The sequence below is a fragment of the Ruegeria sp. YTSA108 genome (assembly GCF_059610185.1).
In genome coordinates this window covers 1-56,622 of the sequence record NZ_JBXWND010000009.1, presented here as the reverse complement: position 1 = coordinate 56,622, position 56,622 = coordinate 1, and the positions used below count along the sequence as shown (strand labels likewise).

53 protein-coding genes and 6 pseudogenes (1 of these 59 only partly in view) are annotated in these 56,622 nt (G+C 54.4%); 24 read left to right on the top strand and 35 right to left on the bottom strand.

Features of this window, described 5'->3' with window-relative positions:
• The 10 genes from comE to AC2FHW_RS13530 form a co-directional block, all read right to left on the bottom strand.
• A protein-coding gene (comE, locus tag AC2FHW_RS13575; RefSeq protein WP_496701293.1) for a sulfopyruvate decarboxylase subunit beta crosses the window boundary here: on the bottom strand, positions 1-421 show its 5' portion. The gene continues 134 nt to the left of window position 1, outside the view; only the first 421 of its 555 coding nucleotides appear in the window; it begins with the start codon at positions 419-421; its stop codon lies beyond the left edge, outside the window.
• Positions 418-924, bottom strand: coding sequence for a sulfopyruvate decarboxylase subunit alpha (gene comD / locus AC2FHW_RS13570; protein WP_496822068.1), 507 nt, complete (start codon positions 922-924; stop codon positions 418-420). The genes comE and comD overlap by 4 nt, the downstream gene beginning before the upstream one ends.
• A gap of 40 nt (positions 925-964) precedes the next feature.
• A complete protein-coding gene (locus AC2FHW_RS13565; protein ID WP_496822066.1) occupies positions 965-1,378 on the bottom strand; it encodes a universal stress protein in 414 nt (137 codons plus the stop codon).
• Between the two features lie 33 nt (positions 1,379-1,411).
• On the bottom strand, positions 1,412-2,392 hold the full coding sequence (locus tag AC2FHW_RS13560) for a zinc-dependent alcohol dehydrogenase (protein WP_496822064.1): 981 nt from the start codon (positions 2,390-2,392) through the stop codon (positions 1,412-1,414).
• The gene (locus AC2FHW_RS13555) at positions 2,389-3,150 is read right to left on the bottom strand and encodes an SDR family NAD(P)-dependent oxidoreductase (RefSeq protein WP_496822062.1); all 762 of its coding nucleotides are present in this window, start codon (positions 3,148-3,150) and stop codon (positions 2,389-2,391) included. Before AC2FHW_RS13555 ends, AC2FHW_RS13560 begins: the two co-directional genes overlap by 4 nt.
• Complete coding sequence (hisD, locus tag AC2FHW_RS13550; RefSeq protein WP_282027724.1) at positions 3,143-4,450, bottom strand: histidinol dehydrogenase; 1,308 nt, start codon at positions 4,448-4,450, stop codon at positions 3,143-3,145. The genes AC2FHW_RS13555 and hisD overlap by 8 nt, the downstream gene beginning before the upstream one ends.
• 12 nt (positions 4,451-4,462) lie before the next feature.
• Positions 4,463-5,791 carry a TRAP transporter large permease gene (locus AC2FHW_RS13545; protein WP_142637703.1) on the bottom strand — a complete coding sequence of 443 codons (1,329 nt, stop codon included), beginning with the start codon at positions 5,789-5,791 and terminating at the stop codon, positions 4,463-4,465.
• Between the two features lie 12 nt (positions 5,792-5,803).
• The gene (locus AC2FHW_RS13540) at positions 5,804-6,316 is read right to left on the bottom strand and encodes a TRAP transporter small permease (RefSeq protein WP_142637701.1); all 513 of its coding nucleotides are present in this window, start codon (positions 6,314-6,316) and stop codon (positions 5,804-5,806) included.
• 114 nt (positions 6,317-6,430) lie between these two features.
• A complete protein-coding gene (locus tag AC2FHW_RS13535) occupies positions 6,431-7,579 on the bottom strand; it encodes a TRAP transporter substrate-binding protein (RefSeq protein ID WP_271949927.1) in 1,149 nt (382 codons plus the stop codon).
• Between the two features lie 21 nt (positions 7,580-7,600).
• The gene (locus AC2FHW_RS13530) at positions 7,601-7,786 is read right to left on the bottom strand and encodes a hypothetical protein (protein ID WP_142637697.1); all 186 of its coding nucleotides are present in this window, start codon (positions 7,784-7,786) and stop codon (positions 7,601-7,603) included.
• A 60-nt stretch (positions 7,787-7,846) separates the two neighbouring features.
• Here AC2FHW_RS13530 and AC2FHW_RS13525 point away from each other — a divergent pair, with 60 nt between their 5' ends.
• The 3 genes from AC2FHW_RS13525 (at position 7,847) to AC2FHW_RS13515 (ending at position 9,705) form a co-directional block, all read left to right on the top strand.
• On the top strand, positions 7,847-8,083 hold the full coding sequence (locus AC2FHW_RS13525; protein ID WP_496822060.1) for a hypothetical protein: 237 nt from the start codon (positions 7,847-7,849) through the stop codon (positions 8,081-8,083).
• Positions 8,076-8,294, top strand: a complete 219-nt coding sequence (locus AC2FHW_RS13520; RefSeq protein ID WP_271949923.1) for a hypothetical protein — start codon at positions 8,076-8,078, stop codon at positions 8,292-8,294. The genes AC2FHW_RS13525 and AC2FHW_RS13520 overlap by 8 nt, the downstream gene beginning before the upstream one ends.
• Positions 8,295-8,865: 571 nt before the next feature.
• The gene (locus tag AC2FHW_RS13515; RefSeq protein WP_496708178.1) at positions 8,866-9,705 is read left to right on the top strand and encodes an EamA family transporter; all 840 of its coding nucleotides are present in this window, start codon (positions 8,866-8,868) and stop codon (positions 9,703-9,705) included.
• A 49-nt stretch (positions 9,706-9,754) separates the two neighbouring features.
• Here AC2FHW_RS13515 and AC2FHW_RS13510 read toward each other — a convergent pair.
• Positions 9,755-9,988 (bottom strand): annotated as a pseudogene (locus AC2FHW_RS13510) (transposase); the annotation flags it as partial.
• Positions 9,989-10,486: 498 nt separating this feature from the next.
• On the opposite strand from AC2FHW_RS13510, the gene AC2FHW_RS13505 reads away from it, so the two are divergent.
• The 3 genes from AC2FHW_RS13505 (at position 10,487) to AC2FHW_RS13495 (ending at position 14,772) form a co-directional block, all read left to right on the top strand.
• Positions 10,487-11,506, top strand: coding sequence for a putative 2-aminoethylphosphonate ABC transporter substrate-binding protein (locus AC2FHW_RS13505; RefSeq protein WP_271949918.1), 1,020 nt, complete (start codon positions 10,487-10,489; stop codon positions 11,504-11,506).
• Positions 11,507-11,638: 132 nt separating this feature from the next.
• The gene (locus AC2FHW_RS13500; protein ID WP_281973207.1) at positions 11,639-12,754 is read left to right on the top strand and encodes a putative 2-aminoethylphosphonate ABC transporter ATP-binding protein; all 1,116 of its coding nucleotides are present in this window, start codon (positions 11,639-11,641) and stop codon (positions 12,752-12,754) included.
• The gene (locus AC2FHW_RS13495) at positions 12,751-14,772 is read left to right on the top strand and encodes a putative 2-aminoethylphosphonate ABC transporter permease subunit (protein WP_142637689.1); all 2,022 of its coding nucleotides are present in this window, start codon (positions 12,751-12,753) and stop codon (positions 14,770-14,772) included. Before AC2FHW_RS13500 ends, AC2FHW_RS13495 begins: the two co-directional genes overlap by 4 nt.
• A 32-nt stretch (positions 14,773-14,804) precedes the next feature.
• Here the strand turns inward: AC2FHW_RS13495 and AC2FHW_RS13490 are convergent, their stop codons facing one another.
• Complete coding sequence (locus tag AC2FHW_RS13490; RefSeq protein WP_142637687.1) at positions 14,805-15,695, bottom strand: LysR substrate-binding domain-containing protein; 891 nt, start codon at positions 15,693-15,695, stop codon at positions 14,805-14,807.
• Between the two features lie 119 nt (positions 15,696-15,814).
• Here AC2FHW_RS13490 and AC2FHW_RS13485 point away from each other — a divergent pair, with 119 nt between their 5' ends.
• The 6 genes and pseudogenes from AC2FHW_RS13485 to AC2FHW_RS13460 form a co-directional block, all read left to right on the top strand.
• Positions 15,815-17,002, top strand: a complete 1,188-nt coding sequence (locus tag AC2FHW_RS13485) for a 2-aminoethylphosphonate--pyruvate transaminase (protein WP_281995490.1) — start codon at positions 15,815-15,817, stop codon at positions 17,000-17,002.
• A 19-nt stretch (positions 17,003-17,021) separates the two neighbouring features.
• A complete protein-coding gene (gene phnA / locus AC2FHW_RS13480) occupies positions 17,022-18,266 on the top strand; it encodes a phosphonoacetate hydrolase (RefSeq protein ID WP_142637684.1) in 1,245 nt (414 codons plus the stop codon).
• Between the two features lie 3 nt (positions 18,267-18,269).
• Entirely contained in the window at positions 18,270-19,733 is a 1,464-nt protein-coding gene (gene phnY, locus AC2FHW_RS13475; RefSeq protein WP_271949908.1) for a phosphonoacetaldehyde dehydrogenase, read from the top strand.
• Positions 19,734-19,840: 107 nt separating this feature from the next.
• Positions 19,841-21,193: a (R)-1-hydroxy-2-aminoethylphosphonate ammonia-lyase gene (gene pbfA / locus AC2FHW_RS13470; protein WP_271949906.1), complete on the top strand. Its 1,353-nt coding sequence runs from the start codon at positions 19,841-19,843 to the stop codon at positions 21,191-21,193.
• 304 nt (positions 21,194-21,497) lie between these two features.
• Positions 21,498-23,162 (top strand): Na/Pi cotransporter family protein, encoded by a 1,665-nt coding sequence (locus tag AC2FHW_RS13465; RefSeq protein ID WP_142637679.1) that lies wholly within the window; start codon positions 21,498-21,500, stop codon positions 23,160-23,162.
• Positions 23,163-23,301: 139 nt separating this feature from the next.
• Positions 23,302-23,534, top strand: a pseudogene (locus tag AC2FHW_RS13460) (IS6 family transposase); the annotation flags it as partial.
• Between the two features lie 82 nt (positions 23,535-23,616).
• Here the strand turns inward: AC2FHW_RS13460 and AC2FHW_RS13455 are convergent.
• Positions 23,617-25,185: a trimethylamine methyltransferase family protein gene (locus AC2FHW_RS13455; RefSeq protein ID WP_496822058.1), complete on the bottom strand. Its 1,569-nt coding sequence runs from the start codon at positions 25,183-25,185 to the stop codon at positions 23,617-23,619.
• A 102-nt stretch (positions 25,186-25,287) separates the two neighbouring features.
• Between AC2FHW_RS13455 and AC2FHW_RS13450 the strand changes: the two genes are divergently transcribed.
• The 3 genes from AC2FHW_RS13450 (at position 25,288) to AC2FHW_RS13440 (ending at position 27,340) form a co-directional block, all read left to right on the top strand.
• Positions 25,288-26,160 (top strand): LysR substrate-binding domain-containing protein, encoded by an 873-nt coding sequence (locus tag AC2FHW_RS13450; RefSeq protein WP_281973212.1) that lies wholly within the window; start codon positions 25,288-25,290, stop codon positions 26,158-26,160.
• Between the two features lie 71 nt (positions 26,161-26,231).
• Complete coding sequence (locus AC2FHW_RS13445) at positions 26,232-26,771, top strand: dihydrofolate reductase family protein (protein ID WP_271949899.1); 540 nt, start codon at positions 26,232-26,234, stop codon at positions 26,769-26,771.
• Positions 26,768-27,340 carry a TetR/AcrR family transcriptional regulator gene (locus tag AC2FHW_RS13440; RefSeq protein WP_271949897.1) on the top strand — a complete coding sequence of 191 codons (573 nt, stop codon included), beginning with the start codon at positions 26,768-26,770 and terminating at the stop codon, positions 27,338-27,340. The genes AC2FHW_RS13445 and AC2FHW_RS13440 overlap by 4 nt, the downstream gene beginning before the upstream one ends.
• A 124-nt stretch (positions 27,341-27,464) precedes the next feature.
• Here AC2FHW_RS13440 and katE2 read toward each other — a convergent pair.
• Together katE2 and AC2FHW_RS13430 are read right to left on the bottom strand one after the other, a co-directional pair.
• A pseudogene (gene katE2, locus AC2FHW_RS13435) lies at positions 27,465-28,094 on the bottom strand (catalase KatE2); the annotation flags it as partial.
• Positions 28,027-28,284, bottom strand: a complete 258-nt coding sequence (locus tag AC2FHW_RS13430; protein WP_271950105.1) for a hypothetical protein — start codon at positions 28,282-28,284, stop codon at positions 28,027-28,029. The pseudogene katE2 and the gene AC2FHW_RS13430, both read right to left, overlap by 68 nt.
• Before the next feature lie 106 nt (positions 28,285-28,390).
• On the opposite strand from AC2FHW_RS13430, the gene AC2FHW_RS13425 reads away from it, so the two are divergent.
• Entirely contained in the window at positions 28,391-28,855 is a 465-nt protein-coding gene (locus AC2FHW_RS13425; protein ID WP_281973916.1) for an RrF2 family transcriptional regulator, read from the top strand.
• Positions 28,856-28,888: 33 nt separating this feature from the next.
• On the opposite strand, the gene AC2FHW_RS13420 is transcribed toward AC2FHW_RS13425, so the two are convergent.
• Genes AC2FHW_RS13420 through AC2FHW_RS13385 form a run of 8 tightly spaced genes read right to left on the bottom strand, consistent with a single transcriptional unit; the run spans position 28,889 to position 33,861 of the window.
• On the bottom strand, positions 28,889-29,014 hold the full coding sequence (locus tag AC2FHW_RS13420; protein ID WP_496678063.1) for a hypothetical protein: 126 nt from the start codon (positions 29,012-29,014) through the stop codon (positions 28,889-28,891).
• 25 nt (positions 29,015-29,039) lie between these two features.
• The gene (gene ccoP, locus AC2FHW_RS13415; RefSeq protein WP_496678065.1) at positions 29,040-29,912 is read right to left on the bottom strand and encodes a cytochrome-c oxidase, cbb3-type subunit III; all 873 of its coding nucleotides are present in this window, start codon (positions 29,910-29,912) and stop codon (positions 29,040-29,042) included.
• Positions 29,903-30,070 carry a cbb3-type cytochrome c oxidase subunit 3 gene (locus AC2FHW_RS13410; RefSeq protein WP_271949887.1) on the bottom strand — a complete coding sequence of 56 codons (168 nt, stop codon included), beginning with the start codon at positions 30,068-30,070 and terminating at the stop codon, positions 29,903-29,905. Before AC2FHW_RS13410 ends, ccoP begins: the two co-directional genes overlap by 10 nt.
• Positions 30,067-30,798 (bottom strand): cytochrome-c oxidase, cbb3-type subunit II, encoded by a 732-nt coding sequence (ccoO, locus tag AC2FHW_RS13405; RefSeq protein WP_271949886.1) that lies wholly within the window; start codon positions 30,796-30,798, stop codon positions 30,067-30,069. Before ccoO ends, AC2FHW_RS13410 begins: the two co-directional genes overlap by 4 nt.
• 6 nt (positions 30,799-30,804) lie before the next feature.
• Positions 30,805-32,424, bottom strand: a complete 1,620-nt coding sequence (gene ccoN, locus AC2FHW_RS13400; RefSeq protein WP_496822057.1) for a cytochrome-c oxidase, cbb3-type subunit I — start codon at positions 32,422-32,424, stop codon at positions 30,805-30,807.
• Positions 32,414-32,704: a TehB-like domain-containing protein gene (locus tag AC2FHW_RS13395; RefSeq protein WP_142637649.1), complete on the bottom strand. Its 291-nt coding sequence runs from the start codon at positions 32,702-32,704 to the stop codon at positions 32,414-32,416. Before AC2FHW_RS13395 ends, ccoN begins: the two co-directional genes overlap by 11 nt.
• Complete coding sequence (locus AC2FHW_RS13390) at positions 32,705-33,445, bottom strand: DUF2189 domain-containing protein (protein WP_142637647.1); 741 nt, start codon at positions 33,443-33,445, stop codon at positions 32,705-32,707.
• Positions 33,442-33,861 (bottom strand): group III truncated hemoglobin, encoded by a 420-nt coding sequence (locus tag AC2FHW_RS13385; protein ID WP_281973920.1) that lies wholly within the window; start codon positions 33,859-33,861, stop codon positions 33,442-33,444. The genes AC2FHW_RS13390 and AC2FHW_RS13385 overlap by 4 nt, the downstream gene beginning before the upstream one ends.
• Positions 33,862-34,002: 141 nt before the next feature.
• On the opposite strand from AC2FHW_RS13385, the pseudogene AC2FHW_RS13380 reads away from it, so the two are divergent.
• Positions 34,003-34,101: pseudogene (locus tag AC2FHW_RS13380) on the top strand (IS6 family transposase); the annotation flags it as partial.
• Positions 34,102-34,161: 60 nt separating this feature from the next.
• On the opposite strand, the gene AC2FHW_RS13375 reads toward AC2FHW_RS13380, so the two are convergent.
• Positions 34,162-35,115 (bottom strand): AraC family transcriptional regulator, encoded by a 954-nt coding sequence (locus AC2FHW_RS13375; RefSeq protein WP_142637643.1) that lies wholly within the window; start codon positions 35,113-35,115, stop codon positions 34,162-34,164.
• Between the two features lie 139 nt (positions 35,116-35,254).
• On the opposite strand from AC2FHW_RS13375, the gene AC2FHW_RS13370 reads away from it, so the two are divergent.
• From AC2FHW_RS13370 to AC2FHW_RS13360, 3 genes are all read left to right on the top strand, one after another.
• On the top strand, positions 35,255-35,779 hold the full coding sequence (locus AC2FHW_RS13370) for a DUF4142 domain-containing protein (protein WP_142637641.1): 525 nt from the start codon (positions 35,255-35,257) through the stop codon (positions 35,777-35,779).
• Entirely contained in the window at positions 35,779-36,126 is a 348-nt protein-coding gene (locus AC2FHW_RS13365) for a cupredoxin domain-containing protein (protein ID WP_416383926.1), read from the top strand. Before AC2FHW_RS13370 ends, AC2FHW_RS13365 begins: the two co-directional genes overlap by 1 nt.
• Positions 36,127-36,575: 449 nt before the next feature.
• Positions 36,576-37,367: an inositol monophosphatase family protein gene (locus AC2FHW_RS13360; protein ID WP_271949871.1), complete on the top strand. Its 792-nt coding sequence runs from the start codon at positions 36,576-36,578 to the stop codon at positions 37,365-37,367.
• A gap of 574 nt (positions 37,368-37,941) precedes the next feature.
• Here AC2FHW_RS13360 and AC2FHW_RS13355 read toward each other — a convergent pair.
• From AC2FHW_RS13355 to AC2FHW_RS13330, 6 genes are all read right to left on the bottom strand, one after another.
• On the bottom strand, positions 37,942-39,015 hold the full coding sequence (locus tag AC2FHW_RS13355) for an ABC transporter ATP-binding protein (protein ID WP_271949869.1): 1,074 nt from the start codon (positions 39,013-39,015) through the stop codon (positions 37,942-37,944).
• Complete coding sequence (locus tag AC2FHW_RS13350; RefSeq protein ID WP_496729098.1) at positions 39,012-41,228, bottom strand: ABC transporter permease; 2,217 nt, start codon at positions 41,226-41,228, stop codon at positions 39,012-39,014. The genes AC2FHW_RS13355 and AC2FHW_RS13350 overlap by 4 nt, the downstream gene beginning before the upstream one ends.
• Entirely contained in the window at positions 41,229-42,254 is a 1,026-nt protein-coding gene (locus tag AC2FHW_RS13345) for an ABC transporter substrate-binding protein (protein WP_496678075.1), read from the bottom strand. It lies immediately after the preceding gene.
• A 479-nt stretch (positions 42,255-42,733) separates the two neighbouring features.
• Complete coding sequence (locus tag AC2FHW_RS13340; RefSeq protein ID WP_496678077.1) at positions 42,734-44,761, bottom strand: oxidoreductase; 2,028 nt, start codon at positions 44,759-44,761, stop codon at positions 42,734-42,736.
• Between the two features lie 389 nt (positions 44,762-45,150).
• A complete protein-coding gene (locus AC2FHW_RS13335) occupies positions 45,151-46,437 on the bottom strand; it encodes a TRAP transporter large permease (RefSeq protein WP_496678080.1) in 1,287 nt (428 codons plus the stop codon).
• Positions 46,434-46,712 carry a TRAP transporter small permease subunit gene (locus AC2FHW_RS13330; RefSeq protein ID WP_281995473.1) on the bottom strand — a complete coding sequence of 93 codons (279 nt, stop codon included), beginning with the start codon at positions 46,710-46,712 and terminating at the stop codon, positions 46,434-46,436. Before AC2FHW_RS13330 ends, AC2FHW_RS13335 begins: the two co-directional genes overlap by 4 nt.
• A 413-nt stretch (positions 46,713-47,125) precedes the next feature.
• On the opposite strand from AC2FHW_RS13330, the gene AC2FHW_RS13325 reads away from it, so the two are divergent.
• The 3 genes and pseudogenes from AC2FHW_RS13325 to AC2FHW_RS13315 all read left to right on the top strand — a co-directional run bounded on the left by AC2FHW_RS13325 (position 47,126) and on the right by AC2FHW_RS13315 (position 49,168).
• The gene (locus AC2FHW_RS13325; RefSeq protein WP_271949858.1) at positions 47,126-47,815 is read left to right on the top strand and encodes a hypothetical protein; all 690 of its coding nucleotides are present in this window, start codon (positions 47,126-47,128) and stop codon (positions 47,813-47,815) included.
• 9 nt (positions 47,816-47,824) lie between these two features.
• Positions 47,825-48,355: pseudogene (locus AC2FHW_RS13320) on the top strand (HupE/UreJ family protein).
• Positions 48,356-48,682: 327 nt separating this feature from the next.
• Positions 48,683-49,168 carry a GNAT family N-acetyltransferase gene (locus tag AC2FHW_RS13315; RefSeq protein ID WP_142637623.1) on the top strand — a complete coding sequence of 162 codons (486 nt, stop codon included), beginning with the start codon at positions 48,683-48,685 and terminating at the stop codon, positions 49,166-49,168.
• 596 nt (positions 49,169-49,764) lie between these two features.
• Here the strand turns inward: AC2FHW_RS13315 and AC2FHW_RS13310 are convergent.
• The 5 genes from AC2FHW_RS13310 to AC2FHW_RS13290 form a co-directional block, all read right to left on the bottom strand.
• Positions 49,765-51,165, bottom strand: coding sequence for a TRAP transporter large permease (locus AC2FHW_RS13310; RefSeq protein ID WP_496691967.1), 1,401 nt, complete (start codon positions 51,163-51,165; stop codon positions 49,765-49,767).
• Between the two features lie 11 nt (positions 51,166-51,176).
• On the bottom strand, positions 51,177-51,809 hold the full coding sequence (locus AC2FHW_RS13305) for a TRAP transporter small permease subunit (RefSeq protein WP_142637619.1): 633 nt from the start codon (positions 51,807-51,809) through the stop codon (positions 51,177-51,179).
• Positions 51,810-51,877: 68 nt separating this feature from the next.
• Positions 51,878-52,888, bottom strand: a complete 1,011-nt coding sequence (dctP, locus tag AC2FHW_RS13300) for a TRAP transporter substrate-binding protein DctP (protein WP_142637617.1) — start codon at positions 52,886-52,888, stop codon at positions 51,878-51,880.
• A gap of 126 nt (positions 52,889-53,014) precedes the next feature.
• Positions 53,015-54,355: a sigma-54-dependent transcriptional regulator gene (locus tag AC2FHW_RS13295; RefSeq protein ID WP_142637615.1), complete on the bottom strand. Its 1,341-nt coding sequence runs from the start codon at positions 54,353-54,355 to the stop codon at positions 53,015-53,017.
• On the bottom strand, positions 54,352-56,082 hold the full coding sequence (locus AC2FHW_RS13290) for a sensor histidine kinase (RefSeq protein WP_496678090.1): 1,731 nt from the start codon (positions 56,080-56,082) through the stop codon (positions 54,352-54,354). The genes AC2FHW_RS13295 and AC2FHW_RS13290 overlap by 4 nt, the downstream gene beginning before the upstream one ends.
• Positions 56,083-56,212: 130 nt before the next feature.
• Here AC2FHW_RS13290 and AC2FHW_RS13285 point away from each other — a divergent pair.
• Positions 56,213-56,622: pseudogene (locus tag AC2FHW_RS13285) on the top strand (IS5 family transposase); the annotation flags it as partial.

Genomic DNA, 56,622 nt, shown 5'->3' with positions numbered 1-56,622 from the left:
GTGCTTTGCCGGTATCAACATCCTGTACTTCAACGACATTGTCACATCCGGCCGCACGCGCCATGCCCGCCAGATCGGTTTTGCGCCCTGTATAGGTCGGCTGATCACCGGTTGATCCATATGATCCGTTGTCGATGACCATCAGGATGAAATTCGGGGGCATATTGTTCCCAATGGTTGGCAAGGTGCCCAGATTGGTCAACACCGACCCGTCGCCATCAATGGAGATCACGGTTTTAGGCTGCGCCAGCGCCAAACCCAGCCCGATGGACGAGGCAAGGCCCATCGTGCCCAGCATGTAGAAATTCGTTGGTTGATCGTCGATGGCATGCAGTTCTTGGCTGGGGATGCCAATGTTGCAGACCACTAGTTGATCACGAAGTTGAGGTGCAATTTCCTTGAGGATTTCAGAACGGATCATTGGTCGCCATAGCCTCCCCAGAAATTGGCATCGGTCAGGATTGCCACGGGTTTGTTGCACATAAAGGTATACTTCAGGATCATATCCAGCTCTTCCACATCCTTCTGGTGATGGAAGTGGTAGGTGGGGATATTCATCTGCGCCAGCAGCGCCTTGGTATGCAGCGCCATTTCCACCTGGCAAGCCACAGGTTCGCGGAGCTCTCCGCGGTAGCTGATCAACATCGGCAGAGGCATCCGGTAATACTGGATCAACGTCGCAAGAGTGTTGATCGTCACCCCAATGGCTGTGTTCTGCATGATGATCGCAGGGCGTTTTCCACCCATCCACGCACCGGCACACAGGCCCATGCCCTCGTCTTCCTTGTTCGACGGAATATGGAAGATATCGGGGTGTTGGTCTATTTCCTCGATAACGCCCGCAAGCTGTTTGCAGGGCACCGTCGTCACGAATGAGATGTCATTCGCGACAAGATCATCGGTGATCTTCTTGTCTATGTTCATGTTGCAGAAGGGCCTTTCTTGAAAGGAGAGGAGAGCGTCATCAAGAGGACGCGCGATGCACATGGACGGCACAGCCTGCGTGCCGCACGACGCGAGCAGCTGTGGAGCCCAGGAAATAATCTCTCAGACCAGGTTTGTGGGATCCAAGCACGATGCAGTCGATGCCATGCGCCTCGGAATAGTCGATGATAGTGCGGGCCGAATGTCCATTTACAATCACAGGCGTGACACCGGGATGTCCAGACAATTTGCCCTCAAGATCAGCACGCGCTTTTTCAAACCCGGCGGCAACCGTTTCTTCGTCCAGATAGGCACTGACCGAGCCTTGGGGCGCCTCATGGACGTGAAGGGCGAATATCTGGGCATCCTTCGCGCTCAGCGCTTTGGCGATCTCGAGCGTATGGATCGACACGCCATGGTCCAGCGCCATCGGGACGAGGATTTTATGATACATGCTGTGTCTCCATTTGGTTGGTGATCATAGGGGTCAGGCCCACGGGTCGAGGATGATCTTGGGGGCCGCAACCGCGCCCGAGCGTAGATCGGCAAACGCCTGCGGTCCATCATTCAGGCTGCGATGTTCCGCCCAATCCAGCGGGCCAAGCGCGCCATCGAAAAGTGCCGCACAGGTATCCCGGAAGTCCTGCGGCGTGTAGGTATAGGTTCCGATGAACGTCACCTCTTGCAAGGTCATCCGCCGGATATCGAGGCCGCCTGTATCTTCACCCAGACCGATGTGAACGATGACACCCCCGGGTTCAGCCATGGCAGAGGCTGCGGCGCGTGTTGCCGCGTATCCGACGGCGTCGACCACGATGCCGTACTGCCCTGCCCCTGCGGGTACAGATTTCACTAGGCATTGATCTTCCAGGAATGTGCGTCGCTTGTCGCTTGGTTCAGCAACGGTTACGTCATCGACCCCTTGTGCCTTGAGGGCAAGGGCCGCAGCAAGGCCAATGGCCCCGCCACCCAGCACAAGCGCCGTGCGGCTGGCACCCGGATCAAGCGCCATCAGCCCCAACCGTATGGAATGCCAACTGACGGCCAGAGGTTCGGCCAGTGCAGCCTTTTGCAACGAAACATGATCCGGCACCGCGATAAGATTGCTGCCTTGCATTGCCACATATTGGGCAAAAGCCCCTTCGCGCGGCGGCATGGAAATGATCATACGGTCCGGGCACAGATTATCGCGGCCCGTCTGACACGCGGGACAGGTGCCACAACTGACCAGCGGGTTGATCGTGACCCGTTCGCCGTCACGGGCGCCGCCTTCAATCACACCTGCGGCCTCATGGCCAAGGATCAGGGGCGCAGGGCGCCTGTCGTCGTGGCCAAGATAGGCATGCATGTCCGATCCGCAGATGCCCGAGGCTTCGATACGAACCAGCGACTGGCCCTGACCGACTGTCGGGTTGGGGACTTCGCGCACACCAAGCGTTTCGACACCTTCGTAGACCAACGCTTTCATTTTGCTGTGAACCCTCCGTCGACCATCAGGGTTTGTCCGGTCACGTAACCGGACGCGTCCGAGCAGAGAAACAGCATGGGGCCGTCCATGTCTTCCAAACGGCCATTGCGTCCGATGCAGGTCTGGGCGGCATTGCGCGTGGCTCGGTTCGGATCGGCAAAGACGGCCTCGGTCAGTTCTGTCGGAAAAAACCCAGGCCCAATCGCATTGGCTGTGATGCCATAAGTCGACCACGCCTCGGCCATAGCGCGGGTCAGTTGGGCAATGCCCGCCTTGGTCGTCCCATAGGCGATGCCACCGGGAAAAGCGCGCGTGGTTTGGAGCGATGCAAAATTCACGATCCGCCCCCACCCCTTGGCCTTCATCGCGGGCACCAACGCCTGGCTCAGAAAAAACGGAGCCGAGATGTTTAGCGCCACGGTCTGATCCCAACCTTCTGGTGTCACGTCATCCGCCGTCTGACGGGTGTTGATGCCAGCGGCGTGCACAATGATGTCTGGCGCTCCGAACGGTGCGCTGACCGCTTCTACCAAGTGTGGGAGTGCATCACGGTCGGCGACATCCGCTGCAACGTAGTCCACATCTTCGCCGACCTCGTTTTGCAAGCGCTGCAGGGCGTCCTCGCGCCGGGCTACGCCCACCACGCGGGCCCCGGCACTTGCCAGTGCGATGACCGCACGCCGCCCGAGGCCGGAGCTGGCGCCGGTTACACAGGCCACGCGGCCAGTCAGGTCAAACAGAGATCGTGGATCAGCCATTTGCAGTCAGGTCGAACGCTTCATCCGGGAAATACTTGGCCAGACGAACATCCGCAGCACGGGCGTGCCCTTCCATCCCCTCAAGGCGGGAAATGCGCGCTGTGGCTTCGGCCACCTGCTTGGCACCTTCGCGTGTGGCGCGCTGCCAAGTGACGATCTTCATGTATTTATGGACCGACAAACCGCCGGTATAATTCGCGGCCCCTGACGTTGGCAGCACATGGTTGGTGCCCGTTGCCTTGTCGCCATAGGAAACGGTTGTCTCTTCCCCAAGGAACAACGAGCCGTAACATGTGAGCCGCTCAAGCCACCAATCCAGATCTTCGGCCTGCACTGTCAGGTGTTCGGGTGCGTAATCATCGGAGCAAACTGCCATTTCTTCGCGATCTGAGCAAACGATCACTTCGGCATAGTCACGCCAAGCGGCAAAGGCGTTGTCGCGGTTCACCTCGGGCAGATCATCAATCAGGGCAGGCACAAGCTCCATCACCTTTTCGGCCAACACCCGGTCATCTGTGACCAGCCAAACAGGCGAATTGTAGCCATGTTCGGCCTGACTTACCAAATCCGTTGCCACGATATGCGGATCAGCTGTTGCATCTGCAAGGATCAAACTGTCCGTTGGGCCCGCGATCATGTCGATCCCGACACGGCCAAAAAGAATGCGCTTGGCTTCTGCAACAAACTGATTGCCGGGGCCCACGAGGATGTTGGCCTTGGGCAGGCCAAACAGTCCGAACGTCATTGCAGCCACACCCTGAACGCCACCAAGTGCCATAATCTTGTCCGCACCACATAGGTTCGCGGCATAAATGATGGCCGGGGCAACTCCTACACCGGGACGGGGTGGCGAACAGGCGGTAATGTGGCGACAACCTGCAACTTTGGCCGTTGTCACAGTCATGATGGCCGAAGCAATGTGGCTATAGCGACCGCCGGGCACATAACAGCCCGCCGCATCAACAGGGATAGCCTTTTGCCCTGCAATCATGCCCGGTACGATTTCAACCTCGACATCGGATACTGTGGCCTTTTGCGCCTCGGCAAACCGTTTGACGTTGTCATGCGCAAACCGGATGTCCGCTTTCAGCCTCTCCGGCACAAGCGCTCCTGCCGCCTCGATTTCTTCGGCGGTCAACAGGACATTGCCCTCGTACCGATCGAACTTGGCGGCGTATTCCATAGCCTTTGCATCTCCGCCTGCCTCAATATCAGCCAGAATTGTCCTGACCGTCTCGTGGACTTCGGAAGCATCCGATTTAGCGGTTAGGGTCGCTTTTTTCAGGTATTCACGTTTCATCTTAGCGAGGTCCTACTTGTAGATTTCGGGCAAGAACGTAGTCGAAATCGCTGGCATATAAGCAATCAGCAACACAACCAAGAACATGCAAAGAACAAAGGGAACGGCACGGGCGGCAATCTTGAGGATGGATTCCCCGGTTATGCCAGACACCACGAACAGGTTGAGCCCCAATGGCGGCGTGATGAAGCCTACGCCAAGAGCTGTGATCATCATGATGCAGAACTGTATCTCGTTCATGCCGATGTTGTCCGCGAGTGGTTTCAGGATAGGCGCAAGGATCACGATATTCGGCGTGGTTTCCATAACGCAACCGGCGGCGATCAGGATTCCGATCATCAGCAGGATAAGTAACCATGGTTCATCCGTCAGCCCGGTCACCGATGTCACAAAACCTTGCGGCACACCCATGATGGCCAGCGCTTCGGCCAGCGGAGCCGAGAAAGCGATTATGGGAAGGATGACGCCGTTCACCTTTGCCGAACTGACCAGCATGGCGGGAAAATCCGCAAGGGACAGCGTCCGCAGAATAAAGCCCATGATGATTGTCACGACGACCGCCGTTGCACCCGCTTCTGTTGGTGTCAGGCGGCCCGAGAATATGCCGTAAAAGATGATGCCCGGCACGATAAACGCATACCAACCGGATTTTAGAGCACGGCCCAGATTACCCAACCATTCGGCCATCGTCATCTGTCCGCCACCTTCATAGGCGTAGATGCGGTTCACGATCAGGTTCGTGATCAGGATCGACAACAGGATCGCGATCCCAGGGATCAAGGCCGCAAGGAACAAGGTCGATGCGGATATCCCCAGAACAAGGCCGATGATGATATAGGCGATCGACGGTGGGATCAAAATGCCGGTACAGGCGCCCGCCGCCACCAGAGCGCAGGCATAGGGGCGCGGATAGCCACTTTCGACCAAGCGTGCGATAGTCATACGTCCGACCGCGGCCGCACCAGCTGCGTCCGATCCCGAAATGGCCGCGAACATGCCACAGACAAGAACCGTCGCAGACCCGAAACCACCCTTGGTGAAACACGTCAATGCCTCGGCAACATCAAGGAATTTTCGACTGAGCCCGGTTCGGACCAGCACGTCCCCTGTCAGGATAAACAGCGGCACCGCGGTCAGCGCGAAGGCGTCAATGCCGGTGAACAGCTTTTCGCCAACAAGGCTCAAGGGAAGGTCGCCGGACATGACCAACATCAGGATCGCCGAGGTCCCGATGGCGGCCCAAACCGGAACCGCCAGTGCAATCAGCGAGACGAATATGATAACGGGGAGATAGAAATCCCAACCCAGCTCGACGGTTTGATCAAAGGTTTGCCAAAGCATTCAAATCATCCCTCAATCAAAGAGTGTGTCGCCCTCAAAAACGGGTTTGCCCGTTCTGAGGGAATGGATGTCGCGCAGTAGTGATTGAATCAGCCGCAATATGATCAGGCCGAACCCCAATGGAACCGCCATCAGGAACCATACTTTGGAAATGCGCAGCCCGTCCGTGACCGACCCGAATTTGGCTGACACATGCACGGCTTCGTAGGACCAATAGAGGGCAATCACAGCAACACCGAACATCACCAGGTCGCCAAAGATATACAGCAGCGCCTTTGCCCGTGGCCCGAGGTAGTGCATCAGCACGTCGATACGGATATGCGCGCGCTCTTTCACTGCGGCGGCGGCACCGATCCATGCGAGATAGATGAAGGAGTACCGCACAATTTCTTCGCCCCAGATCGAGGAAAAAGAGAATATTTCCCGGCGCAGCACCTCGATCGCCATGGTGATGACAAGCATCACGTAGAAGACCAGAAGCAACCAGCGCTCGGCGTCTCTATCAATTCGGCGCAAAAAGCTCATGTGAGAACCTGCTGATTTGCCTAGCAAAACGGACCGCGCTGACGCGTTTGGATTTTACTGAGGCGGGAGAATATTGGTGATCGGGCGCGCGTGGAGGCACGCCCGACCCGACTGTTAAGCGTCATGCACGTAGTACTTGCCTTGGGTACCTGCGGCTTCTTCCATCTTGGCGAAGTTGTCCATGGACCCGGCCAGATCGATCTTGAACTCGTCCCATTCGGACCGTTGGTAGCCACCAGCGGCTTTCCATTCGGCCAGTTGCTCTTCGCTGAGCGAGTGGAATTCGACACCTGCTTTGATCAGTTCGGCCATAGCGTAGGCGCGGGCCGATGGCACTTTGGCAAGGTTCTGGTGCGAGGTCATCTCGGACCCCCACATGATCCCTTCCTGCACGTCGGCGGGCATTGAGTTAAACCATTCCAGGTTGCACGAATAAACTTGGCTGTCTGGCACGGCCTGGGTGAAAGTCACATGGCTCAGGATATCTTTGAAACCAAAGACTTCGAGCGCACCCACGGACGGGTCAAGCGCGTCAGCGACGCCCTGTTTGATCGCAGACGGGGTTTCTCCCCAGGCCACAGGCGTCGGATTTGCACCAACCATGCGGTAGTATTGCTGCAGCATCTTCGAGCCGGGAACGCGGAACTTGACGCCGGACAGGTCGCCAGGTGTCAGGACCGGTCCGGGGCCACCCTTGCGGATGGCAACTACACGGGGGTCGATGTTGATATAAAACAGCGCCTTGAAGCCGTTTTCTTCGACCTTCGGCTCAACCGAGTCTTTCCAGAACTGCGAGTTGACGAGGTTTGTGAAACGCTGGTTCGACCCGCACAGATACGGCATGTTGATCAGGTCAACGGTCGAGGCAAATGGCGCGAAGTTCGAAAGCGAATGCTGTGCTGCCTGAATTGTGCCACCCTGCACCGCCTGCACCAGCGCGCCGCCTGCACCCAGCTGACCGCCAGGCGCGAGTTTGACATAGACCTTTCCGTTGGTCGCGTTCTGGATGTTTTCCTTCAGGTCCAGCTGCATGATTGGATAACCACGCGACGCACCGACCGGATAGGCAGTTGCCAGAACCATGATATGGTCCGCGGCAGCCTCACGGTCGCGCTCTTCGCTGGCACTTTGCGCTGCAGCTTCAGTTGACCACAACGTCCCCGCAGCACCAGCTACCATGGCCGCCGTGAAGCCGCCTGTTGCCGTCAATTTCAGAAAATTTCGGCGTGCTGCCGACGCAAGGTCCTTGCGATCTTTGTCCATTATGTTTCCTCCCAGAAATCCTTAGCTGCCGTTCTTTTTGTTTCGGTCAGCCTCTTTTTGAAGAATGGCGACGACAAACAATATCGACGCGGCAAACAGAACCAGCATTTCGCCCACGTCCCCAAGGAATGCGCTTGCTGCAAAGGCCCCCAGAGCGACGTTGGCGAAGTAGATGACAAAGACGATCAGCGAGGCGGTAAGGAACATAAAACAGGATCCGAAAAGGTTGCAGTTCTGAGCGACACTGTAAGCGCTTACATTTGATTCGTGCAAGCGCTTACATTCGAGGCACATTTTTTGGCGCTCTCGGCGATTGCGGAAAGGAAGACCCCAAGCAGCGACCAAAGTATTACTATTGTGCTCGGATACATTCCAAAAATTCATCATGTTAGCCAAGTCGCCGTACAACAAGAACGGCAGGCCGGGTTCCGCACCGCTCCATCAGCCGATGCGCGGGATATCAAAAGCCCCGACCGTGAACTTATGGAGAAAATCAATGAATGAGATGACCAATCTGCAGGCGGTAACGAGTATCTCGCCCCCTGCATCCCGTTATGACAATTTGATCGGAGGCGACTTTTGCAAGCCAAAGGCAGGCCGGTATTTTGACAATCTAAGCCCGATTCCCGTCCAGCCCATTGGCCAGATCGCACGGTCTGATGCTTCAGACGTTGAGGCCGCGCTGGACCCAGCGCATTCGACTGCCGATACCTGAGGTTCGACCAGCGTGACCGAGCGCGCGAATGTTCTCATGCGGATAGAGCAAAAGCTGGAAGACAATCTGGAGCTGCCGGCTATTGCGTGGCCCTGAATCCGGCCAAGCAACGCCAGCGACAATAATGGTTTTCAGTGAACTGATCGCGGATATCCTGCCTGCTGGCGTGTTGAATATGGTTAACGGATTTGGCCGTGCGGCGGGTACAAGGCCGTGCGGCGTTCATTTCGAATATAATACGTTTTCTTCAATTCTGATTGAATTCTCTCAAGACACGGAAGCCTGACAGTTTTGACCGCCAGTCAATGCCTAACCACGTTACGAACCATGACGAACTCAAAGCCAAACTATATGGCAGAGCGGTTGGAGAAGGCTCATGCCATCGCCGAATTCACTGACCTGTATATGACAGAAATTGCATTGGCCTGTGGATTTGTTTCCTGTACGACGCTTTCGCAGCGATACAAGCAAAGATTTAGTAGAACGCCAGTCGATCAGCGCATGAAGCAGAGCGCATAGAGGTGCAAAATCATATGTGTCTACAAGGCGTTTTCGCTGATTGCGACGAGCAATGACAGTACATGCGATCCTCATCGTACTGTTTGCGGCTTTCCTTCATGCGCTGTGGAATGCGGTCGTAAAGGGCGCGCCTGACAAGGCCATTATGTTGGGATTAATCTCGATCGGGCATGCCATACCTGCGCTTGCCGTGCTTCCTTTTACGGGCTTTCCAGTAATGGCTGCAATTCCATACATTATTGGTTCCACCTTGATTCATTGGGGATACTACTGGTTTCTCAACACGGCCTACCGTTACGGCGATTTATCGGTGGTGTACCCCATATCGCGCGGGATAACGCCCATATTAGTGGCGTTGGGAGCGGTCTTTCTTGCCGGTGAATTCCTTCCTCCGGGCGCGTGGATCGGTATTGTCTGCATTTCGGCCGGCATCGGTTGCCTGTCTTTTGGCGGACTTGGAAAGGGCACGAACTGGGTAGGTATCGCGGCGGCATTCGGAACAGGTTTGATGATTGCTACCTACTCTTTAGTCGACGGTATTGGCGTGAGACTGTCAGGGAATACGCTTGGATATATCACGGTATTGTTCGTGGCTGAGATCTTCGTGGCGGGGTTCATCTTCTCGACCCGATGGGAGCGCCTCATCGCACTTCCAAAGAGATATGTCTGGTCAGGCTTAGCAGGAGGAATCATTTCCGGCTTAGCCTATGGTCTGGTGCTCTATGTTAAGAGTTTCGCACCGTTGGGTGTCGTATCGGCGCTCCGAGAAAGTTCGGTCATCTTCGCTTCAATAATTGGTGTGATGTGGTTTGGAGAGGGTCCAAAATCCAACAGGCTCCTGGCGGCGATAATCGTGGCAGTTGGAATTGTGGTTCTGGCCCTAACAAGATGACGTACAAGTTGGACTAAGGAGAAGGAAGTTGCGGGATAACGAGTCCAAGGCGCAGGTCTTTAACTTCGGATAAGGTCGCCGCACGTATCTTATAGCCCGCGAGGCGCTTCTTGCCAGCTTCAGGGAGTTCTTTGGACCAGCTATAGTACAGACTCTGAGCAATGCCTGCCCGGCAGCACAGCTCCACAATGCTGCCTTCGCCCTTGCGCTTGTCCAGAACGATCCAGATCTTCTCTTCCGCTGAATAGTGCTTGCGGGTAGCACGACGGATATCCTTGACGATCTTTTAGCCGTGGCTCTTACGTGTTCTGGGTTTCTATCTCACCTCCACTCCTTGGCGGGTACGATGTGCCAGAAAATCTCTCTTATCAAATCGACCTGAACTGTCCCGCAAGTGCTGACGTCAGACATTTGCGAAGGTATTTGCGAGCACTATGACCGTCATGTTCGATTGGCGGCTGTCCAGTCGACAGGTAGCAGTATGTAGCCTCGGATTTCGTAGCCCACCGCCCGTTCGACGGGCCAATGCCGAAGCGCACTGATTTGAACGGAACTCTTGGGTGACTGGCGCAGGGAGAGTTCCTATCTCATATCAATGGGGTATGACACTCAATTCCGAGCGCTAGGGCGGATTGCCTTACATAGGTTTTGCTTATGATGTGGAAGGTATAATCGATTTTTCTTGATCTATTTATCTGTCACACTGCCAGGGCATGGAACTGCAAATAAGCGCTGCTCAAGAATGGCGTTCCCGAGAATAATCAACCGACAGAGGATCACGATGAAACATAAGACCAAATTTCTTGCAGCCCTGGCCGTAAGCTCCTTGACTGCTACAGTTGCGTTATCTGAAACCGAATTGACAGTTTACACAGCCGTCGAAGCTGAAGACCTGGCGCGCTACGCTGAGACGTTCAATGCGAGCAATCCGGACATCAAAATCAACTGGGTGCGGGATTCGACCGGGATCATCACCGCCAAACTGTTGGCCGAGAGGGACAACCCTCAGGCAGACGTCGTGTGGGGTCTCGCAGCCACTTCGCTGTTGTTGCTCAAGTCCGAAGGTATGCTGGAGCCTTACGCGCCTGCGGGTGTTGGCGACCTAGACGCGAAATTTGTCGATGGCGACAATCCTCCGGCGTGGGTTGGCATGGACGCTTGGGTTGCGGCAGTTTGCTACAATACCGTCGAGGCCGAGAAGGCGGGACTGAAGCCACCAACTTCGTGGAAGGATCTTACAGACCCCATGTATAAGGATCAGGTGATCATGCCAAATCCGAACTCGTCGGGCACTGGTTTCCTTGATGTTTCAAGTTGGCTGCAGATGTTCGGCGAAGAAGGCGGCTGGGAGTACATGGACGGATTGCACGAGAACATCGCGCGATATACCCACTCTGGTTCAAAGCCGTGCAAACTGGCTGCTGCAGGTGAGATCCCGATTGGCATCTCTTTTGCTTTCCGTGGTGCTAAGTCGAAAGCTGATGGTGCGCCGCTTGAGATCATTGTCCCGTCAGAAGGTGTCGGCTGGGACATGGAAGCGACCGCTATTGTTGCCGGTACTGCAAATCTCGAAGCCGCGCAGAAACTGGTTGATTTCACCGTCACCAAGGAAGCCAACGAGATGTACAACACAGGGTACGCCGTTGTCGCCTATCCTGGCGTCGCAAAACCGGTCGAGCACTTCCCTGAAGGTCTTCTGGATGCGATGATCGACAACGACTTTGAATTTGCCGCCAACAACCGCGCGGCGATACTGAAAGAATGGCAGTCTCGCTATGACGGGAAGTCTGAAGCGAAGTAAACCAACCTGCAGAAGAGGTGTAAGCACCTCTTCTGCACACCACTCTATTTTTCCAAACAACGCGACCAGCGCGCCCGGCTTCAACCGGCCCAGATCGGCCGTTCCCGAGGTGCAGATATGAGGACCGCTCCCGTGCTTCAGAAAACCCCACCCGGTGAACTGTATCTAAGCATCCAGAATTTGTGGAAGGCGTTCGGCAGCTTTCTTGCACTCAAGGACATATCCCTCGAAATCAACGAAGGCGAATTTGTCTGCTTTCTGGGGCCGTCGGGTTGCGGCAAAACAACCTTGCTCCGGGCGATTGCGGGTCTCGATCTGCAAACCAAGGGCACTGTCATGCAAGACGGCAAGGATGTGTCAAATCTGCCGCCGTCAGAGCGTGATTTCGGGATTGTGTTTCAGTCTTACGCCTTGTTCCCGAACCTGACGATCGAAAAGAACATTGCTTTCGGCTTGGAAAACACTGGTCGCAGCAAATCGGATATTGCCGTTCGTGTCAGCGAACTGCTTCATTTGGTTGGGTTGCCTGAACAAGGCAAAAAGTATCCTGCGCAATTGTCCGGTGGCCAGCAGCAGCGGATTGCGTTGGCCCGCGCCATTGCGACCAACCCCGGTCTCTTGTTGCTGGATGAGCCGCTTTCGGCATTGGACGCAAAGGTGCGCGTCCATCTACGTCACGAAATCAAAGAGCTGCAGCGCAAACTGGGTGTGACTACTGTGATGGTTACGCATGATCAGGAAGAAGCGCTGGCGATGGCGGACCGGATCGTGGTCATGAATCATGGGGTTATCGAGCAGGTGGGGTCACCTACAGAAATTTACCGAGAACCCGCAAACTTGTTCGTGGCAGACTTCATCGGGGAAATGAACCAGATCCAGTCTCAGGTCACCAAGGGTGGTCGACTGAGTGTCGGCGAAAAGACCTTTGCGTGCCTCAGCCACACGTTCAACGACGGAATGCCAGCGATTGCGGCGATCCGACCCGAGGATATCATCCCGCATGAGGCTGGTTATCTCGATACCGGCGGCAACAGGAACTGCATCGACGTCACTCTCGATGAAATGGAATTCCTCGGTTCATTCTGGCGATGCCGCTTAAGCAACGAGCGATTTGGATCTTCGGAACTGATCGCAGATTTTTCGATCAATGCCGTGCGCCGCCTAGAACTGGAAGAGGGTAGGACCATGGTGATTGAGCTGCCCGAAAACCGGCTAATGGCCTTTGATGTTCCGGAGACGGCAGCATGAGCGAGATTTCAACCAACCCGGGGACTCTTCCAGCCGGGCCTGACATCAAACCCAAGCTCAGCAGGGATGACATCCTGATGCGCGGCAGCATGATCGTGATCGCACTCTATCTGGTCGCGACGTTGGTCCTGCCGCTTTACACGATGCTTTCCAAGTCATTCTCGACCTATCGGATGGAGTTGTCACAATACGAGTTTCAGGTCAGTGACGAAGCGGGGCAATTTGACGGAACCATCCTGTCGGCCGACACGCTGAACGAACAAATCGGGGCTTTTTCAGGTACCGAACTGTCTACCGGCTCAGACGGGCGGCTATCAGTAACCGAGCTTTTTCCCGATTTCAGCTTTCGCAGTCCGGTCATGTACCAAATCCGTAACACGAGCGACACCGGGCGGTTTCTTGTCGGTTCTACGCTGCAAGACAATACGGATTGGGTCACGCTCGATTCCAATCAGTTCCGGCGGGTTCAGCTGAGGCCAGTTCAGTCGCGAGGCTTGGAAAATTTCGTCAACTACTTCTCAACCCCGGCACTGTTCAATTCTATCAAGAATTCCCTTTGGATTTCTGTAATTAGCACCATTGTCACAGTAACTTTGGCGTTCTGGTTCGCTTATGCGCTGAACCGGAGTTGCATGCGGTTCAAGGGTGTGTTTCGTCTGATTGCGATGGCTCCGATCCTGGTGCCTTCGCTGTTACCCGGGATCGCGCTGGTCTATCTGTTCGGCAATCAGGGCATGATAAAAGAGTTGCTGTTCGGCGCCAGTATCTATGGTCCGATTGGCATCGTGATAGGCTCGGTGTTCTTCACCTTCCCGCACGCCTTCCTGATCATTTCAACGGCGCTGGCGATCTCTGATGCACGACTATACGAAGCTGCAGTCAGCCTGCGTTCGACGCCGTGGCGTACTTTTTGGACGGTCACCGTTCCTGGCGCGCGATATGGTCTGATCTCGGCCGCTTTCGTTGTATTTAATCTGGTCATAACTGATTTTGGTCTGCCAAAAGTGATTGGAGGTCAGTTCAACGTTCTGGCGGTTGATATCTACAAGCAGGTGATCGGCCAGCAGAACTTTGAAATGGGTGCCGTAGTCTCGGTCGTTCTGGTGATCCCCGCAATCCTGGCGTTCGCGATCGACCGCATGGTGCAATCAAAGCAGGTTGCCTTATTGTCGGCCCGGTCGGTCCCGTACCAGCCAACCCCAAATCGAAAGGCAGATCGGTTCTTTCTAGTCTATTGCTGTCTGATCGGTCTGTTCATCGTTGGGCTGCTGGCTGTGTGCCAATTCGCGGCGCTAATCAAGTTTTGGCCCTACGACCTGAGCCTGAGCCTGAAGAACTACGATTTCAACAAGATGGATGGTGGCGGTTGGGGCTCTTACATTAACTCGATCAAGCTGGCGCTTTTGACGGCGGTGATCGGTACTTCAGTCGTCTTCTTTGGTGCCTATCTGGTTGAAAAGTCGAACGGGTTCAGAACAGGTCGATCGATCTTTCAGATGTTCGCGATGCTGCCAATGGCGATCCCGGGCATGGTGCTGGGCCTGTCATACATCTTCTTCTTCAATAGCCCGTCTAATCCGCTGAACGGTATCTACGGAACAATGGCAATTTTGGTGATCTGTACGGTGACACACTTCTATACTGTGTCGCACCTGACGGCAGTGACAGCGCTCAAGCAGATGGACAGAGAATTCGAGTCGGTATCAGCCTCGCTCAAGCAACCGACGATGAAGTTGTTTGCCCGTGTCACGGTCCCTGTTTGCCTGCCAGCCGTGCTGGACATATCAATCTATCTGTTCGTAAACGCAATGACGACGGTATCTGCGGTTGTGTTCCTATACTCGCCCAAAACCACGTTGGCATCTATTGCAGTGCTAAACATGGACGATGCGGGCGATATTGCGCCGGCTGCCGCAATGGGGATGATGATCTTCTACACAAACGCCGCGGCGCGGATCATCCACCTGATTGCTTCCAAAGGCGTCCTCGGTCGCACGCAAGCCTGGCGAACCCGCTGACAAGAAAACCCATTTAGGCATCTCCCCACCGATCACTGATTGGTGGGGTTTTGTTTTTCTTCTAGAACAGAATTGGCGAATTTCATGAAGGCGCGAATGGTCTTCACCTCACGCCGTTGGGAGAGATAGATCATACTTTCTCCCATTTGCAGGTCGACGTCTTGCAGCTTGATTTGTCTGAGACGGTCGTCGTGACCGTATTCTGCCTGGGACACGAACCCGATACCTGCACCTGATGCCACCAACTCTCTGACGGCCTCTCTTCCTTCGGCCACAATTGCCGGTTTCAGCGGCACCCCTCGTTTACTGGCTTCATCTTCGAGCTTTTGGCGTGTTTTTGATCCCTGTTCCCTGAAGATGAGAGGCAACTCCGCCAGCTCTGCGAGGGACAATGTAGGTTTTGAGGCGAGAAGCAAACTGCGGGCCGTGAATGCCACGATCTCGGTCGAACCGAGGCTAAGAACACTCATGTCCTTGCCGGGAGACACGCTGCCAACAACACCAATTTCTGCGTTGTAAGATCTGAGTTCCTCCAAAATGTCCTCGGTGTTGCCAGCGCGGACGGTAATCGTAATGTTTGAATATTTTTCTCGGAATGGCCCCAGAAAGTCGGTCAAGTGGTGCGCGGAATCGGCAAGGATCCGCAGCTCGCCGTCGATCGCAGCCCTCGTTTCAGACAGATAGTCCTCGATCTGATCCTCGATCTCAAAATACTGCTTGGTGTACCGGTAAAGCTGCGTCCCCTCCGGGGTTAGGTTCACTCTTTTTCGCTCACGCTTGAACAACAACAAATCATGATCCTGCTCAAGTTTGCGAACCTGCTCTGAAATTGCTGGCTGCGTCAAAAAAAGCGCCTCTGCAGCACGCGAAAACCCACCATATTTGGCCACGAAATGAAAGGCTTTGAGCTGGCTATGTCGCATTTCAAACTCCTGAAGGTTCGAGCATAGGCTGAGCTTATAATTAGATTGATATTTGCAATTTCACATATAGCTGCGGTTGCTGCAACTGTGTCTTTGAAACGTTGATCTGGAGCTTGGTTATGACGTCTTCTTTTCCTCAAATTGAACAACCGCGTCTCGGCGAGCCCTATCTACTAACTCCTGGCCCCTTGACCACGTCATACGCCGTGAAAGAAGCCATGTTGAGGGATTGGGGAAGCTGGGATGATGACTTTCGGGGTATGACCCAGGAGTTGCGCTCCAGTCTTTTGGCATTGCTTGGCGAGGGCGCCGATGAGTTTGACTGCGTACCGATGCAGGGGAGCGGATCGTTTTCAGTAGAGGCGATGCTGGCTTCGTTCATTCCGCGCGATGGCAAGGCATTGGTGCTGGCCAATGGCGCTTACGGTCAACGCTCGGCGCAAACGCTCGAGTATCTGGAACGCGATCATGTTGTCTTGGACAAGGGCGACTATCTGCCGCCGCGTGGTTCAGAAGTTGCCGAGATTCTGGCGAATGATTCCGCGATCACCCATGTCGTTGCTATCCACTGCGAAACAAGCTCGGGCATTCTGAATCCGGTAGAGGAAATATCGGAGGCGGTTTACGCCGCTGGTCGCAAACTTCTTGTCGACTCAATGTCAGCCTTTGGTGCGATCGAGTTGAAGCCTACGGAAGTCCGCTATGAGGCAATGGTTTCGTCCGCCAACAAGTGTATTGAGGGTGTTCCGGGGTTTGGGTTCATAATCGCGCGCAAGAACGAGCTTGAGGATGCCAAGGGTAACAGTCATTCGCTGTCTCTGGACGTTCACGCGCAGTGGGCGCATATGAACAAAACCGGTCAATGGCGATTTACGCCGCCCACCCATGTGGTTGCCGCTTTCATCGAAGCCCTCAGGGCACATGCGGCTGAGGGCGGCGTTTCCGGTCGCGGAGCCCGATACACCAGCAACAGGGATGTTGTGGTCGCCGGCATGCGTGAGCTGGGTTTCGAAACTCTGCTCGACAATCGCTGGCTGAGCCCAATCATCGTAACATTCTTCTGCCCCGCCGATGAAAACTTTGTCTTTGATCAGTTCTACAATCTGATGAAAGAAAAAGGGTTCATCATTTACCCCGGCAAGTTGACCGTCGTCGACAGCTTCCGCGTTGGGTGCATCGGTCAGATGGACGACAAGGTTATGCGGAAAGTTGTAATTGCCGCCAAGGAAACTTTGGAAAAAATGGGTGTGTCGAGTGCCACACCTCCTCTCCAAGCTTTAGAAGAACGCGCCAAACTGGCCGCTTAAGGATCAAGGAACAAACCAAATGACCATCCACACCCCTGTTGAAGCCAACGAGCGTGTCTACCCGATGCCCAAAGTGCCCGCCATTGCCATCTGCCTTGACGGCTGTGAGCCAGAATACCTGGACAAAGCTATTGCTGACGGTCTGATGCCGACTCTCAAGCGAATGCGCGAAACCGGCACTGACCGGCTGGCCCATTCGGTGATCCCGTCGTTTACTAACCCTAACAACCTCAGCATTGCGACTGGCCGTCCGCCTATCGTGCACGGCATCTGTGGAAACTATCTGATTGATCCGGACAGTGGTGAAGAAGTGATGATGAACGATGTGCGCTTTTTGCGTGCACCGACCGTGTTCAAGCAGTTCTATGACGCTGGCGCCAAGGTGGCCATAGTCACCGCGAAGGACAAGCTGCGCGCGTTGTTGGGGGCGGGTCTAAAGTTCGACGACGACCGGGCCAAATGCTTCTCTGCGGAAAAGTCCGACACGTCGACCCAGGCTGAGCATGGTCAGGAGAAAGCAAGCGCATGGTTGGGCATGGCCCAACCCGAGGTCTATTCGGCAGAGTTGTCCGAGTTTGTCTTTGCTGCGGGTGTCAAATTGCTGAAAGAGTGGAAACCAGATGTGATGTATCTGACCACCACCGACTACGTGCAGCACAAATACGCACCCGATCAGGCCGAGGCCAAGGCATTCTATGAGATGTTTGACAAATATTTGACCGAACTGGACGCCATGGGCGCTGCCATCGTGGTCACCGCCGACCACGGCATGAAGCCCAAGCACCACGCCGATGGCTCGCCCAGCGTGGTATATGTGCAGGATCTGGTGGATGAATGGCTGGGCAAGGACGCGGCCCGTGTCATCTTGCCGATCACGGACCCCTATGTGGTGCACCACGGCGCACTCGGGTCGTTTGCCACCTGCTATCTGCCCGAAGACGCGGATCGCAGCGACATCATCGGCAAACTGAAAGCCACAGCCGGCATCACCCACGTGTTGACCAAGGAAGAAGCGATCAAGCGTTTTGAACTGCCCGGTGACCGCATTGGTGATATCGTGATGGTCTCGGGTGAAAACATCTGTATCGGTACCTCTGAAGACCGCCACGATCTGGCCGCTCTCAACGAGCCGCTGCGCAGCCACGGTGGACTGACCGAGCAGGAAGTTCCATTCATCGTAAACCGGGTTATCGACTTGGGGACTGCGCCCGAGTTGCGCAATTTTGATGCGTTTTTCTATGCAACTACAGCGGCGGCGCAGTAATCCATGAAAGATCAAACCATGTCTAAAATCGAAATCCGCAATGAAGGAATGCGCATCGGGGGCGAGATCGTCTTTACCGACGAAACGGTGCCGGTTCTGTACCCATACACAAACGAGATTGTCGGGCATGTACCCGCCGGCAAGGCAGAACATGCGCGCAAAGCGTTCGAAGTCGCGGCGAATTACACTCCAAAGCTCACACGGTATGAGCGCAGCCAGATCCTGCAGCGTGCGGGCGAGTTGATTGGTGAACGTCGTGAATACCTTGCCAAATGGCTGACGTTGGAACTGGGTATCTGTCACCAGCATGCGATTTATGAGACCAAGCGTGCGCAAGATGTCTATCAATTCGCCGCCGCTGAGGCGATGAAGGATGATGGCGAGATCTTTTCATGCGACCTGACCCATAATGGCAAAGATCGAAAAATATTCACCATGCGCGAGCCGGTGAATGCGATTTCGGCAATCACACCATTCAATCATCCACTTAACATGGTCAGCCACAAGATCGCGCCATCAATCGCGACCAACAACTGCATGGTGTGTAAGCCGACGGAACTGACGCCGCTGACGGCGCTGACATTAGCTGACATCCTCTACGACGCGGGTCTACCACCCGAGATGTTCCAAGTGGTTACCGGCTGGCCAGGTGACATTGGCGACGAGATGATCACCAATGAAAACATCGACATCATCACATTCACCGGCGGCGTGCCGGTGGGTAAGATGATCGCCGAAAAAGGCGTTTACAAGCGGCAAGCTCTGGAACTGGGGGGCAATGACCCTCTGATCGTTTTGAACGATCTTTCTGACGCGGACCTTGAGAAGGCCGCGACCATTGCTGTGGCAGGCGCCACCGGCAATTCGGGTCAGCGCTGCACTGCGATCAAACGTATTCTGGTGCAAGAAAGCGTGGCCGACAAGTTTGTGCCATTGGTTCTGGAAAAGGCGAAGAAGATCAAGTTCGGCGACCCACAAGACCCCGAGACCGAACTGGGCTGTGTCATCCATGACAAGGCAGCTGAACTGTTCGAAAAACGCGTTTACATGGCCGAGGCCGACGGCGCAGAAATCCTCTATCATCCGGGCCGTCAGGGTGCACTACTGCCGCCCATCGTGGTCGATAAGGTCCCCCATGACAGCGAGCTGGTGATGGAAGAAACCTTTGGCCCCATTGTGCCCATCGTTCGGGTTCCGGACAATGACGACGAGGTGATGCGTATTTCGAACGGTACCGAATTCGGCCTCAGCTCAGGCGTCTGTACGAACGACTTGAACCGTGCGATTGCCTTTATCAACGGTCTGAACGTGGGCACCTGCAACATTTGGGAACAACCCGGATACCGTATCGAAATGTCCCCCTTCGGAGGCATCAAGGACAGCGGTAATGGGGTTAAAGAAGGTGTCATCGAGGCAATGAAGTTTTTTACTAACGTAAAAACTTACTCGCTGCCCTGGCCACGCTAGTTTTTGTGCCCCGTCCCGACCCGGGTCGGGGCACCACAAGTTCCTCCCTGGTACTGGCGGACTTTGCGAGGTCCGCATTTTTTCACAAGCGGCGTTGAGGAAAAAGCATGTCACAAATCGTCCACACGGAAGGCGAATCCAATACTTCCAGCGCGCGAAAAGCATGGATGAAGGAATCTATAGGGCCTAAATCTAGACCCTTGCTGAAACGCGACGCTAACGCGTTTCTCCACCAGTCACTGTCCTCGCCATGCGTTAGCACCATTGCCAAAGCTGAGGGGATTTGGGTCGAAGACCTGGACGGCCGCCGTTACATGGATTTCCATGGCAATTCAGTGCATCATATCGGTTACGGACATCCCCGTTTGATCACCGCGATCAAGGCGCAACTGGATGACCTGTCTTTCGCACCCCGTCGCTTCACTAATGATCCCGCGGTTGAATTGGCCGAAAAGCTCGCCGAAATCGCGCCAGACGACCTTGGGAAAATGCTGTTTACGACCGGCGGCTCTGATGCAAACGAGGTCGCTCTCAAGATAGCGCGCGCTGCCACCGGTCGGTTCAAAACAATTAGCTTCTGGGATGCCTTCCACGGTGCCGGTTTTGGCGCCGCAAGCGTCGGCGGCGAGGCGACATTTCGCAGCCATATAGCCGGCCCGCTTCTCCCGGGTGCAGAGCACGTGGCACCTTTTGCCTGTTACCGATGCCCGTACAATCACGCCGGCCCAGATACCTGTGGGTTGGCTTGTGCAAAAATGGTCGAGTTCGTTCTAGAACGCGAGGGAGACGTAGCTGCGGTCATCGCTGAGCCTATGCGCGCGGTGCCTTATGTGCCGCCACCGGGCTTCTGGAAAGCTGTGCGGGAGGCGTGTAATCGTCACGGGGCTCTCTTGATCATGGACGAGATTCCCACGGGGCTTGGAAAGACCGGCAAGATGTTTGCCTTTGAGCATGACGAGATTACCCCTGACATCGTCACCTTGGGTAAGGCACTTGGCGGAGGCATCCTGCCGATTGCAGCTTGTATCGCGCGAACCAAACTGGACGTCTGCGGAGACTTTGCCATTGGACATTATACACACGAAAAAAACCCGGTGACTGCACGCGCCGCGCTTACCACAATACAAATCATCGAAGATGAGGGGTTGGTTGACCGGGCGGCTGAGTTGGGCGAGCACGCTATGGATCGTCTGATGGGTGAGCTTCAGAATATCCCGATCGTCGGTGACATTCGCGGCCGTGGTCTGATGTTTGGTGTCGAAATTGTCGATGACCGCGCCGACAAGACACCTGGAAATGCACGAGCCGAGCGGATCTATTATGCTTGTTTGGAAGCTGGCCTAAGCTACAAAATCAGTCAGGGGTGTGTGCTTACATTGTCACCGCCGCTAACGATCACGCGCAAGGATCTCGACTGTGCAATCGACATTGTTGTCAACGCGATTAAGGACGAATGTTAATCTTTGTGGCCATACCTTTAGAGCAAAACACGCCGTTGCTCTCTCTGCTTCCAGGAAAACAGTGGTCAATGGACGTGGAGATCAATTCTCAATTATGGCGCCAAGGGCCACTGCCTACCACCAAGAAAGTGAATGCGTTTTCCCGGTGGAACAGGCGCGTCCGATTTTTTTCAGCAAACTCGGGCGCTGAGCGTTTTATCGAAATTACTCGTCCGCAAAATCACCGGGTCGGTCTCCGGTCGTTGGTTGGCAGGATTGCAGCGCACCCTGTTATTCCAAGCAAACCCTGGGAGTGAGGTAGAGCATGGCGATAGTCAGCTTTTTAATCAGCCTTGCTGGCGCGACGATGTTGCTACTTTTTGCAGTTCGAATGGTACGCACTGGAATTGAGCGCAGCTATGGAGCGTCGTTCCAGCGCGTTTTGACGCGACAGCACAGTTACCTGCAGGCCTCACTTGTGGGTCTGATGATGGCGGTTGTACTGCAAAGTTCGGCGGCAGTGGCGCTGTTGACCTCTGGGTTTGCTGCCAGTGGAATGTTGAGTTTTCCTGCCGGTCTGGCGATTGTGCTCGGAGGCGATCTAGGTTCAGCACTGATCATCCAGATTCTTACGTTCCGGTTGGACTGGCTTATTCCAATGCTGCTGGCGATTGGAGGCTATCTATTCGTCAAGACCGAAGCCAAAAAAGCCCGACAACTAGGGCGCATTCTGATGGGCGTTGCCTTTATCCTGATCTCACTTCGGTTCCTTCGTGAGGCGATGGACCCAATTCGGGACAGTGCATTTTTACCCACAGTCGCGGATTACTTGTCGCGCGACTATATCACTGCATTTCTTGTCGGGAGTGCCTTAGCCTTCGTCATGCATTCCTCGGTTGCGGCCATCCTTATGTGTGTGACACTTGTGCAAATTGGAGCGATCCCATTTGCCGCCGGAATGTCTTTGGTTTTTGGCGCGAACTTTGGCTCGGCCTTCATTCCGGTATGGCTAACCCGAGGAATGCCAGTGACTGCCCGACGAATACCCTATGCAAATTTGGCGCTGCGAGGCAGTTGGGCGTTGGCTAGTTTGTTTGCAGCAAATTTTGCCCTACGAACCGGGCTTTTGGGCGACCCGCAAGGGGGGCAAATGCTAGTCAACGTGCATCTTGCTTTCAACCTGTCGCTTTTGGTTTTAGCCCTTCCGTTTTGTGGACACTGGCAGAACTTGCTCGAAAGGCTCTTGCCAGACCAACAGAAAGTACAGAAGTCGCAACCCGCACAACCGGTCAGCGCATTGGACATGGAAGACGTGGCAAATCCCAATCAGGCCTTGCCGAGCCTCAAGCGTGAGCTGCTGCGGATGAGCGATCTTCTCGAAACCATGTTCCGTCCTGCTCTTGAACTTTACCGCAGCGGAGACAAAGAACAGATCCGGTCAGTTCAGGCCATTGACGAGGACGTAAACCGGTGCCTCTCGGGTATTCGAGCCTTCGTCGCCGCGATACCCCCTGAGCTATATGAAAAACACGATGCTAAAACCGCGCGCGACCTTATGGAGTTTGCGATCAGGCTTGAAACGGCGGGTGACGTTGTCGCCAAACGCCTGACTGTATTGGCCGGTGAAATGCGGGCCAAAGGCTCTAGCTTTTCGCAAGATGGCTGGTCCGAACTTGTTCAGATGCATGAAGGTATTCTTGCAAACATGAAACTGGCATCAAATGTACTTGTTTCAGACGATCTGGAAAGCGCCCGGCTTCTCAGCCTTGAGAAAACCGAAATCAAACGCGTGGAACGTGAAAGCCGCAAGCGTCACCTGCGCCGGTTGCAGCATGGAACAACGGAAAGCTTCGAAACCAGTGATATTCATCTAGAGACATTGCGGGCTTTCCGGGAGTTCAACAGTCATATTGCATCGATTGCTTACCCGGTCCTTTACCAGAACGGTCAACTTCTAGAGACACGATTGATCAACGAAATTGCTGAATAGGCCCGAGCCGGTCTCAATGCGAAGACAAGAAAAGAGCGAGAACAAAGGCGACTGGAAACACCGAAGTGAGTTCGTTCTCGAAATCAAATTTTGAAATTGTTCAGTGTCTTCCAAAATCTGAGCCCAGCACTGCGCAGTGCACAAGGGTCTAAGTAACCGGATTGAAGGATCCCACCAATCAACCCGAAAACGCGAAAAGATCATCGGTCCGAACAAGTCACTCTGGCAGGCTCAGAGATTTCTGGTTGCCCATGACCAGATCACCATCAGCTCCCGTCTCCCCGCTATCAACTTGCTTCAGCTTTATACCACCATGCCCGATCAGATGCCTTCCAGTTTTGGATCAGTTATGCCCGCGAAATGTCCTCCTGACGACATAGGCGCCGACGTTCTTCAATCGGGCTCAAGCAAGTTGGCAATCCCGGCAGAGTTCTTGGGTCTTGGGTATTCCGTTCTAGTACCATTCATCCGGCATTCGCGCTTTGCGCTCTGACACGAAGTCTTCAAGCGCGGCTTGTATGCTAGGTTTCATTTCAGGACGCTGGTAATCGTTCAACATCTGATGCCACCGCGCCGTGGCGCGTTGGTCTGACGTGAGAGCACCATTTTCAGACCAAGTCTCGAATGGCCCGGCGTCAGAAATCTGTGGCTCAAAATTCGCTGCCGCATAGTGGCGCAGCGTGTGATTGGTCGACAGGAAATTTTCGCCCGGGCCCGTTTCAAAATAGGCATCACGGCCAAATGCCTCCTCATTCGTTTCGAAGCCCTGCAGCAGTTTCAGCATCGCGCCACAGTGGTCGAGATCCATGATGAATTTCTCGTAGGACATCACAAGCCCACCTTCGAGCCAGCCTGCCGCATGCCAGACCTGATGGGCTCCGGACAAAAGCGTGGACCACATGGCACCGGTGCTGTCCTGCATCGCTTGCCCATCTGGCGCATTGGAGGCGGTGATCTGCCCACCGCCAGAGCGCACAGGTACGCCAAGCCTTCGTCCCAATTGTGTCAGCGCCATCGTGGTCATGTTCGCCTCGGGCGATCCAAAGGTTAGAGCGCCCGTGCGCAAGTTCATTGTGGAGTGGAACGAGCCGAACACCACCGGACAACCGGGGCGCACCAGTTGCGCAAGCGCAATGCCAACCATCGCTTCTGCCAGAGTTTGCGCCGCCACAGCCGCCGGCGAAAGCGGCCCCATGGCACCCGCGAAAATCGCAGGGGAGACGCAGACACATTGGCCTGCCTCCGCATAGATACGCAGAGCCGTTGACATGGTATCATCATAAATCAATGGCGAATTGACGTTGATATTGGCCTGCATCACCGCGTGGTGCTCCATGAAGTCGCGTCCAAAGACGAGGCGTGCCATCTCGATACTGTCACGCACGCGCTCGGGTGCCGTAACAGAGCCCATAAAGGGCTTGGTTGAGAGTGTCAGATGCGCCAGCATCATGTCCAAATGCCGTTTATTCACCGGCACATCTGTCGGTTCGACAACCGTGCCGCCGGAATGATGCAAGGCAGCCGCACTGTAGGCCAGTTTGACGAAATTGCGGAAATCCTTCAGCGTCGAATATCGTCGGCCCTTCACCAGATCGCTGACAAAGGGAGAGCCGTATCCCGGCATCAGCACAACGTTGTCACCGCCAAGTGTCACCGTTCTGACCGGGTCTCGGCCATGCAACTGAAATTCACTTGGGGCCGTAGCGCAAAGCGCACGGACATGACCCGGTTCAAACCGCACGCGTTCGCCATCGATGCGGGCACCCGTTTGGGCGAAGTGATCCAGTGCCGTTCGATCCCCCCGAAACTCGACGCCAATTTTTCTTAGAATCCAGTCGGCTTGATCTTCGATCCGGGCCGATACCGTTTCACTTAGTAGATTGTATGCAGGTATCCTGCGACCCGTGAACGGTGTGCTCTCAGAAGGGGCAATACTACGGGCCAAGCGGCGTCTGCGCGCGCGGCCGCGGTGCCCCGCCGGTGTCGGTGTTTCTGCTTTTGCGTTCAACGATTCCAACTTCATTTCATCGCTCCACGAGCTTGAATGCGGTTGTCGACCTTAAAAACATGTTTGAAAATCGAAAAAAACTACTCTTAGCGTTTAGAAAATTTGTACACTAAGAATATGAGTACCCGATTTCATCACCATGACTTACTCAGGCTATTTGCCGAGATTGCTCGTTATTCCAGCTTCTCGACGGCAGCATCGGCGCTCAATATGACAAAGGGCGCCATCAGCTATCAGATCAAAACGCTTGAAGCCGATCTTGGGATGATCCTGTTCCAGCGCACATCGCGTGGTGTCACACTCACTGGTGAAGGATTAAAACTGCTCGCGATCTGCCAGACCCGATACGAAGAAATCGAAGCTGAAATTCATGCATTAAAGGGGATTTCAACGCGTTCTCTAACCGTTGGCGTCTCGACCTATTTCGCTGCGCGCTGGCTATCGCCACGCCTGATGTCATTCATGCAAAGCCACCCGGACGTGCAGATTCGCATTCAACCGATGATCGAGTTTTCAGAAGCTGAGATGCAGGATGTGGATCTTGCAATCAGGTGGGGTAGCGGGAATTGGATCGGCGGCACCGTTACTCCGTTCATGCCCATGCCGCCCTATCCTGTGGGTGACCGGGCGGCAGCTGACCTAGTGATAGAATTAGGAATGAAAGAGGCAATATCGCATCTTACGCTGCTGAGAGATCGTGATGACAGCAACGCCTGGTCTGATTGGCTGAACGTCGCAAAGCTTCCCCGACAATCAAGGAGAGATGCGCTAATCGTTCCTGACCCAAATGTCCGGGCGCAAGCAGTCATCGACGGACAGGGAATAGCTTTGATGGATGATCTGGTTCGAGACGATCTAAATGCTGAAAGACTGTTTCGGTTGTCGGAAACCGATCTGCCCGACTATGGGTATTTTTTGGTTCAACCGCATAGCTCCGCACCAACCGGCGCAGTACAGTCCTTCTTGGACTGGATTCTGGGTCAATCGTAACATTCCTTCCCCTTGAGTATCCTCAGAGCCGTTATTATACGGCATATAAATAAATTACAGGGAGCCAGAGGATGCCCACAGGACATATCATGATGGCAATGAGCCTAGACGGTTTTGTCGCAAGGCCAGATCACAGGCTGGACTGGTTGGAAAAGCAACCCACTGCAGACGAAGATCACGGGTTTGCCGCGTTTCAGAGTAGCGTCGACGTGATCGTGATGGGGTCCGGATCGTACCGGACAGTTCTGGGATTTGGGGAGTGGCCTTACAAGAAACCGGTGGTGGTTCTCAGTCGCTCAATGAAACCCTCAGGCATTCCAGATGAACTGCGCGATAGAGTTGAAGTTTCAGACAAAACACCCACTGATTTGATGGAGGATTTTGGCGCGCGTGGTTACAATCGAGTTTATGTGGATGGCGGTGCAATCATCCAATCCTTCCTCAAAGCCGGGCTGATTGAGGACATGCGGATTACCTTGGTTCCCATTCTGATCGGTGAAGGCATTCGGATCTTTGGTAAAACAGAAGGTGACGTTGATCTGGAATTGGTTTCGGTTAGCAGCTTTTCCTCCGGTCTGGTAGATCTCGATTACAGACTGAAAACCAGGTGACGAAAGCTTCTCCACCAGGGCGACCGTCAAAGGCTGCACAGCGCCTTTCGAAGCAAGTGATCCTGCAGGCCGCATTGCCGATCGCCCAAAGCAAAGGTGTTGATGCGCTATCGTTTCGCATACTTGCCGATCAGCTTGACGTCACTCCGATGGCCGTGACCTATCACGCAGGTAGCAAGAAGCAACTATTGTCCGATCTGGTAGAACTTGCCTTTGCAGGCGTCTTGGATGGAGTGAATGGTGGCAACCCGGTCAAACGCGCCCGCTGCATTATGGCGACTTACTATGGTTGCGCTTTGAAGAACGCCAATCTACTCCGTGCAATCCTAGACGATGTAACGCTCATGAGCGCGGACCTCATGAACGTGGCCGAGGAATTAAAGGTCAGCACGGACCAACTCGAAAACAGCGATGGCGGTGATGTTCTTGTTCACGTGCTGATCGACTATGCACATGGGTTTGTGCTCTCAGCCTCGAGCGGAGAAGACAATCCCCTGACAATAGACGATTTTCTGCGTGGGGTTGACTGGATTCTTGCGCAAGCGGCGGGTGACTTCGCGGAGACGTGATATGAAAACATGCCCATCAGAGGGTGTCCTCAAGCAATGAGCAGTTTGCGTCATTCGATTCTGACCCTAACGTCAAGTAGTTCTGCCCCAAGGCTACTAACTTTCATCGAAGCTAAGGCTTACCCGCATCCTTCTCTGGCATGACTTGGACATAGAGCGTCCATTTGGGAAAATCACCGTCTTCGATAGCGTCGAAAAGATCACGCTGATGGCTTTCACGGTCACCAGAGATGATCTGCGCGGCTTCCTCATCAGTGAGGTTTTTGATCCCTTGCTGGGTTTTGAAATGGAACTTGACCCAGAAACGTTCGTTATCCGAGTTGATAAAGCTGAATGTGTGGCTGCCAAAGCCGTGCATGTGTCGGTAGGTTGCAGGAAGCCCCCTATCAGACATGACAATCGTCACCTGAAGCAAAGCTTCGGGAAGGCTAGTCCAGAAGTCCCAATTGTTTTCCGCACCGCGCATGTTCGTTCGCGGATCACGTTTGACGGCATGATTAAGATCGGGAAACTTCAGCGGATCGTGAAGGAAAAACACAGGGGTATTGTTCCCAACTAGATCCCAATTGCCCTCTTCAGTGTAGAACTTTACCGCAAAGCCTCGGATGTCCCGTTCCGCATCCGCTGCGCCGCGTTCTCCTGCAACGGTCGAGAAGCGCAGGAAGAGATCCGTTTTCTTGCCAACATCAGAGAACAATTTGGCGCGTGTATAGCGGGTGATGTCGTGGGTCACTGTGAATGTACCGTACGGCATGTGGCCACGGTCGCAATGTGCCAACCGCAACAATTACGCCGACAATCGTCATTGCCCAGATCAAGCCCGAACGTTTCGAGTTGGCCTTGGGTCCGGGTTCCGGCCCATCAGAAGCCCGCACGGCCAACCAGAAGACAAGTGACAGCACTGCCATCAGGATCAGCGAGATCAATAACACAACGGGCTGCATGAGCCATCTCTCCTATTAGGCATTCTAAATACCTATTATAAGGGCAAGAAAAAGATGTCAATAAAATAGGCATTTTCAAAGCCTATTTTTTATGGGAAGAATAACTATGCAAATTACCAAGTTCTCCGACTATGCCCTGCGCATCCTGATCCATCTTGCCACCCACGAAGAAGGGTTGATGTCGACGCGTGAGATCGCGGCTATGCAAAACTTGCCCTTCAATCACCTGGCCAAGATCTCGCAGTGGCTTACACACGAGGGCTATGTAGAATCCATGCGTGGGCGCAACGGTGGCATGCGTATGGCCCTACCTCCCAATGCGATATCGATTGGCGGCCTACTACGAAAATCCGAACGCGGCACACCTTTGGTGGAATGCATGAAGGAAGACGGCGGCTGTTGTGTAATGACGCCCGCTTGTGGATTGTTGCCAATTCTGAACGAAGCTCAGGAGGCGTTTTTTGCTGCCTTGGACACCAAGACTTTACAGGACGTATTGGAAGGAAACCGTGGCATGAAAAACCTGATCCGAGCGTTGGAAGTCAGTCATGCGCTGGCATCAAGCGATTAATACGCAAACTGTAGTCCTATAATAATTTGATTGTTACTTGGCCGCGCCAGGCACAGCCTTTACAATCGCCTGTCCTTCCCATGCCTCGAAAGCCACGGAAAGGTGCCATGCCTTGAACCCGATGTAGCCGACCAGAAGGGCCAGTATCATCAGATACATTGCCCTTCGGAATCGTGGATTTTCTTCAACTTGGTGCATCTTCTGCATTCCACAGTAGATACAACGTGAGCATTCGAATCTGGGCGTCGCTCAGACGTCCTTCCCACGCAGGCATCACACCTTGCCGACCGTAATAAATGCTATGGTAAATCTCATCCCGGTCGCCTCCATAGATCCAGCGTTCATCACCCAGATCGGGCGCGCCGATTTCATAGCCCCCGCGCCCGTCATCGCCATGACAGGCCGCACAGTTTTCTTCGAAGATCAATCTACCGGCGCCAGCCGCCGTCGCATCATGCTGCTTTCCAGAGAGGGCCAAGACAAATTCTGTAACCTCTTCAACCTGCTGCTTTTCGATCATACCGTCTGCGCCAAACGCCATCATCTGTGCAATCCGTGTATCGTCATGCTGCGCATTGATCCCATAGCGTATGGTCGCCTCAACCTCTTCCGGTGCGCCTGACCACAGCCAATGTCCGTCTACCAAATTGGGAAAACCAGGCTGCCCTTTCAGATCATTCCGGTGACAAGCGGCACAATTGTCAGCGTAAAGCTTGGAAATCGACGCGCTATACCTTGCCTCCAGTGTTGGGTCTGCGGCCAGTTCTTCGAGATCCTGTGACGCAAAAGGCGCAAATGTCATTTCACGATCAGCATTCGCTTGCTGAAGTTCTGCAACAACCTCTGATCGGGATGAATACCCCAACAGCCCTTTTGCATAGTCGCGCGCACCTGGGAAGGATGGGTAGAACACCCAAAACAGTGCTGCGATGATGATACTGATCCACAAAGCCCATCGGGCCGCCCAGGGAACAGGTGTGTCCAACTCTTTGATACCGTCCCACTCGTGGCCGGTCAGATCAGTACCGGAAACCGGATCCTTTTCCTTTAGCGCCACGGCTGATCCTCCTGATCGTCCAGCGGAGATTGCGCAGCGTCATCGTAGACTTTTCGCCGTGAGGGCCAGTAGGTCCAGACAACTGCGGCAAGGAAGACGACCAGCAGGTAGATTGCACCCCAGGTCTTGGAGAAAACGAGAACCGTATCATGTGTCATCTCTGAACCTCCTCAAGGTTTAACGAATCCAGATCGGCCAATGTGCCAAGAACCTGCAGATAGGCCACAAGGGCATCCATTTCCGTCAACTCACTCGGGTGCCCGTCGTAATCCCTGACCTGAACGTTTTCACCGTAACTTTCTTGCAGTTCACCTTCATAATATTGCTCGGCATCTGCTTGCCATGCAGCATCCTTTTCCGCATTTTCGATCTGAGCATCTGTGTAAGGCACCCCGGCGCGGCTAAGGGCTCTTAAAGAGGCAGGCAGGTGGCCTGTTTCCAGCCGCGCGTCAGACAAAAACGCATAACCAGGCATGATCGAGCCTTCCACCAGCTCTCGCGGCGCTTCCAGATGCGCCACATGCCATGCGTCAGAGTATTTACCGCCAACTCGCGCCAAGTCCGGCCCTGTACGTTTCGAGCCCCATTGGAAAGGGTGGTCATACATGCTTTCGGCGGCCAGGCTGTAGTGCCCATATCGTTCGATGTCCGACCGTAGGGTGCGGATCATTTGACTGTGGCAGGCATAGCAGCCCTCGCGCACATAAATATCGCGCCCGGCTAGTTCCAGCGGAGTGTAGGGCCGCATGCCGTCGACTTCTTCCACCGTGTTTTCGATGGTGAACAAAGGGGCGATTTCAACAATGCCACCGATTGATGCAACCAGCAGGATGGCCATCGCAAAGCCAAGTGAATGGCGTTCAAGCTTTTGGTGTTGTGTACTCATGGGCTGCTACTCCGCCGGCTGGACCAAAGGTCCGGATTGCCTGGTCTCGGCTTGCCGCGGCCCACTGACCGTCATGTAGATGTTGTATGCACCGATGCACGCTCCGATCAGATACAGCAGCCCCCCGATCGCACGGGCGACATAGTAAGGATGCATTGCGATCACACTGTCGAGGAAGGAATAAAGAAACGCACCATCCGCATCATAGGTCTGCCACATCAGCGATTGTGTGATGCCACTGTTCCACATTGCGCCGACGTAAATCAGCGTCCCGCTCAGGGCGAGCCAGAAGTGCCATGCCTCCAGCCGCAATGAATACACGCCATCTCGTTTCCAAATCCAGGGCACCATTTTATACATGGCACCAAAGGTGATGAAGGCGACCCAGCCCAACGCGCCGGCATGTACGTGGCCGACGGTCCAATCCGTGTAGTGGCTCAGCGAATTGACCGGACGGATCGCCATGAACGACCCTTCGAATGTCGACAGTCCGTAGAACAGAATCGCGACCATCATAAACCGGACCGCCGGATCCGTCCGGACCTTATCCCAAGCCCCGTTGATCGTAAGGATTCCGTTGAACACAGAGGCCCAGCTGGGGACCAGCAGGATGATCGACATGGTCATGCCAAGGTACTGAACCCAGTCCGGTAGCGCCGTGTAGTGAAGGTGATGTGAGCCAGCCCAGAGATACAGGAAGGTGATCCCCCAGAAGCCAACAATTGACATTCGGTAAGAGTAGATTGGCCGGTTCACAGCTTTGGGCAAGAAGTAATACAGCATCCCTAGGAACCCGGCGGTCAGCAGGAAGCCAACAGCATTGTGCCCATACCACCATTGCGTCATTGCATCCTGTGTGCCGGAAAACAGCGAGTAGCTTTTGGGATAGGCAATGGAAACCGGAACCGAGAGGTTGTTCACCGTATGCAGCATCGCGATGACGACGATGAAGGCCAGGTAGTACCAGTTAGCCACATATATATGCGGTTCGGCCCGGCGAGAGAGCGTCTTTAGGTACAGACCTAGATAACCAACCCAGACGATCAGCAAAACCAGATCCATATACCATTCCGGTTCGGCATATTCCTTCGATTGGGTGATCCCCAAGGGGTAGCCGGTCGCCGCAAGGACCATGAACAGATTGTACCCCCAGAACACCATCCAGGGCAGCGATTCACTGGCCAATCTGGCGCGCGAGGTACGTTGGACCACATAAAACGACGTCGCGATTAACGCGTTGCCACCAAAACCAAAAATCACGGCAGATGTATGAACCGGGCGCAACCGGCCGAAGTTCGACCAGAACATATCACCGTTCAGTGCTGGAAACGCCAACTGCCAGGCGAGGATATCGCCAACCGTGAACCCTATGATTGCCCAAATCAGCGCGGCGATGACACCAAACCGAATGACCTTGTCATTGTATTCTAAAGGGATGTCCTTTGGGGTCTCGCTCAAACGGTTGATCATCCACATCAACCCCCAACCAGCGGCTATTTCGATCAACCAACCGTGCAGCACGTAGGCGGTAGGAACCCCCCAGCCAAGTATGGCTACGCCACCGACAAAGATCAAAGCAAGGGCACACAGGACGGCAGCATCCTCAAGAAAACTCTCACGCTGCATCGGGCGCCTCCTGCCGGTGGAAGCGTACTTCAAACTCAACTTCGCCAATCGGGTTCACCGAATGAGTTTCCTGTGGCGCGAACACAGCAGTGGCCCCAACGCCCAGAACCAGATCACCCTTGTCATCCCGGCTCAGTAGAAGTTGCCCATGTTGCACAGCCAATTGACCCCAAACACCCGCTTTGGTGCTGTGATCTTTGCGCAGCTTTTCTGGCAATGTCTCATGCGTGAACCGCGAGGTCGCATAGTGCACCACGCCTTTTGGAAGCGCTTCGGTCATTTATGCATCTCCATGAAAAAGCTCGGCATAAGCATGCCAGGTCGCGTACCCGAGCAATGGGAACACCACGACCAAACCCAGTAGCCCGGACAGTATTCCAACCAAAGTCAAAAGAGTGATGATGGCTCCCCAGCACAAGCAAAGCTTGAAGTTGTGAGTGGTGGCGTTGAAACTGAGCCCCATAGCCGAGAAGCCATCGATCTTGCGGTCGATCAGCATTGGCAATGAAAACGCTGACACCGCAAACCCTAATGCCGCAAACAGCCCGCCAACCAATGATCCTGCGATTAACAGCGCCCATCCTGATGGCGTAGTAATCAGCAAAAGCAGCGTATCTGCGAAGCTTGAGAATGGGCGCAGCCCGTAGACTATGGCGAACATAACTGTGGCCGCGCGAATCCAGATGAGAGCAAAAACCATCAGTATGACGCCCACCAACGTAATCTGACCCGTGGCCGCTCTGAGCCCTGTTTTACCGCTTGCTACGGAATAAAGACCAATCGTTGCAAGTGGTCCGACCAAAACGCCGCCAGCTAGCAAAGGCAACAAAACCCAACCAAGATCGTTGAGCATCAGGGCCGCAATGCAAATCCACCCCAGAACTACGAGTGAACCACCGTAAAGCAAGGAATATCCCGGGTTGCGTTTCACGTCGCCCCAGCCCGCCTGCAGCCAACGTTTGACAACGCGTGCGGGAGGATCAGAGATGACCTGAGCTTTGGTATAGACAGAGACCGTCATGACAACACCGGTGGAGTGTCAGCCTCACGACGAAAGTTCTCAATTCCGAATGACAAGCCCTTACCGATCCTGGTGGCCAAATGAGAGAACGCTTCGGCGGTTGCAGGTTTAAGGGCTTTTTTTGCGGTGTCTTCGAACAGGTCGAGCCACAGGCGAAAATGTTCTGGTAGGATTTCAGAGTTCGCCAGGTGAACCTGCATCGGGTTACCCGAATAGCCTGCCTCTCGTAGAATGGCGCCGCGCCAAAAGGCTGCGATCTTTTCTTCGTGTTCCGGCCAATCTTCGATTGCCCTGTCAAATACCGGCCCCAGATCAGGATGCACTCTGATGCGCGCATAGAACTGGTTGACCAAAGTCGCGATTTCATCCGCTGTGATGTCAAACATATGTGGCCGAATTGGCATGGTACGAGTCATCGGATCTACCTTAACGATACGCCTCACTATCTGTGTGCTATAATAGGTATTGTCAATACCTATTATAGCGTGAATGGTGTGATCAACATCAAGGGGAAAGGCGCGTGGGTCTATCTTTACCCAGCCGTCGACAACCACGGCAAAACGCTCGACGGAATAGAAGTGGTGCACATAATCCGCAAAGGGCAAATCACGCCCGGTGTCTGTCCGTTTCGGCAATTTACGGAGCTGGCGGCTTAGTCCGCCGGTACAAAGATATCACTGTGGCAAGTTAAAACTTCGCAACAGATCCCGTCCGGTTTATTGCGCCGATGATAATGTGATCTGCCGACGGAAGCCGGCAGGTGAGAGGCCAATTTCCCTCTTGAAAACGCGTGCAAAAGCAGAATCCGATGCGTATCCAGCGCGTTCTGCCGCATCCGAAACAGAACTTGATGGGTCAGTAAGACAGCGTTTCGCGATCTCCAGCCGCCAAGCTGTTACGTATTGCATTGGCGACATCGCCATCTTTTTCTGAAACTGAACCGCAAAGTTTGTTCGTGACATGCCTGCAATGCGCGCCATTGTTTCTATCGTCCAGGATGCGCTTGGATCCTTGTGAAACGCGTCAAGAGCCCGAGCCAGATGGTGATCAGAGAATCCGTTCAAGCCCCACCTCGAGGATTCGTCACTTTCCACAAACGAACGTATTGCCTGCGCAAGAATGGCTTCTGACATCTTCAAAGCAATGAGATCGCCACCGAGGCGAAGACCCCCGGCCTCATCTCCGATCATGCGCAGTGTCGCCTCCATCCATTTTCCAGCGGATTCCCCGTAATTCCTTAGGTGAATGATCGGTGGAAGGCGTTCCAACAGTATGTGTTTTGCATGAGGGTCGAATGAAAAATGGCCGCAGATAAGTTGCGTGTCACGTTCATCGCCGTCGCCGCCGTAAACCAGAACCCCAGTTCCAGTGTATCCCGACCGCTCGATTACCGTGTCCAGCGGCAAAACTGCATCTCTTGTTTCAGCCGCGCAGTACAACTTGTGTGACGCGCCATGCGGAACAATCAACAGATCGCCCTGCTCCAGCCCCACCACTTTTTCATATCCTTCAACTTCGATCAGGCAATTGCCCCTATGAGCAAAATGAAATCGGGCGACGTTATTGAACTTGGGAACTTCAATCCCCCAAGGGGTGGTCAACGAAGTTCGAAAATAGAGCGCGCCTTGAACAGACAGTTTCGTAAGGATATCGCTAAGCAAATCAAGCATGCATTTTCATGGCATTATTTGGCGTTTTTGTACAGCAGCTTGAACGATCTGCACAGAAAATCGAACGTTCCCGCATATATCTCACTTCCCGGTTCGGATTACTCCTATTGCCATCGTAACACTCAGTGGAGTCTCCAAAATGAAGAAACTGATTTCCGCATTTGCTGTGGCACTTTCCATGACTGGCGCTCAAGCCTCTGCGCAGGACGTCGCCGAGATGAGCGATCTCGAATACGCTCACATTGCCTATACGGCCGATAACATCGACATTCGGTATGCCTATCTGGCGCTAGCTTTGTCGTCGAACCCCGACATCCATGAATTCGCAAACACGATGATCCGCGACCATACTGCCGTGAATGAAGCGGCCTTGGGCCTGCTCGAAAAACTGGGCGTGTCAGCGCAGGACAATGCGTTCAGCCAAACGCTGAATGCCAATGCCGAAGAGATCATCGATGGCTTCGTCAAGCTGCGTGGAGCAGAGTTTGATGCCGCTTATGCAGCCAATGAATTGGCCTATCACCAGGCGGTGAATGATCTGGTGGAGAACACAATGATCCCCAATATCGACAATGCCGAGGTGAAGGCTCTGTTCGAGCAGGGACTTGAGATCTTTAAAGCCCATGAAGGCCACGCCGAAATGATGGTCGAGGCACTGCAGTGATGGGAAAAGCCCATTCACGCCGTCGCGTAATGGTTGGAGCGGTCGCATCGGCGGCCGCTCTCGCTTTAACCCGAACGCGAGCCCGGGCGGCAGAACCCGTAGTCCACGAAGTTAGGATCAAAGCATTCGCATTCACGCCAAAGCTTCTGAACGTGTCTGTTGGTGATACCATTCAATGGACCAATGAAGATCTGGCACCACATACGGCCACAGCCGATGAGTTCGGATGGGACACTGGGGAGATCCCAAACGGTGTCAGCGCCAAAGTTGAGGTTACTAAAGGTATGGAAACAAAATATTTCTGTGCGTTTCATCCACATATGAATGGAACAATAGTGATCATGTGATTTGACTCATTGGATCGACTGAACGAAAGCGGACTATGATGCAGGGCGCAGCATATGGAGCTTTGGGCTTCGCGCCTTCCAGCTTCTGTTGGGGCACACAAAGATGGACAGCACGGTCAGGTATCTTGGTGTTGAACTCGAAGATGCCTAGGCTATCTCCGAAGCCATTGAAATATAATATCTCTGGGCCGCTCTCGCAGGCAGCCCGAAGCGGACCGTCATCGCAACTTCAAGTGCTGCGATGCAGCGTTCTCAAAATCCGGCAATGGTCACCAGCAATAGGCGACTTCACTGCACGGAAGTGAATGAGTGCTTTAATTGGCATATTCTTTCGACAGAAACTCGGGCGACTCGAAGAAAGTGGATTTCTGTCTGGCAAACACTGTTTTGTGTTCTGACACCCCATCCACTAGGGATGGTTTTGCATTTAGCAGGAAGTGAGCCGACCTATGCATAACATCATTGCACGAAGAAACTTCGCCGTTGCGGTAGCAGAAGAGGCAGGCGCGCTTGCACTAGAGTATTTTGCTTCCAGAGATACCTTGGTCATTGATCAAAAAGGCGCGCAAGACTGGGTCAGCGAGGCGGATCGCAACGTCGAGACCTTCATTCGCCAAAAGATTGTGAACTCTTTTCCCGATGATGGGATTTATGGCGAAGAACACGCGGAAAAAGCTGGCTCCAGCGGTTTTGACTGGGTGATCGATCCGATTGATGGAACAACAAACTTCGTCAATGGTATTCCGGCCTGGACGATTGTCTTAGCGGGCGTTTCGGACAGTCAGACGCAGGTCGGTGTGATTTTCGAGCCAAACGTTGGTGAAACTTACGTGGCGGTCCGAGGCGAAGGTGCCACTTTGAATGGACACGCCATGCAGGTTGCCTCAAGCGTGGAACTTGCAAGTGGAACCGTCTCAATTGGCTATTCGAACCGGGTCGAAGCATCAAAGGTCATTCCGGTGATTGCGGCCCTTATCGAACGTGGCGCTCTCTATCATCGCAATGCAAGCGGTGCGCTTTCGCTGGCCTATGTCGCGGCGGGACGTCTATTGGGGTACATTGAAGAGCACATGAACGCCTGGGATTGCCTCGCCGGTCAGTTGATGATCGCCGAAGCAGGTGGCGAGATCGAGGATCAAGACGCCGACGGGATGATCCGGGACGGTGGTCGCGTGATCGCTGGCACACCGGCCGTGTTCGGGACCTTGAAAATGATCTGCGACGACGCTTGGAACGAATGACGTCGTTCAGGTAATCGGGCTCGACCCGAATTCAGGTTGAAGAGTTTTAATATCCGCGCGCCAGAAGTGGCCCTGCCCAGGTTGCACAAACAGCCGATCGATTTTCTTCCCTGCAAGATGGCATCAAAGCAGTGTTCCGACCGCGCCGTGGTTTAAAATGGCCAAGTCTATCTGTCGTGGTTTTTGACGATTGACAGGACTGTTCGAACGATACGCAGTTGCGCAGCATGGGCTGTTTCCCAACTGCAGAAGCTGGACTTGGGTGCCTTGAAGAAGGTGTAAGCAGCGGACCTTGAATATCGAGGGAGGAAGGAACCCGGTAGTGCTTCGGTCGTTCTCTCCCAACCCAGGTTCGGAATTCGTGACCAGCCCCAAAGGCTTTGCAAGGATAGCGTCTGTATCGGACGCTTTTCGCTCGGTACTGGACCAGATATCTGTCACGCTAGACATGGTCTTACTTTGTGAAAATGTGTCGGCTCGGGCGCGGCCAATTTCACTCAAACCCTATTCGGTGACTGGTTTCTCTGGCTCAAGGACGACCTCCGGGTGAGAGACGACTAAAAGTTTACCCACGTCACCCTTCCGGCAACAGAACGGGGCCACGTTCGGCAAAAGACATTTTGACTTCCGAGCCGATTTCCAGTGGCTCGTCCACGTCGTCCTGCACAGCAAATACCTGCCCGAAGGCACCGGCCAGAGTGTACTCCATCCGCACGCCAACATAGGTCGCCTTGGCAACTTTGGCCGGGATGCCGGTATCAGATCCAATCAATATCCGTGACGGGCGCACGGCCAGCGTTGCGGGACCAGGCGTTAGGCCACGAGAGGGGAGCGTGTGTTGATAGCCCTCGATTTCGATCGTGGCTAAATCGCCGTTGACGGAAAGAATAGTGCAACTGATCAGGTTAGCCTCACCAATGAAATCGGCCACGAACCGGTCAACCGGCGCATCATATAGTTTACGCGGCGTGCCGATCTGTGCGATGGCAGCGTTGCGCATGACGACAATCTCATCTGAAACGGCAAGGGCTTCTTCCTGATCGTGAGTCACATAGACGACGGTCAAACCGAGATCTTGCTGAATGGCGCGGATATCTTCGCGCACCTGGCGGCGCAGTTTTGCATCGAGGTTTGAGAGAGGTTCGTCAAAGAGCAAAACCTGTGGCTCCAAAACCAATGCACGAGCGACAGCAACACGCTGTTGCTGCCCGCCGGAAAGTTCGCTTGGCAAACGGTTGTCGAAGCCCTTCAGGCCAACCAAGTCTAACCCATGCAGCGCGCGCGATCGGGACTCGCGCTTGTCGAAGCCGGAAAAGGTCAACCCATACATGACGTTTTCCAGTACGCTCATATGAGGAAAAAGCGCGTAGGATTGGAAGACCATCGACACGTCACGGTCGGTAGCGGGTAATTTGGTCACGTCTCGGTCGCCGATCAGAATTCGACCCGAGGTCGCCATTTCCAGTCCTGCGATCATGCGCAACGTCGTCGTTTTACCGCAGCCCGAGGGGCCTAAAAGCGTCACCAGTTTGCCCGCTTGGACGTGCAGATCGATGCTGTCGACGGCCACCACATCCCTGCCGAACACTTTCGAAACACCGTCGAAACGAACAGGCGCGGCTTTACTTGCTATAGTCGTTTCGGTCATGTCGTTTTCTCTGTCCCGAGTTGTGTACGTCGCCCGATCTGAACACGGCCCACGAGGATTTGTAACATCCCGACTGCCGCCAACATCACGAAGATCAGCGTTGTGGAATATGCGATTGCAAGACCGTAATCGTTGTTTTCGACCCGACCGATAATGTAGCTGGTAGCCATGTCATACTCTGCTGAAACAAGGAATATCACCGCCGAAATCGCCGTCATGGCCCGGACAAAACTGTAAACCAGCGCAGCTAGGATAGCGGGCCGTAAAAGAGGAAGAATTACCCGCCTGAAAGTCTGCCAGGAATTTGCACCGAGCGTCAGCGAAGACTCGTCAAGCGACTTGTCTAATTGTGACATAGACGCAATACCCGCGCGAACCCCAACCGGCATATTGCGGAAGATAAAGCTGACGACAAGGATAACGCCTGTGCCGGTGATCTCGATCGGGGGCACGTTGAATGCCAGGATATAGCTGACGCCAATAACCGTGCCGGGAATGGCGAAAGAGAGCATCGTACCAAACTCAAACGCATTCTTTCCCGCAAAACTTTGCCGTGTCAGCAGATAGGCAGTGACCAACCCCACGGCGGCCGTCAACGGTGCGGCAATGGCAGCAATGGTGATTGTGGTCCAGAAACTGTCCCAGGCGGCTCCGGTCCAGCGAATACCTTCTTCTTCGAAGCGAACCGAAAAGGCTGTGACGTAGTGCTTGAACGTCAGCGAGTTATCAACGCCCCACAGTTCGACGATACTTCCATAGATGATCATCCCGTAAACCACGGCAGTGAAAACCGCCCAGGCAATTGCAATGCCCAGAACCGGTATGGCAAGGCCGCGCGGCATCAAGGGGTGCACACCCGCGTCGCCCTTGCCGGAAACGGTGGTATAACTCTTTTTCCCCAGCCACGCGCGCTGCGCATAGAAGGCGGAAAGTGTGAAGAACAGCAGCACCATGGCCAGAACAGCAGCCCGGCCCTGATCGTATTGCGCACCGACGATGGCAAAAAATATCTCAGTCGAAAGCACATCGAAGTTTCCGCCCAAGACAAGTGGGTTGCCAAAATCGGCCATGGATTCGATGAACCCAAGCAGGAAGGCATTGGCCAGGCCGGGACGCATCAGAGGCAGGGACACGGTTTTGAATGTTTGCCAACGATTGGCTCGAAGGGTTTGGGCAGCCTCTTCCATCGAAGGTGACACCCCTTCGACCACCCCGATCAAAACCAGAAAGGCGATCGGCGTAAATGCCAGAGTCTGAGCGATCAGCACCCCGGGCATACCATAAAGCCAGCGCGTAGGCTGCACACCAAAGATCTCAGCAACAAATTTGGTGACCGAACCGGAAAGCCCAAACAGCAGGATCAGTGCAAGACCAATCACGAAGGGCGGTGTGATAATCGGCAAAACTGTCAGCGCGCGCATCCCGCGTTTAAAACGAAAACCTGACCGTGTGACGACAAGTGCAAAACATAGTCCAAGTGCCGTCGTGATGAAGCCCACAAGAACTGCAAGAAACAGAGAGTTCCACGCGGCGCCGCATTTGGCACCGGCAAAACAGCCCAAGCCCCAAAGTCGGTCATCAAAGAACTTCGAGGCAAAAACCGAAACTGAATAGACACCATCTTCGGTAACGAAGGCGGCAAACAACATCTTCGCAATTGGAAAGAAAACGAAAATTGTAACAATGGTGATTACGCCACCAATAGCGCTAACGACGAAAACGTCGCCGTTGATAGCGCCGCGCGCTGCAATACCCTGAGTTAAAAGGAACAGAAACGCTGTGGCGCAGATCATCGCGCCGTATCCCATGCCGAACTGGCGGATCTTCGGTTCTCCGAACAGCACCTTCATCCATTCGAAATTGAACCCGCGAATGCCAATTGAGAACCCTTGCGCAATCAGCCAGCCAAAACCCAAGGCACCAGCCAAAATCAGGATACGTGCATATTGTGGATCGGACTTTGGTTTGCCGAGTATCAACAAAGGCAAGGTAAGCGGGACCAAAAGCGGCGTAAGCCACAGCCTTTCGCCCTGTCCGATCAGGAAAGCAGCGGGCGCATAATCTTCATCGAACGGATATCCATCGACCAGCCATACGAATGACCAAATGCCATCCTCCACCATGAACCATGGCAGCAGACAGAAACCAACCCACCCGGCAACAATCCAGAAGATCAGAACCGGGTGGTTCGTTTTTGGTGTGGTGTCAGTCACTTACTGTGGCAGTACTGAGACCTCTTCGTCCCATTTCTGCAAGAGACGCTTGCGTTCGTCAGACGAGCCGTACTTTTTGAAGTCATAGTCAATAAGCTTGATCTGGCTCATGTCAGGTGCGCTTTCAGAGGTCTCCGCATTTTTGTTGGACGGAACCTGGAAGGCGTTAACCTCAAGCGCAAGGTTCTGGGCCTCGGGGCTGAGCGCCCAGTCATAGAACTTTTTGGCTTCTTCTTCATTTCGAGCGCCGTCAATGATCGACATCGAACCGATCTCATAGCCTGTGCCCTCGCATGGGGCCACGACCTTGACCGGAAAACCTGATACGGCCTGCTTGACCGCATCATGCATAAAGACGATGCCGATGGTGTTCTCACCCCGGCCGGCGGCCTTGATTGGGGCCGAACCCGACTTGGTGTATTGGTTGATGTTCGAGTGCAGGCCCTTCATGAACTCAAAGCCGTCGTCTTCGCCAAATATCTGAACCATCGAGGCAAGCGTCGTATAAGCGGTGCCCGAGGAATTCGGGTTCGCCATTTGCACGTGCCCTTTATATTCGGGCTTCAGCAAGTCTTTCCAACATGCGGGCTCGGGCAAGCTGTTCGCGGCCAAGAGGTCGGAGTTATAGCCGTAGCCGAGTGCGCCTGAATAAATTCCGATGGTCTTGTTTCCTGCACTTTCAGCCTGTGAGATCGCCCAGTCGTGAAGCTGGTCACGCATCGGCGACACGTACTCCATCGTCAAACCTTCTTCGGCGGCTTGCAAATGGGGATCACCGGTACCGCCCCACCATACATCGCCTTTAGGGTTAGAACTTTCCGCGCGAATTTGTGCAAACGTCTCGCCCGAGGACTTGCGGGTCATATTGACGTCTATGCCGGTGGCATCCTCGAAACTGCGCGCCATGAGTTGACACCAATCTTCCTGTGCCGAGCAGTAAAACGTCAGCTTTTCAGCTTGGGCCGCAGTTAGCGAAGCCGCAAATGCTATCAGCGATCCCGCCAGCGTCGTCGTCAGATTTTTCAATTTCTTTCCTCCCCTATGTGTCGTGCCGAAATTCCCAGCGCGATACTCGTCAATTCGTCGTTAGTGGCGGTCGCTCTAAGTCGCTAGTTGATCTAATTGCGTTGGCCAGATCAACATCCGACCAGCCTCCCAATGACAGAAGCAATCTCAACACTGTACTGTTGGTTCCGCAAGAAAATTCAACGAGCATTGGTTTTTTGCACCGGTGGGTTTTGAACCGCCAAGCCTGTTTACAGCACCAAGTTTGAGTATCGGGAGCGTATTTTGATGCCGCATTGTTTAGGTAGCCCTTTGCTGGGGCGGCCGCTTCCTCCAGCGTAGAGCAAGCATCGTATTTCGAACTTAAGGTCTGCTTTTCGCCTGCAAACTAGGTCTCTGTGCGAGTGCTGCGAACTTCTGCTTTCCTGAAGGTATTTCGATGCGGGCCGAGGTACAGCTTTGCCTTCGCCGCTACTGATGAAAAATGCTCGGAGCGCAGCTCAGGCTGAACAGCAAATACGCATAGCGTCGAGAATCGCGGCGTGCATATTGCGGCCTGCGATCGCGTCACCAATTCGGGCCAGATAGAACTGGCCATCCGGCTCGTCTTCCCTGAACGGGAATGAACCATTGATCAGCGCCTTGTGATCGACCTGCCCAAGGTTTCGCGAACCTGGCTTTAGATCGTGATAGAGCGCGTCCGTCGGGATTAGGCCCTGCTCGACAACCACGTGGTCGACAAGACGCTTGGTGATATCACCGGTCAAGACATTGCGCAGGCTGGCGCACACCCGGTTTCCCTCTTGGCTTAGAGCACAGAGTTCGTGGAGGCAGGTAAAGGTCACCCCGTTTGCTGCCAGATCGCGCAAAGCAACGGCAGAGGTCGTTGGGCCAAGGTCATGCAGAATTGCCCGGTCGGGGGTCACAAGTTCGACGCTGTGGCCAGCGCCTGCCAACATGTCGGTCGTGACTGCCGCGGGATGGTCTCCAATCTCGTCGAACAATAGAACTTCGCCCGAAACACGCGCTTCTCCGGACAGAACCTCCCAACTGGAGAGCGCCAGATCGCCGCCTGGAATGGATACTGGCTCGGGCCATCCTCCGGTAGCAACTATGACTAAATCCGGGGCTTCTCTAAACACGTCACCGGCCTCGACAAAGGTATTCATGCGGAGATCAACACCAAGGGTGTTAACCTCGGAAATCAACCAATCGGCGACACCCCATATCTGCCTGCGTGTCCCGCCCTTGGCTGCCAAAACAAGCTGCCCCCCCAGCCGATCTGACGCCTCGAACAAAACCACATCGTGACCGCGCAAGGCACTGACCCGCGCTGCCTCCAGCCCGCCAGGTCCGCCGCCGACGACAACCACCTTCCTTCGGGTGCGGCTGGCAGGAATGACATGGGGTAAAGTTTGCTCCCGCCCGGTGGCGGCATTGTGTCCGCACACGGCGGGCTTGCCCTGATTGACCCGGTCCACGCAATACCCGAGGCCGACACAGGTACGGATACGATCCTCTTCCCCGCGTGCCAGTTTTGCCACCAAATAAGGATCAGCCATTTGGGCGCGCGTCATGCCGACCAGATCGACATGGCCGCCTGTAACCGCGTGGCGAGCCGTTGCAATGTCTGCGATGCCGCCTGCATGCAGGATCGGTAGGTTGACGGCTTCGCGGATGCGTCCAGCCACAGTAATATGCGGAGCGGCTGGCAGCCCCATAGGACGCACCCATTCAGCAAGGCCAAGATCATCGTAGGGTGCCCCGACCAGGATGTTGAGCAGGTCGACATGGCCACTATCTTCCAGCATCCGGGCGGCGGCAATGCAGTCCTCGGCGCTCAGCCCGCCCTCAATCAACTCATCGCCGGTGATGCGCATGGACAGTATGAACTTCGGACCGACCTCGGCGCGCACCGCATCCAATACCTGCAGGGTCAGGCGCATGCGGTTCTTCAACGTGCCACCAAAGGCATCGTCGCGTTGGTTGGTGAGCGGAGACAGAAACTGGCCCAGCAAATGCGAGTGGGACAGAAGCTCGATCCCATCGAACCCGCCCTGCTGACAACGTCGCGCCGCAGAGGCATAATCGCCGATCACTCGTTCAATGTCCTCTTGTTCCATTGCTTTGGGAAAGGCGCGGTGCGCGCGTTCGCGAACGCCGGACGGGGCAATAACCGGCAACCAATGCCCATCATCCCAAGCAGTACGGCGTCCCATATGAGTGATTTGACACATGATAGCGGCCCCATGCAGATGCACGCCATCCGTGAGCTTCCGAAACCAGGGAACGATACTGTCGTCGCCGGCATAAAGCTGGCCGAATACCGAGGGGCTGTCGGCAGCGATATTCGTCGATCCTCCGATCATTGTCAGGGCGACGCCACCCTTGGCCTTTTCTTCGTGATACAGCCTGTAACGGTCTCGCGGATGACCATCTTCGACGTAATTGGGCGCGTGAGAGGTGCTGACGATACGGTTGCGCAGCGTCAGGTGCTTGAGCTGAAACGGATCAAGTAGTTTCGCCATGATCAACTCCCTTCGGTAATGACACCGGTCTAAAAACAGCTCCGGGTCGGGCCCGTTTGACAGCTTCTGTGACTGACAACGTTCGCTGTCAAAGCTATGCTACTTGGGAAATACGGGGAGAGAGTTCACTGTTTCCGACACTGATCCACAAAATGACGACCAGACCAAGAAAGGTGGAACGTCACTGACCTTTGACTCAATTGACAGCCAAAACCTCAATGAGTCGGAGGATCACGTCATTCAATTCTGACCTAAACGTCGGGCATTTCTGACCCAGAAAGTATACGGTTAGTGTCTCAAACGAGCCCTAACCATGGGGTCCAATCCTATTGAGATATGGCGTTAAGGATGAAAAGGGTAATACTCAAGGAGTTTCATGAACGCGTTGCTTAGCCGCCGAACCCCGCCGCCTCGGGAAGCCACGTGGACAAAGGTGGGAATGCAAAGACGAGGATCAGGCCCAGCAGCATTAGCGCTGCATATGGCAAGGCGCCGCGAATGACCTCGTACAAAGGGGCTTTGGCAATGCCCTTGATGACGAAGAGATTCATCCCCACGGGAGGTGTGATCAGCGCAAGTTCGAGGTTGATCATTAGCAGGATGCCGTACCAAATTGGATCGATCCCCAATGCCAGCATGACAGGAAAAACGATTGGCGTCGTGATCAGGATGATCGAGATGGTCTCCAAAAACATGCCCAGCACCAGAATGAGCAGCATAACAGCTACGACAAACATGGCGGGGCTGAGGCCCATTGCCGTCACTTGTTCGACGATCTTTATGGGCAGGCGAATAATGGTTACGGCGTGACCAAACAGCGCCGCAGCAGCCAGGATCATGAACAGCATCGCCGTTGTGCGCACTGTTTCAAACGCAGTCACCCAAGGGTCGTTCAGACCGAAATTGCGGTAAACAACTACACTGATGAACAGCGCGTAAAGGCAGCCAATAGAAGCTGCTTCAGTAGCCGTAAATACTCCGAGGTAGATTCCGCCCAAAACCACCGGTGGCATCAATAAGGCCCAGATCGACTGTCTCATACGTGACCAAATAACGCCCATACCTGCAAATGGTTGAGAGACAGCCGTGCCCCCAAACCCAGCGCTGACCATCGCCCAAACCGCGAACATGACAGCCATCATGATACTCGGCACCAACCCGGCTAGGAAAAGAGCTCCGATCGAGGCCTCGGTTACAATGGCATAGAGAATAAGAGGCCCAGAGGGAGGAATCAGAATCCCGAGCGTACCGCCCGCTGCAATCACACCGTAGGAATTGCTGGGGCTGTAGTTGAAGCGCTTCATCTGCGAGATAGCCGTCGAGCCAATAGTAAGTGCTGTGGCTACAGACGAACCGGAAATGGCTGCGAATATGGTGCAGGAGAGGATCGTGGCGACCCCAAGTCCACCACGCAAATGGCCGACCATTGCATTTGCTGCATCGTAAAGGTCCTTAACCACGCCGGCACGGATCATCACGTGAGCCAAGAAAGCAAACATCGGTATAGCCGTAAGAAGTCCGTTGTTCAGTTTGGCAAACACCGTATCAGCCGCGCTATTCACGTTGCCCTCCGTCAGCATCATTTTGATTAGCGATGTAAGCCCGAGCCCGGCAAAGATTGGCATGCCCGTGAGCAAGAGGACAATCAGACCGGCCAAAATAAGAAACGTCCTCATGGTCGGCGCACCGTCAGAAGCGTAAAGATGCGAGCCAGAGCCGCAAGGATTAGTATCATCATGCCGATGAGTAGGAAGCCTTGCGGAATCCACATTTGAACGCTCAGATACCCGTCTGAATAGATCCCGAAATCGTATGAGAACTGCACCATAATCACCGCGCTGTAGAGAACAGCCGCAGCGACCAGGATCACACCAATCATCCCCCAAACCTCAACCAGCCATTGAGTGCGAGGTCCGGCGCGTTCAGTCAGCAGGTCGACCCCACAGTGCACTGGGCTACCGCCCGCCAGCTCCCGAAACCATCATCTCAATGTATCACAGGCCAATGATGCACTAACAATCAACTTGGACCAGTCAGATGAGGCTGCTCAGAACGTGGCCTCGCGACCGAACGCTAGGAGGCAGTCTTGCTACAGTTACCGATGTTAGCGACCTGAAATTAGAACGCATTGATCCGACCCTCAAACCGGGTGGATTTAGCACTCTGGTCAGATTGACCGTGAAAGTCGAAGGCGGCCATTGGGGGCACGCCCACATACGCGCCGTTACGTTCAGGGCGCTGGTTGAAGTTATACCAGAAGCCGGGCAATGGGAGTTGGATGGACTAACTGTAATCGAGGCTCGCGATCCAAATGCATAAGTGTTTAAGACCAAAGGTTTTTGCTTTCGGTATTTTTTTGTCAGCTTGATTTTGTCACTGACGCTGTCAGCCTCGGCGCATTTTTTGCTGAATCTCAATGTCCGCGTAACGCATGTCGAGCATTCCGTGGATAATCTGCGCGTCTTTATGCGTACACCCATGCCCTATCTGGTTGCGGACAAAGTCGGCGAGCAGGACGATGACGCTCTGCCAGATGCTGCACCATTCACGACCAATGCCATGAGTAACAGTCAGTTGGTCCATTTTGTCGACTTGCAAGCTGTAATGAGCGATCCCAACGGGCTGGGGCAAATCGCCGAAGGTGGGTTGCACCTGTTGATCGACGACCACCGCTTAAGAGGAACAGTTGAGGCCGTTCGCTTGCATCGCGTTGGAATTGAGCCCGGATTTGCAACTTTAGCCGAGGCTCAACAGGCAGTAGACACCGAAACGGCCTTAACGCCACCGCTTTTTGTTGGTGACACGATTGTCGATCTCGTCCTGCATTATGACACTGACGGCCCGGTCCAATCGTACAGCATTGCCAACGTGCTGGACCCCGGTTTGCCGGATCAGGACCAAACGGCGAACCTCATTCTCGATTACGCGTCTGACACACCGCAGATTTTCCAGTCTCGGGGTCTGATGACCGACCCTGTGGAGGTTCAGCAAGAAGGGTACGGAGGATTCCTGAGTTTTGTCTGGGAAGGCACACGACATATCCTCGAAGGTTAGGATCATGTTCTGTTTGTTGTGTGTTTGGTCATTGGGGCGCAAACACTCAGGGCGCTATTACTGCGTGCAACCGGTTTTACCGTGGGGCATAGCGTAACGCTGTCGCTGGGGTTTTTCGGGTTTGTGCCGTCGGGCGTGTGGTTTGTTCCTGCCGTCGAAACCGGGATCGCGCTTTCTATCATTTTTGCAGCCGCAGCGGCGTTTATGAGCTTCAAGGACCGCGCGCGTTCTGAATTCGCGATGGTACTTTTGACAACGCTGATTGGCCTCTTGCATGGTCTTGGATTCAGCTTTGTGTTGCACAAGATTTTGCAGGTTACATCCCCAAATATCTGGTAGAGCCTGCTTGCTTTCAATTTAGGCGTCGAGCTTGGCCAGGTCGCCATAATTCTTGCGCTCTGGCCTGCCTTGATAATGTGTCGGCGCGTGAGATCCAGTTTGTGGATGTCCCTACGAGTGGGCTTAGCCGGTGGATGTGCGGCTATGGCCTGCTTTTGGACCTTTCAACGAATTGCCGAGGTTTATTCCACGCTGGCTTAAGGTCATTGCGATGGCGCGTACCGTGATGATCGCCTGAGAGAATAGCGGACATTCGACTGTTCTGCAGCATAAGACAGATTGGGCTCAGCGCGGCCCGATGCTCGCGCGGCAATACCGTTGTGATCGGCTGATCGAGACCGGCCATAGGAGGATCGGGGCAAGTCTTTGATCTTGTGTCATGTCGTTCAATGCACGGACGTTGGGAAATCAGGAGCCATAGTTCGCGCTTCAGGCGGCGAAACCAGGGAGTGAGCCCTCAGTAACCAATGCTGCGATGAGTACGAACGGCGGCGTTGCAACTCTATCCATCCCGAATAGTGTAGGCACATGAGAGAATTTCGAAACGCCAAACCTGCCGACGCAACTCGCTGCTTTGAAATAGAGATTGATGCCTACGAAGGCGACGAGGCAGCAACGCTCGAAAAGATTTCTAAAAGGATTGAGGTCTATCCCAATGGCTTCCTAGTTCTTTTGGTGGAAGGCGAGATAGTTGGCTTTGTAAATTGCGGATGTGCTCATGAAGTCGAAATGTCTGATGAAGAGTTCAAAGAGCTTGTTGGCCACGACCCCGACGCCCCAAATGTCGTAATAATGTCTGTTGTTGTTGATCCCGCGCATCAGGGCAAGGGTCTATCACGGGCATTGATGGTCGAATTCGTGGGGCGCATGAAAAGGATGGGTAAATCCACAATCCATCTCATGTGCAAAGAGCATCACGTCCCACTCTACGAGAATTTTGGATACAGCTATTTACAGCCATCGACTTCTGACCATGGAGGAATGACTTGGCATGAGATGTCTATGAAACTTTGAACTGCCCGATTATCTCAGCCGTGCAGAGCGGACATTCAAATTTTCAATGGGAAAGTCCAATTTGTCCGCTCCTCGATTGCCGGACCCAGCTGCAGCGAAAAGGCGGTTTTGAATTGGCTGAATTTTGCGCCGATGAATGACTGCAAACGAGAAATCCTCTGCGATGCAACAAATGGCGTGTCGCGCCTGCGAGGGGTTTCTGCGTCAGCAAAAGCGGCGTGAGCAAAAGTCGGCTCCGTCCCGCAGACCGTGAGTTACCGTTCTACAGGGTTTCGCACGCTCGACGAAGGGCAGCTAGACACACACTATTCAGCACTTCGCCGTGGTGACGGCGGAGTGCTCTTTCCACTATCTCTCAAGATTCTGCTTTGGGCTCACAACAGGCTCCGGTGCCGTTGCAGAAAGGTCCCCTGCCCCACCAATAGCTGATCATGCGGACGGCCCAAATCAGTCGACACGCCTTTACACGACTGAACAGATAATGACGCCAGCTATCTATGCTTTTGGTCGCCGTTGCTTATTCATGAATGGCACGCATCTTGCATCTTTGTCTAAGCCGCAACGGCAAACCGCGCTCAAAAATCATCCCCTGCAATTCAAACCTGTCCAGGAAGCCACAGAACGATAGCAGGGAACGCAACGAGCATTGCGATCGTCGCTGCATCCGCCAGAAAGAAAGGCGTTACACCTTTAAAAACATCCTGAACGCTTAGGTCATCACGCACGCCAGCCACTACAAAGCAATTCAGCCCGATAGGTGGGGTGATCAGGCAAAACTCGGCCATTTTGACTACCAGAATGCCAAACCAAATGGCACACATCGGGCCGGACATTCCAAAGGTACTATCGGCCGCACTTACCGCTTCACCACCGTTCAACGCCATGACGGCTGGGTAAACTACGGGCAACGTCAGCAGCAGCATACCTATCGCATCCATGAACATGCCCAGTACAGCATAAGCCAGAAGGATGCAGACCAAGATCAGCATTGGTGACATCTCAAGCGAGGTGATCCAGTCGGAGAACGCGATGGGCAGCTCTGCAAAACCCAAGAACCGGACGTAAACTAACACGCCCCAGATGATGGTAAAGATCATGACGCTCAGCTTGGCTGTCTCCAGCAACGCGTCTTTAAGTTCGGACCAGCGCATGCCCTGATATAGCGCCATCAGAAAGACAACGAAGGCACCGATTGCGCCACCCTCGGTTGGCGTGCCCCAAGCATCGCCTCCGAATGGGTTGTAGACAAAGAAGATGATGGTAACGACGACAAACAAGATAGGCAGTGCGGGCGGAAGAGACATGAAACGCTCTTTCCATGTAAAGCCTGAGACTGCGGGACCAAAGTCTTTGATCACAACAGCCATGCCAATGATCAGCAAGCCATAGATCAAAGCTGAGAACATGCCCGGAATGAAACCGGCTAACAGCAGTTTGCCCACGTCCTGTTCCACGATAATCGCGTATATGACCAAAATGGCCGAAGGAGGGATGAGCGACGCCAATGTGCCGCCTGCAGCGACGACACCTGCAGCAAAACGCTTGTCGTAGCCGATCTTCAGCATCTCGGGGATGGCGATGCGGGCGAAAACGGCGGATGTGGCAACCGAGGCTCCGGAAACCGCAGCGAACCCGGCGGTGGCAAAGACGGTCGACACCGCCAGCCCGCCAGGAACCCATGCCAGCCATCGCTTGGCGGCCTCGAACAGTGCTTTGGTCAGGCCCGCGTAATAGGCGAGGTAGCCAATCAGGATGAAGGTCGGGATAAGGCTCAGCGCCTGGCTCGAAATCTTGGAATGCGGCACCTGCCCCGCTGTTTTGACGGCCACAGTCACAGCCTTGCCGAACCGCGCCGGGTCGTACCCAAACTTGGCCCAGAAGATCCAGATCAGGCCAACCATTCCGGCCGTTGCGGCAGCAAATGCCACGCGCATACCCAGCACCACAAGAACAAGCATTCCGCCCGAGACGATCAGACCAATTTCAATGGGTTCCATCAGAATTTACCTCAGTTGTCGTGGCCCGAGACATGCTCGGCTTCCATTGCAGCCTGGGTGGCGGCATCGGGAATCAACGGGACGGCGATAGGCGGCTGGTCAGGATGGCGAATTGCACGACCGTAGGCACAGAGCTGCAGAAAGAGCCTTATGCAAAGCACGCTGAAGGCGACGGGTGCCAACAGCTTGGCGGGCCACAGCGGGATACTGATGTCAATGGAACTGTCGCGGCTCCACAGTGGGGCACCATAGTCGAAACTGCGCGCGAAGTGCGCCCAGCTCCCCCAGATCAGCAAGACGATCAGCGCCAGAATGACGGCGGTTGTCACGAATTCAACGATATAGAGCGTTCGGCCTTTAAGTGCACCAACGAACATGTCCATTCGGATGTGGCCGCCATCGCGCTGCGCATAAGATATCCCCATGAAGGCAATCAACGGCATGGCCTGTTCAATCCAGTCGACATACCCGGGAAGCGGCGCATTGGCGATGTTCCGACCACCGACGGAGACAACGGCCATGACCATCAGAGAGAAAACCGCAAGACCGCTGATCAAAGCCAGAAAGCTCTCCAGTTTGTAGAGATGTTGATCGAGAATGCTGAGACGGCTGTCGTCGGACAGCACCAGGGATGACCCGGCCATCGTTGTGCTCCGCTATCAGGGGAATAGGCACCCGACGCCTGCTTGGCCGACGTCGGGTGGTGAGTGGATTAGCTACCGTTGGCGATCTTGCCGGTCACGAGGTCATAGAGCTCTTGCGCCGGAAGACCGCGTTCGGTGTTTTCCGCAATCCAGGCTTCTGCTGCGGGTGCGGCGGCGGCCTCTTTGAATGCCGCGATTTCTTCATCGCTGAACGTGACCCGTTCGATGCCGCGTTGATCCAGCTCGGGGCCCCAAGCTTCCATCGTTTTGGTCTGGTATTGGGAAACGTAGTGATCCAGCGCTTCGTCTATCGACCCCAACAGAGCTTTACGATGTTCATCGGACAGATCTTCCAGTGCCAGAGTATTCACGACGACCGGGCAGTTGACGGTTCCGGGGTTCAGGTTCGTCGTCCACCATGTAGCGTTCTCAATAGTGCCAAAGGACATATGGGCGTGTGGTGCAAAGCTGACGGCTTTGACGATGCCGCTGTCCATTGCCTGACGTACTTCGGATGCGGACATCGAAGTCGGAACCGCGCCGACCGTCTCCATCGCTTTACCGATGCCGCCAGTCGCCCGTACGCTCAGACCTTCAAAATCAGTCAAAGATTTTGGCGCGTCACCTACCCCGACAAGGTTGTACTGCGGTAGCGGAGACGGCATCAGTAGAGTCGCGTCCCAGCGGGCCAGATCCTCGACAACGGCTGGATGTTGATAAACAGCCATCGACAGGTCAATTTCCTGTTCCAACGATGTCACGCCCAGAAACGGCAGTTCCAAGACAGTGATCGAGGGGTTCTTGTCGCGGTGATAGCCAGCGCAGAACTGGGCCATTTCAAACGCGCCAATCGAAATCCCATCGAGGTTTTCTTTGTTCTTCGACAGGCCACCATAACTGATGTTCAGGGTAAACTCACCGTTGGTCTTTTCGTTCACCAGTTCAGCCAGCTTTTCGACATGCTCTGTGAAAGCACGACGCTTGCCCCACAGGGATACGTTCCATTCGACAGCCAGTGCTTCGGATGCAACGGTCAGCGACAAGGCGGCAATGGCCGCCCGGTTAAGGTGTTTGCGCATAGTGGCTCCTCCCAGATCATGCAATTCGTTTGGGCGGAGTATTCAGAATGCGCGGCGTCCTGACTATGAAGGAAAATGCGCGCGTTTTCCCAGGCGCCCTGCGGATTTCCGCAGAGCTGTTTTCGCCTACAACAGAGCCTCTTTATCGAGACCAAGTTTGACGATCTTTTCGTTGAGCGTCCGGCGGCCAATCCCAAGCGCTTCGGCAGCGGCATCCATGCGGCCTTTATGCGCCTTGATGGCTTTGCCTATGAGCTCGCGTTCAAATGCGGCAACGGCATCGCGCAGGGTATCCGGCACTTCGTCGAAGTGCTGATCGCTTTGGATAGCCTGCGCCACCGAACCGCCTCCGCGTCGGGCCGCCAAAATGCGCCGTTCGCAGACATGGCGCAATTCACGCACATTGCCGGGCCAGTCATGTGCAAGCAGAGCCGCCAAATCGTCCTGATCAAGTTCTGGCACGTCTATCTCATAAACCTGCGCGTATTCGTTTAAGAAATGCGTTGCCAACAGAACCAGATCATCCCGTCTTTGTCTAAGCGGGGGTAAGGACAGGACGACAGTATTCAATCGAAACAAAAGGTCCTGACGCAGGCGGCCTTCCTCGGCCGCCAGTACAACGTCTTCGTTGGTTGCTGACACGACCCTGAAGCTTACCGGCACCGGCGACACCGCCCCCACCGGCAGCACTTGTTGATCTTCGATGACCCTTAACAGCTTGGCCTGCGCCGCTGGTGGGCACGAGCAGATTTCATCCAGAAACAAGGTCCCACCCGATGCCGCCCCAAGCCTTCCGTCGGATTCACCCGCGACGCCGAACATTTCCGCTTCAAATGTATCGGCCGACAATGCGGCGCAATTCAGCGCCAGAAACGGTGCCTCCGGCGAGCGGCCCAAATCATGTAAAGCATGAGCAACCAGCTCTTTCCCGGTGCCCGTATCTCCCTGCAACAAAACCGCAACCGACGTATCAGCAAGATCAAGTACTTCTTGTCGCAAGTCTGTAATGGCGTCCGTTTGGCCCAGCAGGATGCGGTCAAGGCCTGACAGTTTGAACAGACGGTCTTTGAGGCGGGCATTACTTCTTCGCATTCGGTATTGTTCGGCCGCGTGCCTCAGCACCGTAAGCAATCGCCGTGGTTCATATGGCTTTTCGATGAACCCATATGCCCCGTCCTGTATGGCCTGAACCGCCATCGGGATATCACCATGTGCCGAAATCAATACCACCGGAGGCGCCACATGCCTGTCCAGGCTGGCCAGCAATTCAAGTCCCGACATGCCGGGCATACGCACATCGGATAAAATGACATCGGGCGAGGCGTTGGCCAGATGCTCCGTCACCTGGGTCGCGCGTGGCAAGGCGTTGACAGACCAGTCGGCAGCTTCAAGCAACTCGACAAGAGATTGTCGCATCGATTTGTCATCATCAACGACCAGAACTTTGAAGGGTTGCTGCAGGTTCATTCGTCCGTTTCTTCAGTATTTGAGGCTATCGGGAAGGTGACACGGAAAATTGTTCCGCCGCCATTTCGATTTCGGGCCGTCATTGTGCCATCGTGATCTTTGACAATGCTGGTGGAAATGGCCAGTCCCAAGCCCATGCCTCTCCCGCTCTCTCTTGTGGTTACAAATGGCTCTTGCAACTCTGCCAGCGTTGCCTCGCCCAACCCGTGACCGTTGTCCTGAATTTCCAACACGACCTCATCATCAGAAGCCATGACAGCGATATGGATTTCAGGCGCATCCGCTGCATCCGTAGCATCTATGGCATTGCGCAAAAGATTTGTGATGACCTGTTCGATCCGCAGGGCACTGCCCCGGATAAACGCCGGACCAGTCGACGCATCAATTGAGATTTTCACCTTGCCCTGTTCGATGTTTGGAGCAACCAGAGCCAACGCGGCATTAACCGAAGTGCGTAAGTCTACGTCGTCGAACGCCTCACTCTCCGACCGTGCAAAAAACCGTAATTGGCGTGTGATCCCTTCCATCCTGTCAACCAGGCTGCCGATTTTTTGTGGCAGCTTGGTTTCCCCGGAAGATGAAATCTCTGCAGCCACCAGATGATTGCGCATCGCCGCGATGGGCTGGCCCAGCTCATGCGTGACCGACGCGGATAGTTGCCCAAGAGCGGCCAGTCGGCTTGCGCGCTCCAACTCGCCCTGGGTGCGTCTGAGGCTCCGCTCGGCTGTCTTGCGGTCGTCGATTTCGATGGCAAGCCTTTCATTTGCTTTGCGCAGCATTGCTTCTTCCTCTTCGGACCGCGCCAAAGCAGCGCTGACGCGTCTCGCACGTTGTATCTGGAAGTAGATAAATGTGAGCCCCGCCAAGAGGACAAAAACTGCAGTTACAAGCCAACTGCGTGCTACGGCTTGATCGTCACTTGCAAAATAGTGAAGCGACCAGCCATGAGGCAAATCCGTTGCTGCAAGATGCAAGCGCTTCGTCCCCGCAATTCTGGCCTGATCTCCCGGCAACTCAACCCAATCCAACGCATCTAAGGCTTGCCCCGGAAACTGCCGGGCGTTTCGAATTCGCTCTCGCTGTGGTTCTGACAATGGCGTCAACGCGCGATATTGCCAATCCGAGTTCGAAGAAAGCAGAATGACACCGTCTTCATTGGCCAAAAGAACCTGTTCGCCCGAGTTTTTCCAACTATCCTGAAGATTAGAGAAATCGATCTTAATCGCTATGACACCAGTTGAATCTCCCTGGTCGTCAAGCACTGCGTTGGCGATGAAGTATCCTGGCAGACCAGTCGTCGCCCCGATGGCATAGAAGCGGCCCTGTTTACCAGAAATGGCACTTTGGAAATATGGGCGGAAAGCGTAGTTCTGGCCAACAAAGCTCCCTGTGTCGCGGTAGTTCGATGCGGAAATCGTGATCCCGTCTTCGTCCATCAGGTAGATAGCATCCAGCTCCGCCCGCTCCGCAAAATCCTCAAGGCGTCGGTTTAAAGCTCCGGTGCCGTCTCCTTCGGCTGTTCCAATTACAAAGGAATCCTGTGACAGCACATAGGTGAGGTGGGAAAATCGTTCGAGTTCGCTGTTTACCGAGCTTTGGTAGAGAGAGAGCCGGCCCTGAGCTTTCGAAAGCTCCTCCGAAACGAAGTACTGGTAAGAAACCAAATAAAGGCCAATGCTGGCGGCAATGGCTACCAAAATACCTACAATATACGAAGCTGATCGCATTGAATGCCCATGAACTGCGACAGCATAGGATCACAGTAGGTATTAGCCGTCCATCCCAAGAGTTCTAGGGTCAGGACCCATTGATTTCCGTTTTGCGGCGTGATTCACGGTTCAAAAACGAGCGGTGAACATGTCTGATCTCTTCTGGCTTACGGATGCGCAAATGGCGCGTCTGGAGCCCTTCTTCCCGAAGCCCCACGGCAAGCCGCGCGTCGATGACAGGCGTGTGTTGAGCGGGATTATCTTCATCAATCGCAATGGTTTGCGGTGGCGGGATGCCCCTGCCGCCTATGGACCGCACAAGACGCTGTACAATCGATGGAAACGGTGGAGCGACAAGGGCATCTTCGCGCGAATGATGGCCGGTCTGGCCGCCGAGCACGGCGAACAGAAGACTGTGATGATCGACGCGACCTATCTGAAGGCTCATCGGACAGCGACCAGCATGGGCGTCAAAAAGGGGGGCGTGGACGCCTGATTGGCCGAACCAAGGGCGGCATGAACACCAAACTGCACGCCATCTGCGACAGTCAGGGACGC

Excerpts from the sequence above, each read along its gene's own strand:
- phnA (WP_142637684.1), top strand. The coding sequence starts at position 17,022 with ATGACCATCCACACCCCTGTTGAAGCCAACGAGCGTGTCTACCCGATG.
- phnY (WP_271949908.1), top strand. The coding sequence starts at position 18,270 with ATGAAAGATCAAACCATGTCTAAAATCGAAATCCGCAATGAAGGAATG.
- AC2FHW_RS13455 (WP_496822058.1), bottom strand. The coding sequence starts at position 25,185 with ATGAAGTTGGAATCGTTGAACGCAAAAGCAGAAACACCGACACCGGCG.
- AC2FHW_RS13465 (WP_142637679.1), top strand. The coding sequence starts at position 21,498 with ATGGCGATAGTCAGCTTTTTAATCAGCCTTGCTGGCGCGACGATGTTG.
- AC2FHW_RS13420 (WP_496678063.1), bottom strand. The coding sequence starts at position 29,014 with ATGTATCTGATGATACTGGCCCTTCTGGTCGGCTACATCGGGTTCAAG.
- AC2FHW_RS13445 (WP_271949899.1), top strand. The coding sequence starts at position 26,232 with ATGCCCACAGGACATATCATGATGGCAATGAGCCTAGACGGTTTTGTC.
- AC2FHW_RS13490 (WP_142637687.1), bottom strand. The coding sequence starts at position 15,695 with ATGCGACATAGCCAGCTCAAAGCCTTTCATTTCGTGGCCAAATATGGT.
- AC2FHW_RS13290 (WP_496678090.1), bottom strand. The coding sequence starts at position 56,082 with ATGCGATCAGCTTCGTATATTGTAGGTATTTTGGTAGCCATTGCCGCC.
- AC2FHW_RS13365 (WP_416383926.1), top strand. The coding sequence starts at position 35,779 with ATGGGAAAAGCCCATTCACGCCGTCGCGTAATGGTTGGAGCGGTCGCA.
- AC2FHW_RS13430 (WP_271950105.1), bottom strand. The coding sequence starts at position 28,284 with ATGCAGCCCGTTGTGTTATTGATCTCGCTGATCCTGATGGCAGTGCTG.
- AC2FHW_RS13535 (WP_271949927.1), bottom strand. The coding sequence starts at position 7,579 with ATGGACAAAGATCGCAAGGACCTTGCGTCGGCAGCACGCCGAAATTTT.
- AC2FHW_RS13310 (WP_496691967.1), bottom strand. The coding sequence starts at position 51,165 with ATGGAACCCATTGAAATTGGTCTGATCGTCTCGGGCGGAATGCTTGTT.
- AC2FHW_RS13520 (WP_271949923.1), top strand. The coding sequence starts at position 8,076 with ATGAATGAGATGACCAATCTGCAGGCGGTAACGAGTATCTCGCCCCCT.
- AC2FHW_RS13530 (WP_142637697.1), bottom strand. The coding sequence starts at position 7,786 with ATGTTCCTTACCGCCTCGCTGATCGTCTTTGTCATCTACTTCGCCAAC.
- AC2FHW_RS13335 (WP_496678080.1), bottom strand. The coding sequence starts at position 46,437 with ATGAGGACGTTTCTTATTTTGGCCGGTCTGATTGTCCTCTTGCTCACG.
- pbfA (WP_271949906.1), top strand. The coding sequence starts at position 19,841 with ATGTCACAAATCGTCCACACGGAAGGCGAATCCAATACTTCCAGCGCG.
- dctP (WP_142637617.1), bottom strand. The coding sequence starts at position 52,888 with ATGCGCAAACACCTTAACCGGGCGGCCATTGCCGCCTTGTCGCTGACC.
- AC2FHW_RS13340 (WP_496678077.1), bottom strand. The coding sequence starts at position 44,761 with ATGGCGAAACTACTTGATCCGTTTCAGCTCAAGCACCTGACGCTGCGC.
- AC2FHW_RS13315 (WP_142637623.1), top strand. The coding sequence starts at position 48,683 with ATGAGAGAATTTCGAAACGCCAAACCTGCCGACGCAACTCGCTGCTTT.
- ccoO (WP_271949886.1), bottom strand. The coding sequence starts at position 30,798 with ATGAGTACACAACACCAAAAGCTTGAACGCCATTCACTTGGCTTTGCG.
- AC2FHW_RS13390 (WP_142637647.1), bottom strand. The coding sequence starts at position 33,445 with ATGACGGTCTCTGTCTATACCAAAGCTCAGGTCATCTCTGATCCTCCC.
- AC2FHW_RS13355 (WP_271949869.1), bottom strand. The coding sequence starts at position 39,015 with ATGACCGAAACGACTATAGCAAGTAAAGCCGCGCCTGTTCGTTTCGAC.
- AC2FHW_RS13495 (WP_142637689.1), top strand. The coding sequence starts at position 12,751 with ATGAGCGAGATTTCAACCAACCCGGGGACTCTTCCAGCCGGGCCTGAC.
- AC2FHW_RS13555 (WP_496822062.1), bottom strand. The coding sequence starts at position 3,150 with ATGGCTGATCCACGATCTCTGTTTGACCTGACTGGCCGCGTGGCCTGT.
- AC2FHW_RS13410 (WP_271949887.1), bottom strand. The coding sequence starts at position 30,070 with ATGACACATGATACGGTTCTCGTTTTCTCCAAGACCTGGGGTGCAATC.
- AC2FHW_RS13545 (WP_142637703.1), bottom strand. The coding sequence starts at position 5,791 with ATGCTTTGGCAAACCTTTGATCAAACCGTCGAGCTGGGTTGGGATTTC.
- AC2FHW_RS13295 (WP_142637615.1), bottom strand. The coding sequence starts at position 54,355 with ATGAACCTGCAGCAACCCTTCAAAGTTCTGGTCGTTGATGATGACAAA.
- AC2FHW_RS13485 (WP_281995490.1), top strand. The coding sequence starts at position 15,815 with ATGACGTCTTCTTTTCCTCAAATTGAACAACCGCGTCTCGGCGAGCCC.
- AC2FHW_RS13560 (WP_496822064.1), bottom strand. The coding sequence starts at position 2,392 with ATGAAAGCGTTGGTCTACGAAGGTGTCGAAACGCTTGGTGTGCGCGAA.
- AC2FHW_RS13540 (WP_142637701.1), bottom strand. The coding sequence starts at position 6,316 with ATGAGCTTTTTGCGCCGAATTGATAGAGACGCCGAGCGCTGGTTGCTT.
- AC2FHW_RS13565 (WP_496822066.1), bottom strand. The coding sequence starts at position 1,378 with ATGTATCATAAAATCCTCGTCCCGATGGCGCTGGACCATGGCGTGTCG.
- AC2FHW_RS13505 (WP_271949918.1), top strand. The coding sequence starts at position 10,487 with ATGAAACATAAGACCAAATTTCTTGCAGCCCTGGCCGTAAGCTCCTTG.
- hisD (WP_282027724.1), bottom strand. The coding sequence starts at position 4,450 with ATGAAACGTGAATACCTGAAAAAAGCGACCCTAACCGCTAAATCGGAT.
- AC2FHW_RS13370 (WP_142637641.1), top strand. The coding sequence starts at position 35,255 with ATGAAGAAACTGATTTCCGCATTTGCTGTGGCACTTTCCATGACTGGC.
- AC2FHW_RS13375 (WP_142637643.1), bottom strand. The coding sequence starts at position 35,115 with ATGCTTGATTTGCTTAGCGATATCCTTACGAAACTGTCTGTTCAAGGC.
- AC2FHW_RS13385 (WP_281973920.1), bottom strand. The coding sequence starts at position 33,861 with ATGACTCGTACCATGCCAATTCGGCCACATATGTTTGACATCACAGCG.
- comD (WP_496822068.1), bottom strand. The coding sequence starts at position 924 with ATGAACATAGACAAGAAGATCACCGATGATCTTGTCGCGAATGACATC.
- AC2FHW_RS13395 (WP_142637649.1), bottom strand. The coding sequence starts at position 32,704 with ATGACCGAAGCGCTTCCAAAAGGCGTGGTGCACTATGCGACCTCGCGG.
- AC2FHW_RS13305 (WP_142637619.1), bottom strand. The coding sequence starts at position 51,809 with ATGGCCGGGTCATCCCTGGTGCTGTCCGACGACAGCCGTCTCAGCATT.
- AC2FHW_RS13515 (WP_496708178.1), top strand. The coding sequence starts at position 8,866 with ATGACAGTACATGCGATCCTCATCGTACTGTTTGCGGCTTTCCTTCAT.
- AC2FHW_RS13450 (WP_281973212.1), top strand. The coding sequence starts at position 25,288 with ATGAGTACCCGATTTCATCACCATGACTTACTCAGGCTATTTGCCGAG.
- AC2FHW_RS13425 (WP_281973916.1), top strand. The coding sequence starts at position 28,391 with ATGCAAATTACCAAGTTCTCCGACTATGCCCTGCGCATCCTGATCCAT.
- AC2FHW_RS13360 (WP_271949871.1), top strand. The coding sequence starts at position 36,576 with ATGCATAACATCATTGCACGAAGAAACTTCGCCGTTGCGGTAGCAGAA.
- ccoN (WP_496822057.1), bottom strand. The coding sequence starts at position 32,424 with ATGCAGCGTGAGAGTTTTCTTGAGGATGCTGCCGTCCTGTGTGCCCTT.